51 protein-coding genes (1 of these 51 running past the window's edge) are annotated in these 57,671 nt (G+C 32.4%); 44 read left to right on the forward strand and 7 right to left on the reverse strand.

Going from position 1 to position 57,671, the window contains the following annotated elements; genetic code table 11:
• Positions 1 to 893: 893 nt before the first annotated feature.
• The 5 genes from LGK97_RS08685 to LGK97_RS08705 all read left to right on the forward strand — a co-directional run bounded on the left by LGK97_RS08685 (position 894) and on the right by LGK97_RS08705 (position 5,294).
• Positions 894 to 1,487 (forward strand): type IV toxin-antitoxin system AbiEi family antitoxin domain-containing protein, encoded by a 594-nt coding sequence (locus tag LGK97_RS08685; RefSeq protein ID WP_226259367.1) that lies wholly within the window; start codon positions 894 to 896, stop codon positions 1,485 to 1,487.
• Positions 1,484 to 2,314 (forward strand): nucleotidyl transferase AbiEii/AbiGii toxin family protein, encoded by an 831-nt coding sequence (locus tag LGK97_RS08690; protein ID WP_226259368.1) that lies wholly within the window; start codon positions 1,484 to 1,486, stop codon positions 2,312 to 2,314. Before LGK97_RS08685 ends, LGK97_RS08690 begins: the two co-directional genes overlap by 4 nt.
• 637 nt (positions 2,315 to 2,951) lie before the next feature.
• Positions 2,952 to 3,821 (forward strand): hypothetical protein, encoded by an 870-nt coding sequence (locus LGK97_RS08695; RefSeq protein ID WP_226259369.1) that lies wholly within the window; start codon positions 2,952 to 2,954, stop codon positions 3,819 to 3,821.
• Positions 3,822 to 3,834: 13 nt separating this feature from the next.
• Positions 3,835 to 4,197: a MazG nucleotide pyrophosphohydrolase domain-containing protein gene (locus LGK97_RS08700; protein ID WP_226259370.1), complete on the forward strand. Its 363-nt coding sequence runs from the start codon at positions 3,835 to 3,837 to the stop codon at positions 4,195 to 4,197.
• A 299-nt stretch (positions 4,198 to 4,496) separates the two neighbouring features.
• Positions 4,497 to 5,294: an SDR family NAD(P)-dependent oxidoreductase gene (locus tag LGK97_RS08705; RefSeq protein WP_226259371.1), complete on the forward strand. Its 798-nt coding sequence runs from the start codon at positions 4,497 to 4,499 to the stop codon at positions 5,292 to 5,294.
• A gap of 441 nt (positions 5,295 to 5,735) precedes the next feature.
• Here the strand turns inward: LGK97_RS08705 and LGK97_RS08710 are convergent, their stop codons facing one another.
• Positions 5,736 to 6,662: a YhfZ family protein gene (locus LGK97_RS08710; protein ID WP_226259372.1), complete on the reverse strand. Its 927-nt coding sequence runs from the start codon at positions 6,660 to 6,662 to the stop codon at positions 5,736 to 5,738.
• 235 nt (positions 6,663 to 6,897) lie between these two features.
• Between LGK97_RS08710 and LGK97_RS08715 the strand changes: the two genes are divergently transcribed.
• The 24 genes from LGK97_RS08715 (at position 6,898) to nagA (ending at position 34,875) form a co-directional block, all read left to right on the forward strand.
• Positions 6,898 to 8,469 (forward strand): FGGY-family carbohydrate kinase, encoded by a 1,572-nt coding sequence (locus tag LGK97_RS08715; protein ID WP_226259373.1) that lies wholly within the window; start codon positions 6,898 to 6,900, stop codon positions 8,467 to 8,469.
• Positions 8,470 to 8,484: 15 nt separating this feature from the next.
• The gene (locus LGK97_RS08720) at positions 8,485 to 10,227 is read left to right on the forward strand and encodes an FAD-dependent oxidoreductase (protein WP_226259374.1); all 1,743 of its coding nucleotides are present in this window, start codon (positions 8,485 to 8,487) and stop codon (positions 10,225 to 10,227) included.
• 21 nt (positions 10,228 to 10,248) lie between these two features.
• Positions 10,249 to 11,493, forward strand: coding sequence for an NAD(P)/FAD-dependent oxidoreductase (locus LGK97_RS08725; RefSeq protein ID WP_226259375.1), 1,245 nt, complete (start codon positions 10,249 to 10,251; stop codon positions 11,491 to 11,493).
• A 19-nt stretch (positions 11,494 to 11,512) separates the two neighbouring features.
• The gene (locus LGK97_RS08730) at positions 11,513 to 11,884 is read left to right on the forward strand and encodes a DUF1667 domain-containing protein (protein ID WP_226259376.1); all 372 of its coding nucleotides are present in this window, start codon (positions 11,513 to 11,515) and stop codon (positions 11,882 to 11,884) included.
• Positions 11,881 to 13,293, forward strand: a complete 1,413-nt coding sequence (locus LGK97_RS08735; protein ID WP_226259377.1) for an FAD-binding oxidoreductase — start codon at positions 11,881 to 11,883, stop codon at positions 13,291 to 13,293. The genes LGK97_RS08730 and LGK97_RS08735 overlap by 4 nt, the downstream gene beginning before the upstream one ends.
• Positions 13,294 to 13,374: 81 nt before the next feature.
• A complete protein-coding gene (locus tag LGK97_RS08740; protein ID WP_226259378.1) occupies positions 13,375 to 14,151 on the forward strand; it encodes an electron transfer flavoprotein subunit beta/FixA family protein in 777 nt (258 codons plus the stop codon).
• Entirely contained in the window at positions 14,120 to 15,076 is a 957-nt protein-coding gene (locus tag LGK97_RS08745; RefSeq protein ID WP_226259379.1) for an electron transfer flavoprotein subunit alpha/FixB family protein, read from the forward strand. Before LGK97_RS08740 ends, LGK97_RS08745 begins: the two co-directional genes overlap by 32 nt.
• Positions 15,063 to 16,421, forward strand: coding sequence for an FAD-binding oxidoreductase (locus LGK97_RS08750; protein WP_226259380.1), 1,359 nt, complete (start codon positions 15,063 to 15,065; stop codon positions 16,419 to 16,421). Before LGK97_RS08745 ends, LGK97_RS08750 begins: the two co-directional genes overlap by 14 nt.
• Positions 16,412 to 17,191: an electron transfer flavoprotein subunit beta/FixA family protein gene (locus LGK97_RS08755; RefSeq protein ID WP_226259381.1), complete on the forward strand. Its 780-nt coding sequence runs from the start codon at positions 16,412 to 16,414 to the stop codon at positions 17,189 to 17,191. The genes LGK97_RS08750 and LGK97_RS08755 overlap by 10 nt, the downstream gene beginning before the upstream one ends.
• A complete protein-coding gene (locus tag LGK97_RS08760) occupies positions 17,179 to 18,129 on the forward strand; it encodes an electron transfer flavoprotein subunit alpha/FixB family protein (RefSeq protein ID WP_226259382.1) in 951 nt (316 codons plus the stop codon). The genes LGK97_RS08755 and LGK97_RS08760 overlap by 13 nt, the downstream gene beginning before the upstream one ends.
• Entirely contained in the window at positions 18,116 to 18,766 is a 651-nt protein-coding gene (locus LGK97_RS08765) for a pyruvate formate lyase family protein (protein WP_226259383.1), read from the forward strand. Before LGK97_RS08760 ends, LGK97_RS08765 begins: the two co-directional genes overlap by 14 nt.
• Positions 18,766 to 18,933 (forward strand): hypothetical protein, encoded by a 168-nt coding sequence (locus LGK97_RS08770; RefSeq protein WP_226259384.1) that lies wholly within the window; start codon positions 18,766 to 18,768, stop codon positions 18,931 to 18,933. Before LGK97_RS08765 ends, LGK97_RS08770 begins: the two co-directional genes overlap by 1 nt.
• Positions 18,934 to 19,204: 271 nt before the next feature.
• Positions 19,205 to 20,416: a DUF401 family protein gene (locus tag LGK97_RS08775; RefSeq protein ID WP_226259385.1), complete on the forward strand. Its 1,212-nt coding sequence runs from the start codon at positions 19,205 to 19,207 to the stop codon at positions 20,414 to 20,416.
• A 643-nt stretch (positions 20,417 to 21,059) separates the two neighbouring features.
• Positions 21,060 to 22,979, forward strand: a complete 1,920-nt coding sequence (locus LGK97_RS08780) for an OPT family oligopeptide transporter (protein WP_226259386.1) — start codon at positions 21,060 to 21,062, stop codon at positions 22,977 to 22,979.
• Positions 22,969 to 23,319 (forward strand): PqqD family peptide modification chaperone, encoded by a 351-nt coding sequence (locus LGK97_RS08785; protein ID WP_226259387.1) that lies wholly within the window; start codon positions 22,969 to 22,971, stop codon positions 23,317 to 23,319. Before LGK97_RS08780 ends, LGK97_RS08785 begins: the two co-directional genes overlap by 11 nt.
• A gap of 242 nt (positions 23,320 to 23,561) precedes the next feature.
• Positions 23,562 to 24,008 carry a MarR family winged helix-turn-helix transcriptional regulator gene (locus LGK97_RS08790; protein WP_226259388.1) on the forward strand — a complete coding sequence of 149 codons (447 nt, stop codon included), beginning with the start codon at positions 23,562 to 23,564 and terminating at the stop codon, positions 24,006 to 24,008.
• A gap of 2 nt (positions 24,009 to 24,010) precedes the next feature.
• Positions 24,011 to 25,078 (forward strand): FUSC family protein, encoded by a 1,068-nt coding sequence (locus tag LGK97_RS08795; protein ID WP_226259389.1) that lies wholly within the window; start codon positions 24,011 to 24,013, stop codon positions 25,076 to 25,078.
• An 81-nt stretch (positions 25,079 to 25,159) separates the two neighbouring features.
• Positions 25,160 to 26,365 (forward strand): AraC family transcriptional regulator, encoded by a 1,206-nt coding sequence (locus LGK97_RS08800; RefSeq protein WP_226259390.1) that lies wholly within the window; start codon positions 25,160 to 25,162, stop codon positions 26,363 to 26,365.
• An 83-nt stretch (positions 26,366 to 26,448) separates the two neighbouring features.
• Positions 26,449 to 28,380 carry an FAD-dependent oxidoreductase gene (locus LGK97_RS08805; protein ID WP_226259391.1) on the forward strand — a complete coding sequence of 644 codons (1,932 nt, stop codon included), beginning with the start codon at positions 26,449 to 26,451 and terminating at the stop codon, positions 28,378 to 28,380.
• A gap of 9 nt (positions 28,381 to 28,389) precedes the next feature.
• Entirely contained in the window at positions 28,390 to 30,324 is a 1,935-nt protein-coding gene (locus LGK97_RS08810; RefSeq protein WP_226259392.1) for an FAD-dependent oxidoreductase, read from the forward strand.
• Positions 30,325 to 30,478: 154 nt separating this feature from the next.
• The gene (locus tag LGK97_RS08815; protein WP_226259393.1) at positions 30,479 to 31,420 is read left to right on the forward strand and encodes a tRNA dihydrouridine synthase; all 942 of its coding nucleotides are present in this window, start codon (positions 30,479 to 30,481) and stop codon (positions 31,418 to 31,420) included.
• A 199-nt stretch (positions 31,421 to 31,619) separates the two neighbouring features.
• Positions 31,620 to 32,729: an ABC transporter ATP-binding protein gene (locus LGK97_RS08820; RefSeq protein WP_226259394.1), complete on the forward strand. Its 1,110-nt coding sequence runs from the start codon at positions 31,620 to 31,622 to the stop codon at positions 32,727 to 32,729.
• A 13-nt stretch (positions 32,730 to 32,742) separates the two neighbouring features.
• The gene (locus tag LGK97_RS08825; RefSeq protein ID WP_226259395.1) at positions 32,743 to 33,690 is read left to right on the forward strand and encodes a PucR family transcriptional regulator; all 948 of its coding nucleotides are present in this window, start codon (positions 32,743 to 32,745) and stop codon (positions 33,688 to 33,690) included.
• Positions 33,691 to 33,726: 36 nt separating this feature from the next.
• Entirely contained in the window at positions 33,727 to 34,875 is a 1,149-nt protein-coding gene (gene nagA, locus LGK97_RS08830) for an N-acetylglucosamine-6-phosphate deacetylase (RefSeq protein ID WP_226259396.1), read from the forward strand.
• A gap of 234 nt (positions 34,876 to 35,109) precedes the next feature.
• Here nagA and LGK97_RS08835 read toward each other — a convergent pair whose 3' ends face one another.
• Complete coding sequence (locus tag LGK97_RS08835) at positions 35,110 to 36,096, reverse strand: MerR family transcriptional regulator (protein WP_226259397.1); 987 nt, start codon at positions 36,094 to 36,096, stop codon at positions 35,110 to 35,112.
• 243 nt (positions 36,097 to 36,339) lie between these two features.
• Between LGK97_RS08835 and LGK97_RS08840 the strand changes: the two genes are divergently transcribed.
• Entirely contained in the window at positions 36,340 to 37,083 is a 744-nt protein-coding gene (locus tag LGK97_RS08840; RefSeq protein WP_226259398.1) for an SDR family NAD(P)-dependent oxidoreductase, read from the forward strand.
• 130 nt (positions 37,084 to 37,213) lie between these two features.
• On the opposite strand, the gene LGK97_RS08845 is transcribed toward LGK97_RS08840, so the two are convergent.
• Positions 37,214 to 39,187, reverse strand: coding sequence for a GTP-binding protein (locus tag LGK97_RS08845; RefSeq protein WP_226259399.1), 1,974 nt, complete (start codon positions 39,185 to 39,187; stop codon positions 37,214 to 37,216).
• Positions 39,188 to 39,419: 232 nt separating this feature from the next.
• On the opposite strand from LGK97_RS08845, the gene LGK97_RS08850 reads away from it, so the two are divergent.
• The gene (locus LGK97_RS08850; protein ID WP_226259400.1) at positions 39,420 to 39,761 is read left to right on the forward strand and encodes a zinc ribbon domain-containing protein YjdM; all 342 of its coding nucleotides are present in this window, start codon (positions 39,420 to 39,422) and stop codon (positions 39,759 to 39,761) included.
• A gap of 25 nt (positions 39,762 to 39,786) precedes the next feature.
• Here LGK97_RS08850 and LGK97_RS08855 read toward each other — a convergent pair whose 3' ends face one another.
• The 3 genes from LGK97_RS08855 to LGK97_RS08865 all read right to left on the reverse strand — a co-directional run bounded on the left by LGK97_RS08855 (position 39,787) and on the right by LGK97_RS08865 (position 42,704).
• Positions 39,787 to 40,437 carry a superoxide dismutase gene (locus tag LGK97_RS08855; RefSeq protein ID WP_226259401.1) on the reverse strand — a complete coding sequence of 217 codons (651 nt, stop codon included), beginning with the start codon at positions 40,435 to 40,437 and terminating at the stop codon, positions 39,787 to 39,789.
• 88 nt (positions 40,438 to 40,525) lie between these two features.
• Positions 40,526 to 40,993, reverse strand: coding sequence for a GreA/GreB family elongation factor (locus LGK97_RS08860; RefSeq protein WP_226259402.1), 468 nt, complete (start codon positions 40,991 to 40,993; stop codon positions 40,526 to 40,528).
• 313 nt (positions 40,994 to 41,306) lie between these two features.
• Entirely contained in the window at positions 41,307 to 42,704 is a 1,398-nt protein-coding gene (locus LGK97_RS08865) for a hypothetical protein (RefSeq protein ID WP_226259403.1), read from the reverse strand.
• A gap of 264 nt (positions 42,705 to 42,968) precedes the next feature.
• On the opposite strand from LGK97_RS08865, the gene LGK97_RS08870 reads away from it, so the two are divergent.
• The gene (locus LGK97_RS08870) at positions 42,969 to 43,274 is read left to right on the forward strand and encodes an ArsR/SmtB family transcription factor (RefSeq protein WP_226259404.1); all 306 of its coding nucleotides are present in this window, start codon (positions 42,969 to 42,971) and stop codon (positions 43,272 to 43,274) included.
• Between the two features lie 60 nt (positions 43,275 to 43,334).
• Here LGK97_RS08870 and LGK97_RS08875 read toward each other — a convergent pair whose 3' ends face one another.
• Positions 43,335 to 43,727 carry a rhodanese-like domain-containing protein gene (locus LGK97_RS08875; RefSeq protein WP_226259405.1) on the reverse strand — a complete coding sequence of 131 codons (393 nt, stop codon included), beginning with the start codon at positions 43,725 to 43,727 and terminating at the stop codon, positions 43,335 to 43,337.
• 294 nt (positions 43,728 to 44,021) lie between these two features.
• Here LGK97_RS08875 and LGK97_RS08880 point away from each other — a divergent pair, with 294 nt between their 5' ends.
• The 12 genes from LGK97_RS08880 to hydG form a co-directional block, all read left to right on the forward strand.
• Positions 44,022 to 44,345, forward strand: coding sequence for a rhodanese-like domain-containing protein (locus LGK97_RS08880; RefSeq protein ID WP_226259406.1), 324 nt, complete (start codon positions 44,022 to 44,024; stop codon positions 44,343 to 44,345).
• Positions 44,346 to 44,392: 47 nt separating this feature from the next.
• Positions 44,393 to 46,852, forward strand: coding sequence for a CoA-disulfide reductase (locus tag LGK97_RS08885; protein WP_226259407.1), 2,460 nt, complete (start codon positions 44,393 to 44,395; stop codon positions 46,850 to 46,852).
• A gap of 347 nt (positions 46,853 to 47,199) precedes the next feature.
• Positions 47,200 to 48,708 carry a glutamate/gamma-aminobutyrate family transporter YjeM gene (gene yjeM / locus LGK97_RS08890; protein WP_226259408.1) on the forward strand — a complete coding sequence of 503 codons (1,509 nt, stop codon included), beginning with the start codon at positions 47,200 to 47,202 and terminating at the stop codon, positions 48,706 to 48,708.
• 143 nt (positions 48,709 to 48,851) lie between these two features.
• On the forward strand, positions 48,852 to 50,090 hold the full coding sequence (locus tag LGK97_RS08895) for an ATP-binding protein (RefSeq protein WP_226259409.1): 1,239 nt from the start codon (positions 48,852 to 48,854) through the stop codon (positions 50,088 to 50,090).
• A gap of 2 nt (positions 50,091 to 50,092) precedes the next feature.
• Positions 50,093 to 50,974, forward strand: coding sequence for a DNA-binding domain-containing protein (locus tag LGK97_RS08900; protein ID WP_226259410.1), 882 nt, complete (start codon positions 50,093 to 50,095; stop codon positions 50,972 to 50,974).
• 144 nt (positions 50,975 to 51,118) lie between these two features.
• Positions 51,119 to 52,327: a sodium/glutamate symporter gene (gltS, locus tag LGK97_RS08905; protein WP_226259411.1), complete on the forward strand. Its 1,209-nt coding sequence runs from the start codon at positions 51,119 to 51,121 to the stop codon at positions 52,325 to 52,327.
• Positions 52,328 to 52,423: 96 nt separating this feature from the next.
• The gene (locus tag LGK97_RS08910) at positions 52,424 to 52,615 is read left to right on the forward strand and encodes a ferredoxin (RefSeq protein WP_226259412.1); all 192 of its coding nucleotides are present in this window, start codon (positions 52,424 to 52,426) and stop codon (positions 52,613 to 52,615) included.
• 265 nt (positions 52,616 to 52,880) lie between these two features.
• Entirely contained in the window at positions 52,881 to 54,272 is a 1,392-nt protein-coding gene (locus LGK97_RS08915; protein ID WP_226259413.1) for a sigma-54 interaction domain-containing protein, read from the forward strand.
• Between the two features lie 445 nt (positions 54,273 to 54,717).
• Positions 54,718 to 55,896: an acetyl-CoA C-acetyltransferase gene (locus LGK97_RS08920; protein WP_226259414.1), complete on the forward strand. Its 1,179-nt coding sequence runs from the start codon at positions 54,718 to 54,720 to the stop codon at positions 55,894 to 55,896.
• A gap of 101 nt (positions 55,897 to 55,997) precedes the next feature.
• Positions 55,998 to 56,516 (forward strand): CDP-diacylglycerol--serine O-phosphatidyltransferase, encoded by a 519-nt coding sequence (gene pssA / locus LGK97_RS08925; RefSeq protein ID WP_226259415.1) that lies wholly within the window; start codon positions 55,998 to 56,000, stop codon positions 56,514 to 56,516.
• Positions 56,517 to 56,839: 323 nt separating this feature from the next.
• The gene (locus LGK97_RS08930; RefSeq protein ID WP_226259416.1) at positions 56,840 to 57,085 is read left to right on the forward strand and encodes a TM1266 family iron-only hydrogenase system putative regulator; all 246 of its coding nucleotides are present in this window, start codon (positions 56,840 to 56,842) and stop codon (positions 57,083 to 57,085) included.
• A 62-nt stretch (positions 57,086 to 57,147) separates the two neighbouring features.
• Positions 57,148 to 57,671, forward strand: the 5' end (the start) of a protein-coding gene (gene hydG, locus LGK97_RS08935) for a [FeFe] hydrogenase H-cluster radical SAM maturase HydG (RefSeq protein ID WP_226259417.1). Its footprint extends 892 nt past the window's final position; only the first 524 of its 1,416 coding nucleotides appear in the window; the start codon lies at positions 57,148 to 57,150; its stop codon lies beyond the right edge, outside the window.

Genomic DNA, 57,671 nt, shown 5'->3' on the forward strand with positions numbered 1-57,671 from the left:
ATTTGATCATCTCCATTCCCCCTCTTATGATGTTCTATCATAAGAAAGTTTACATTAAAGTGGAGGAGTTTTCAATTAGAATGGTGGGGTACTTTTAGATTAACATATACAACGGATATGTTAATCCTCCGTGTCCTATATGTGGAACACCAGGAAGCGAACCAAATGACTATGCTGATTTTGTTTGTCCATATTGTAGTCACAAGTGGCGCAACTATGGAAATGGAGGCCTTGTGCTTGGTTGTTGGCCTAATTGTCCAAAGTGCGGGACAACAGCAAATGAAGCATAACAAAAAGGTGTCCGCATAATATTCCAACAAGAGGGAAAAGACACAGCCGAGCAGAAAGAGAGCAGGCCACCCATTTGGACAAAATGATCTTTAGGCCGACTTGCTCTGTTCATACTGTAGTGAGTGTTTTTTCGTTTAACACCGTCAGAAGTAATTTATAATATCGCTAAATTGTATCAAAATTAGTGGACATTTAGCCTAATTATCTCATACATAAACAACAATTTTGATACAATGGAAAACCCTTGAATTCAGGGGTTTTCGTTGTTTTTTGGAGGGTTTAGAGTAGAGATTTTAAAGATTTCTAGCTTAGATTTATGGATTTTCATGCTGAACATGCACACCTTTATGGCTTATGAAGTTGGAGGGTGTACACTTTTTAGTGGAATTATAAAGTCTTATTTAACATGATCATGAGGGCACATGTTGAGATAGTATTAATCTGAAAGGGAAATTTGGCAATAAGATAAGGATTGTACTATAATTACATGGACTTATAAGAAACTTTTAGTTTTTTTAAATTTTTGATTCATATTGCAAAATTGTTTACAAATGTACTGATTTCAAGTATAATATCAGTATATTTGTAATGAGGTGAAGTAAATGGATTATTTAAATAGATTGGAAAGTTTAATTAAGCAAAATAATGGTATATTATTTACAGCAGATTTAGTGCGTCTAAATATTCCACGAACATACTTATCTAAGCTCGTAAGTCTAGGGAAATTAGAACGAGTAAGCAGAGGGGTGTATATTTTGCCTGGTGAAATAGAAGATGAGATGTATTATATGCAGATTAAATATCCAAAGTTAATTTATTCACATGAAACAGCTCTGTTTATACATGGGATATCTGATAGAACGCCATTTGAATATTCAGCAACTGTACCAAGTAATTATAAGGTTGTAAAAAATATTTCAGAAAATAATAAGGTTTATTATATAAAAAGTGAGCTACATTCTTTAGGGATTACTGCCGCAAAGACTTCTTTTGGCAATGATATTAAATTGTATAATATTGAAAGGACAATTTGTGATATTATACGAAGCAGAAACAAGATAGACATTCAAATCTTAAATGATGCTTTAAAGAGATATATTAAATTAAAATCTACGGATTTTAATTTGCTAGGGGAATATGCGAAAAAGTTCCATGTTGACAAAATAATCAAAAAATATATGGAGGTACTTTTATGAGTAGCAGAGGTATGAGTTTAAAGGCGAAGATTAAAAACCTTGCCAAAAGCAAAGATATGTCTGCACAAGTTGTTTTGCAAAATTATATGTTTGAGAGATTTTTAGAACGCATATCAAAATCTGAATACAGGAATATGTTTATATTAAAGGGTGGTATGTTAATAGCTGCTATTGTCGGTATAGATAATCGTTCAACAATGGATATGGATGCAACGTTAAAAGGATATCCATTAAATGAGGATTCATTGTTAAGAGCTATAAATGATATTTGCTCAATTAATGTAGATGATGACGTAACTTTCTCTTATATTAAGGTTGAGCCTACTAGAGAAGATGATGATTATGGTGGGTACAGGGCAAGTATACAATCTGTTTACGACACCATTATAACTCCAATGCAAATTGATATTACAACAGGAGATGCTATAACACCAAGAGAAATTCTATATAGATTTAAAATGATTTTTGATGATAATACTATTGATGTTTGGGCGTATAATATAGAAACAGTTTTAGCAGAAAAATATGAGACCATATTAAGGCGTGGAGAATTTAACACAAGGCTCAGGGATTTTTATGATATATATATTTTGACAAAAACACAAAGCTTCAATGGAAAGTTATTTAATGAAGCAATTTTGAAAACATCAAAACATAGGGGAACAACTCATATATTTGAAGATATTGAAAAAAGAATATCAGTTGTTGAAAACAGCGAAGATTTAAAAAAGCTATGGGATAAATATAAGAAAAATTATAGCTATGCAAAAGATATTTCATTTGAGGATATAGTTCTTGCTTTGAGGGAATTGTTAGTATATATTTGATTGTACTGCCAATGAAGAATTCTAATTAAGAGTAAAGTCAAAGCACTCGATATAGAATGGTCATATATGTAATATAAACAATAACTGTAGTGGGATTTTCCAATACAGTTATTGTTTTTATATAGATTTAAAAAATCTGTTTATTTTATGAGATAATTTTTTTGAAAATATTAATGAATAAGGGGCTTCAATGAAGGGAAATATTATTCTGCTTACATTACAAAAATAATATAAGTAATTTAAAAAGTACTTAAAGGTGGGGATAGGTAGTTAAAATTATTTTTACTTATATAAATTAATTCTTTCAATGGACAGTGATAAAGTTAGGTACGGTTCGCCTCCACCATAAGAAAACAACAATATTGATACAATGGAAAACCCTTGAACTCAGGGGTTTTCGTTGTTTTTTGGAGTATTTGAAGTGGTTAAAAAAGAGTTTTTAAGCTTGAAAAATGAAAAATCATTAAATAAAATGCACACCCCCTATAGAATTAAGATAGGGGGTGTGCATTTTTAGGTAGGGGTGTGCACTTTTTAGCGGTAACAATTTATGGTGGTTTATGTAGTTTTAAATTAACTTGAAATAGTGTACAATTTAATAATAACATTATACTTTTTTATTGGGGGTGAAAATATAATGAAAATAATTTTGAGTAGAAAAGGATTTGACTCTGCAGCAGGAGGATATCCAAGTCCATTATTTATAGACGAAAAGTTTCATGTATCATTACCTATACCAGAAGATATAAATGGTAATGCTTTTGATACTGGAATAACTTACAGTGATATTTATTTTAAAGATGGTAATACATATGCTGAGGTAATGAATTCATTAGGGATTAAAGGCTTTGAAAATAGATATGTGCATTTAGATCCAGACTTAAATTATAATGTAACGAGAAGCCGTGCTAATAACTGGAAGGGTATATTTGGCCAATGTAGTACCTCACAATCACATTTATCAAATCAAAGGGTTGAAGAAGGCGATTTGTTTTTGTTTTTTGGATGGTTCAAAGATGTAAAGAGAATCAATGGAAGATACACATTTGTAAATAAAACAGATAAACAAATTATATGGGGATATCTTCAAGTAGGTAAAATTGAGAGTATTTTAGAAAATGAAAATTATTGTGAGTGGAAACTTAATCATCCACATTATTATGATAGGAATAGGATAAAGAATACTGCATATATCGCTAATGAAAAGTTAAGTTTTAATGAAAATATGCCGGGGTATGGTTGCTTAAGTTATAGCGAGGATTTAGTGCTAACCTGCAGTGGGCAAACTAATAGATCAATGTGGATGCTTCCAAAGTATTTTCACCCGAGCTTTAATACAAAGATGACTTTTCATGAAAAACTAAAAAGTCCAAAAGGAAAACCGATATGGCAATTTAAAAATGATTGTTGCTTACTACAAACAGTTGGTAGAGGTCAAGAGTTTGTAATAAGTGGTAATACTGATGTAGAAGAATGGGCAAAAATAATAATTGGAAATAATGTATAAGGAGTTTTTAACCATGGAGAAAAATGCAGATTTAAAGATATCGGAAATGCTAAAGCTCTCCAAAGATTTATGGAGTTTACATAAAGATACTTGGTCACCAATGGAGCCAGAGTATGGAAAAGATTTTATACTTTATATGATAGAAGAGATAGGGGAAGCAATTGCTATTATCAAGAAAAAGGGTGAAGAAAAGATAATGGAAGATCTAGAGGTTCGTGAACGATTTGTTGAAGAACTAGGTGATGTAGTAATGTACTTCATGGATGTGCTGAATCGTTTTGATATTAGTGCTGAGGAATTTTCAATCAGATATCTTAAAAAAGCAGAGTACAATATGAATCGAAATTATAAGAAGCAGTATGAGGAAATCAAATAATAGGAGACTTATAAAAAATATTCAACTACATAAGTGGTAAGGTTAATAAAATATATACTGGCCATGAAATCTAATATGTTTCCACAAACAGCACACTCAGTATGTGACAACATATCAATATAGGGGGGAATCCTTTACCAAGATTAACCATAATTTAGCGTTAATTAATTTTAAACTTTCTCATGAAAAATACGCTAAATTGTTTCAAAATCATATTTATTGGACAAGATAAGTGTTGATAGTATTACTGTAAATTACAATAAAAAAATATATAAAATATTTATAAAGGGAGTGTTTACATGAGATTAAAAGATAAAGTTATCTTAGTAACAGCGTCTACTAGAGGGATAGGTTTAGCAATAGTAAAAGCTTGTGCAAGAGAAGGTGCAATTGTATATATGGCGGCCCGTAACCTGGAAAAAGCAGGACAGGTATCGAAAGAGCTAAATGACGAAGGTTTAAGAGTAAGCACAGTGTATAATGATGCTTATAAAAAAGATACTTATATTTCTATGATTGAAGAAATTGTTAAAAAGGAAGGCAAAATAGATGTTCTTGTGAATAACTTTGGCACATCTAATCCTAAAATGGATATGGATATTAAAACTACTCAATATGATGAGTATATAAGTACTATTGATACAAATTTAGCTAGTGTATTTATTTCTTCTCAGAAGGCCATAGAATATATGGCTGAAAACGGTGGAGGATCAATTATTAATATTTCTTCTATTGGAGGTATAGTACCAGATATTTCTCAAATCTCTTATGCTACTAGCAAGGCGGCAATTAATTATTTGACAAAACTTATTGCTGTACAATGTGCTAGGGATAATATACGTTGTAATGCCATTTTACCTGGTATTACTGCTACGGATGCTGTTAAAGATAACTTAAGCCCTGAATTTCGTGATTTTTTTCTAAAACATACTCCTATTAAAAGAATGGGAAAGCCGGAAGAAATTGCAGCTACAGTTGTTTATTTTGCCAGTGATGATTCGGCTTACACTACTGGGCAAATTATAGATGTTTCTGGAGGATTTGGATTACCTACTCCAATATACGGTGATATGATAGAGATGAAAAAGAAAAGGTGATTGAACTGAGCGTATTTTCATTATTTTTTCTTATACAGGGTAGTTCTTGTAATGGACAGTGATATAGTTAGGTACGGTTCAATTTCAACATACATAAATTAAAAAACAAAAATTATATTGGAATTTTCCAATATAGTTTTTGTTTTTTTGATATGTCCTGTTTTATATAAAATTATTCAGTCATCAGCTGTGAAAACTGAGAATGGAAAAGGGAAGACAATTACATTGCCCTTTATAAATTTTCCCATGCGTTATCCTACTCAGGGTTTAACCAATCTTTAGCTAAGCTCTTTTCACTGGCTAGCGTAATATCACTAATCTTAATATTATTTTTTTATATTTTTTATATTTTGTAAAGTCAATATAATCAGCAACGTTTTGTAAAAGATATGGTGGCAATAATTAAATTGTTAGTCTCTACTTGATTGATATAAGATACTATTAGAAAAATCGAGGAGATTCTCTTCCTTCCATGATATTTTTTTGTGTGAGATAAATATCTGTCGTGTTAAGATATTTTTCAAATAAAGCACGAACACCATAATTTTCTTTGTGAAAGAGTAATACAGGAGTTTTGGTTTCTAGGTTTGAAAATCTATAAATTTCAATTGGTTGGGGATTTAGGTGTTCGAATCGTAACATAGGATATTCACGTCGATGAATTAATACATCGACTTTTTTTTGGTGCAATACTTCTGATAACAGAATAAATGGCGTTTCTACCCATTCTACATTTTTCCCAGCACATAGAGCCTTTGTTAGTGAATAATGATCCGTTGAAGAAGGATCATATGCAACGCGCATACCATCTTTAATTTGAGTATTATTAGAATTAGCAAAATACACACAAAACCCACCTGCATATTGACAATTTTCAAGAACAATAGGTTCATCTAGAAAATCATACATTTCACAATATGCTTTTGCACTAGATGCGGATACAACAATTGTATCATAAATTTTCTTTTCCAAATATTTTAGACGATTATGTGCTCCGGTTACATAGACCATAGCCAATGGAAATGGAAAGATAGTATTATACTGATATAAAGCAGTTGTCAAACTTTGTAAGTAATGAGTGGCTGGTACGGGCATATTAATGGTAAGCAGATCCCAACCAGTATTTTCACATAATTTGTTTGAATCTTTATGTTGCAAAAATGTACCAGTACCATGGCTTTTTTGCAAAAGAATACAGTTATTTTCTTCTAAAAAATTAATACCTTGTTGTATTACTCCTCGAGATACACTTAGTTTCCCAGCATACTCTGAAATACTAGGTAATTTGTTTCCTATATCATTAATTAGCATATCACGTGCAAGTTTAGAAATAACAAGTCCTGACTTTTTGATGAAATTTTCATTCATAAGTATTCCTCTTTTCTTGGGGAAGTTTTGGTCTTTAATCAATATATATAGTTATATTGGAAAAGATGTAATATATGCAAGTAAAAGTTAAAATAATAATGTAATATAATTTACATTTTAAACATATAATCCTAATACAAGTGTATAAAAAATAATACACTTAACGGTGTATTATTTCCGGCCTAAGGGTACAAAAGAATATGTGCAAACAATTGTATGAAAGGAGAACAAAATAATGAAAGCATTAGCATTAGCTTTCGACATGGGAACTCAAAGTGGACGTGCCATTTTAGTTGATACAAAAGGCAATATAGTAGATAAGGTACAGAAAAAATATGAAAAACCATATATATCAAAGGAACCAGGGTGGGCTGAACAGGATCCGGAATTTTATTGGCAGGTTATATGCGAATGTAGTTTGGAATTAAAAGAAAGAAATTTAGAGATTTGGAATGATATTATAGCTGTAAGTATAACTACCATTAGAAATACTGTTGTTTGTGTTGATAAGGAAGGAAAAGCGGTTCGAAATGCAATTCTTTGGTGTGATCAAAGAGAATCAAAGAACCATCCGACCTTACCAATAGCAAAACTTGCAGCATTTAAAGTAATTGGAATGTTGGATACGGTTCAATTACAAATGAAAAGTGCAAGTTGCAACTGGATTAAGTATCATAGGCCAAAGGATTGGGCAAAAACTTATAAATTCTTGCACATTTCCACGTATTTGATTCATAAATTTGTAGGAGTATATAAAGATAGTAATGCCAGCCTTACTGGTCATGTACCATACAATTCTAAGGAAAGACGATGGCAGGGGGAAAATGAATTAACAAGATGTTTATTTGATATTGAGCCGGAAAAATTATGTGAAGTTGTAAAACCGGGAACGATTCTTGGAACAATTAATGAGGAAGTAAGTAGGAAAACGGGAATTCCACAAGGAGTTGAGTTTGTTGTGACAGGGGCAGATAAAGGATGTGAAACATTAGGATTATCCTGTAATACTTCAGATAAAGCAGCCATTAGTTTTGGAACTACAGCAACAATTCAAGTAACTTTAGATAGATATTTAGAACCCATTCCATTTATACCACCATATCCAGCTGTGATAGATGGAAGATATAGCTCTGAGATTTATATTACAAGAGGTTATTGGTTAATATCTTGGTTTAAAAAAGAATTTGCAGAAAAAGAAATGGAGCAAGCGAAAACAAAAGGCTGTAGTCCAGAAGAATTATTGAACATAAGACTTACAGAAATTCCACCAGGCTGTGAGGGGCTAGTATTTCAGCCATTTTTCAGTCCCGGTATAGATACGCCAACAGCAAGAGGGGCCATTGTTGGATTTAACTCTTCCCACACAAGAATCCATATATACCGTGCAATTATTGAAGGAATTAATTTTGCACTTCTGGAAGGATTACGGGTAATTGAAAGAAGAGGTAAGTTCAAGGTGAAAGAACTGTATATGGCAGGTGGAGGATCACAAAGTGATGAAATATGTCAGATAACAGCAAATATGTTTGGATTGCCAGCACATAGGATACAAACACATGAAGTTTGTGGATTAGGTAGTGCTATGACATCATTTGTTGCAAAAGGAATTTTTAAAGATTTAGATGAAGCAGCGGAACACATGTCCCAAATCAAAGATACCTTTGAGCCTGATATGGAAGAACATAGGATCTATGAGAAATTGTTTAAAGAAGTGTTTAGTGCTATATTTCCAAGACTTCTTCCAATTTATAAAAAGGCGGATATTTATCATAATGAAGCATTGGAGCTAGAAGACGAAGAAAAATAGAAATGAGGAGATAATATGATTGCTACACTTGAAAAAATGTTACAAGAACAGTGGCCAGATTTTACACTGAATGTAGATATAGATAAGAGAAATATTGTTACAGTTACAGGAGAAGTAAAAGATTGGAATACAGTTGTACAGGTAGGACATGCAATTGCAAAAGTAGAAGGTGTTAAAAATGTAGTCAATGAGATGACAGTGGGCGGGCTTACAATACCAAAAAAAGATTACACACCTTATATAATGGCAGGAAAAGAAAAGGGAATTGTAGAAGAAACGGATGTAATAATTATTGGAGCAGGAGTGAGTGGCTGTGGTGTTGCACGAACGTTAGCAAAGTATGATGTAAAAATTACAGTGGTAGAAATGGGAGAGGATGTTGCAACAGCAGCTTCTAAAGCTAATAATGGGAATATTCATGCAGGTCATGCAGTGCAGATAGGAACTTTAAAAGCAAAATTAAATATCGAAGGAAATCGTATGTATACACAATGGGCACAAGAGTTGGGATTTGAATTTCAACGTTGTGGAGCACTTGGTGTAATTCCATCAGAAGAAGATATGCCAGCACTTGATATTGCGTATAAGGTGGCAAAGACAAACGGAATAGATGTAGTTGAGAAAGTGGATGCAAAACGAGCCTTAGAATTAGAACCAAAGCTAAAACGTACAGGAATAGATATTAAAGCTGGAATATGGTTACCTAGTATGGGGGTTGTAGAGCCTTATGAAGTAGTGGTTGCACTAGCGGAAAATGCAGCGGAAAATGGAGTGAAATTCCGATTTAACTGTACGGTAGGAGAGATACTTGCAGAAAATGGGAAAGTAACGGGTGTAGTGACAAACCAAGGAATTATAAAGGCGAAATATATAATCAACTGTGCAGGAGTGTATTCCGATGAAATATCTGCTATGGCAGGTGATAAAAGTTATACTATTCATCCTCGTAAAGGAACAATCGCAATTCTAGATAAGAATGCAGAACCAGAATTTGATTGTTTATGTGAAATTGTTTCTATGAAAGCTTTGATGGCTCTGAAAAAGAATAAAGAAAGTAAAGGTGGCGGGATGTCTAGAACTCCTGAGTGGAATATTTTATTAGGACCATCTGCGGAGGAAGTTCCTGATAAAGAGGATAATTCTACATCACCAGATACGCTAGCATATTCTATAGGGCGCAATCAAAATGAAAATGTTAGTTATGGAAATGTTATACGATATTTTGCAGGTGTAAGAGCTGCAGATTATAAAGAAGATTTTGTGATAGAAATGTCACCAGTTACACATGGATTCATCAATTGTGGGGCAATACAGTCGCCTGGTCTTGCATCAGCACCAGCGATTTCTAAAATGGTGAGTGAAATTTTGATTCAAGACTGGGTGTGTGTTGGATATCCATTAGAAGAGAAAAAAAACTATAATCCAATACGCAAACCAAAGAAGAAATTCAGGCATCTATCACACGAAGAGCAAGATCAATTGATTAGAGAAAATCCAGCATATGGACATGTTATATGCCGTTGTGAAACTATTACTGAGGGGGAAATAATAGATGCGATGCATTCCCCAATTGTACCAACTTCTATAGATGCTATTAAACGTCGTACTCGTGCAGGTATGGGAAGGTGCCAAGGAGGATTTTGTCAACCAAGAGTATTAGAAATATTGGCTCGAGAACTTGGAAAAGAGTGGGTAGATATTAATTTATCCGGTGCAAATACAAATATTCTGCTAAAACCAACCAGATCAGAAGCATAAGAGAGAATGGAGTGTTAGACAATGAAAGAATATAAAGTGGATGTTGCTGTTATTGGCGGAGGGCCAGCGGGTTTGGCTGCGGCTTTAGAAGCAAAAAGACAAGGCACAAAACAAGTTATGATTTTAGAGCGGGATTATCAGCTAGGTGGAATTTTACAACAATGTATTCATGATGGATTTGGAATACAACGCTTTCAGCAACGTATGTCGGGAAGTCAATATGCTCAAAGATTTATTGATGAGCTTTTAAATACAGACATAAAAGTAAAATCAGATACTATGGTATTAGATATTACAAAGGATAAAGTAGTATATGCTTGTAATAAAAAAGATGGGATGTTGAAAATCACCTGTCAAGCTATCGTATTAGCCATGGGATGTAGGGAGAGAACGGCTAGTCAGGTATTTATTCACGGGTATCGCCCAGTTGGAGTACTTACGGCAGGAGCAGTTCAAAGATACATTAATATAGAGGGGTATATACCAGGAAAGAAAGCGGTTATATTAGGCAGTGGAGATATTGGATTGATTATGGCACGCCGTATGACATTGGAAGGGATTGAAGTCCAAGGCGTATATGAAGTTATGGAGAGGCCGGGAGGACTTACACGGAATATAGTACAATGTTTAGATGATTACGATATACCATTGCATCTGTCAACGACTGTGACAAGGATTCATGGAAAAAATAGAATAGAAGCAGTTACTGTGGCTCGGGTAGATGAAAATCGCAAACTAATTTCTGGAACGGAAGAAAGAATACCCTGTGATTTGTTAGTGTTAGCAGTAGGATTAATTCCAGAAAATGAAGTGTCACTAAAAGCAGGAGTAGAATTGGACAAGAGGACCAAGGGTCCCATTGTAGATAATCATTTTATGACAAGTGTACCAGGTATCTTTGCTTGTGGAAATGTAGCAGTTGTATTTGATTTGGTAGATTATGTTTCTGAATCAGGAGAAATTGCAGGAAAAGGAGCAGCAGATTATGTTGCAGGAAACTTAAATTATAGCTTTGGATACAATGATGTAATTGCTGGTGAAGATGTAAGTTTTATTGTTCCACAACGGGTTATAAAAGGAGAAAAGGAAGAGGAAACAACCTTCTTTATGAGAGTAAAAGAATCGAAAGACAAGGTGAAATTAGAAAGTATTGTAAATGATAAAGTTATTTTATCAGAAACTCATCATTTTGTAGCACCGCCAGAAATGATAAGATGTCAAATGAAATTAAAAGATGATGGTGATGTATTAATTCATATGAATTAATAGAGGAGGGAAGAAAATTATGAATCAGGAATATATTTGTATTGTATGCCCTCGCAGTTGTCATTTGATGGTATCAGATGAACATGGAACAATTGAAGTAACAGGAAATACGTGCAAAAGAGGATATGATCATGGCGTACAAGAATTTACAGCACCAGTACGCATGCTTACAACAACAGTAGCAATTGGAAATGCATATTTATCAAGGCTTCCAGTGATTAGTAGTATAGAGTTACCAAAAGAAAAGATGAATGAATGTTTAGAAGTATTATATGGCTTGCATCTAGAGGCACCTATTACATGTGGGGATATTATTGTAGAGAATATTTGTAATACCGGTATTGAAATATGTGCATCAAGAACTATGAATAGAAAGGGAGAAGAATTATGATAGAAGAATTAAAAAAAATTGTAGGGGATGAGCGAGTATTAATAGAGGAAGCAGTTATTCGTGAAACGACAAATGACTATATTGGATATCGTCGTTTTGAAAGAATGTATGGATTGCAAAAAACACCATTAGCTTCTTGTGTAGTGCGAGTAAAAGATGTGGAGCAGACTTCAGAAGTTTTGAAATTTTTAAATGAGAATAAAATTAATACCATTCCAAGAACTGGAGGTTCTAGTGTTACGAAAAGTATAGAACCGGTAGAAGGTGGAGTGATACTAGATGGAAGTGATATGAATCAGATTTTAGAAGTGAATGAAAAGGATATGATAGTTACGTGCCAATGTGGTACACCATTGGAAAAACTTGAAAATTATCTTGAGGAAAGAGGATATACAACAGGACATTTTCCACAATCATTACCCATGGCGGACTTGGGTGGATTAGTTGCAACAAGAAGTATTGGTCAATGGTCTACACTTTATGGTGGAATAGAGGATTTATTAGTTGGAATAGAAGCAGTTATGGCAGATGGAGAAATTATTCGAATTAAAAATAACCCTCGTCGTTCTGTAGGACCAGATTTAAGACACATCTTTTTAGGTAGTGAAGGCATGTTAGGATTTATTACAGAAGTTAGTGTAAAGATATTCAAATACAGACCAGAAGAACGTTGGATGTGTGCTTATGCAATTAAAGGAATGCATCAAGGATTAGATTTTTTAAGAGATATTATGGTATCAGGATATAAAGCAGCGGTTGTAAGACTACATGATCCATTAGAAGTAGTGTTACAGCATGGAGGTGTTGCTCCAGAAGGATATGCAATGGTTCTATTACTTGCAGAAGGGCCTGCGCCTATTACCAAGGCAACAGGGGAAGCAATTAACGAGATGATTAAGAAATATGACCACATTGTTTTGGGAGAAAAACCTGTACAATCATGGATTGTACATAGAAATGATGTATGTAATACCATAGATAATGATCCATACTGTCAACAAGGATTAGTGGCGGATACTTGTGAAATATCGGCTTGTTGGTCTAAAATTGGGAAAATATATGATGCAGTAACAAAACGAGTAGCACAAGAAATGTCAAATCTATATGGCATTGGAGGACACTCTTCTCATAGTTATATGCAAGGAACCAATATTTATTTCCAATTTGCCTTTAAATCTAGAGGCGTAGAAACAGTGGAAGAAGACTATATGCGTATAATTAGAATTATTATGGAAGAAACATTAAAAGAAGATGGAAGTATTGCACATCATCACGGCTCTGGAAAGTACCGTACACAGTGGATGCCACGAGAGCATGGTACATCATATTCCTTGATGTATAAACTAAAAGAGGCAATGGATCCAAACTATATCTTAAATAAAGGAGTACTATTGGTAGATAAAAAATAAAATAATATATAAACAAAAGCTCTCAGGATATCTGAGAGCTTATTGTGCAATTATTGAGACTGGAAGGCAGGAGAGAAATCCTTGAAAGTTATAGTGTGTTTTAAAGAATTACATGATTTAGAAAAGATGATTCCAAGTGATTGGCAGGTGTTTAACAAGGAACCTGATGTCAGTTATGTAGGAAGGATTATCAATTGTTTTGACGAGATAGCATTGGAACTTGCACTAAGAATGAAGGATGAGGAAGAGCATGTAACGTGTATTGCCGTTACGGTAGGAAATATTTCAAAAATAGCGGCGAAAAAAATATATGCATCAGGATATGATGAAGTAGTGTGCTTACACTGTGAGGGGCAGGAATTTAACCCGAAACTTATAGCGGAAACATTAGCTGAATTTATAAAAAAAGAACAACCAGACTTAATATTAACAGGAAAGCAAGCAGGATACATGGATAGCGGACAGGTTCCAGGGTATTTAGCAAATGAATTAAAACTACCATTGATTTTAGACGTTGTTACATGTCAACACAAAAAAGAAACATGTGAAGTGACCCATGAATGTGAACAAGGAAGATATATAACAGAGGTTATGTTTCCAGTATTACTAAGTGTTAGTAATAGTGAAATACCAGGACTTCGATTAGCAACTTTAAAAGAACAATTGGTAGCAGGAAAAAGAAGGGTTACAAATGAGAGGGTGAAAGATATTTATCCTATGGAATATTGTTTGCATCCAAAACCAATCTGTAATTGTCATTACGTAGGAGGTGGCTTAGATGAACAATGTAGCATCATTTTGAAATATATAAGTGAGGTGGAAAAGGATGAAAACATTATTAGTAGGAGTAGCAAGTAATCATATATCTCTTGATATACAAAGAATGATGGAAACCTTGTCAATTACACAAAGTGATGAAGTAACAATATGCATATTAGAAAGCTACGAAGGAATGAAAATACATTTGCCTGAGGGCAAATTATCAATATTTGGTTTGCCTAAAATAAAGTTTATCCTTGCAAGGTCTGAAACATATGCAACAGCACTTTCTAACCACTGTCAAAATGAGAATATTCAAAGTGTTTGTTTTTTGGAATCTACATTAAGTCGTGGAATTGCAGGGAAATTGAGCTATAGTTTACACTATGACTGGTTTTCAAATGTAGAAAAAGTAGAAAGGCAAGAAAATAATTTTATCTTTTATAAAAGAGTTATGGAGGCAAATATAATAGCAGAAATAGTAACAAAAAAACCAGTAGTTATTACTATTGCACAGGGGAAATGCAGAAACAACGTAGAAATGAAAGAATATATAGTGGGAACAGAAGAAGTAGAAGAAATAAGTAATTGGATTGTTTCAGAAAAAATTCAAATGAAAGATAAGGAAAGTTTTTTAGAAAATGCAACACTTTTATTTGTTGCAGGTAGAGGGATTGGAAGTAAGGGAAATTATAAAAGATTAGTACAATTGGCAGAAAAATTTGGAGCCAAGGTAGGAGTTACAAAAGCTTTGGTTTTAAATGGATGGGGCAAGTCACAACTTATGCTTGGACAATCTGGTATTATTGCTTCACCAGAAATTTGTATTACATTTGGTGTTGCAGGTGCAGGTCCATTTTTAGTAGGAATTGAACAATCTAAAAAGATTATTGCAATCAACAATGATACAAGTGCAGGAATTTTTAAAGTGGCACATTGTGGTATTGTTGCAGATTGTGAAGATATATTAACAGCATTAGAAAAAAGTAGTATGCATAAGGAGGATGGAGATGCAGGAAGTTAGAGATGAATCAAGAATGGTTGGATGGTGTGAGACGATACAATATCCACAGACAATAGAGGAAATCCAAAAACTGATAGAAACTTGTAGAAAATCAAAACAAAGGATAACTATAGCAGGAGGAAAAACTGGAATTGCAGGGGGATGTATTCCCCAAGGCGGATATTTGCTTTGTACAGAAAAATATAAAAATATTCGGTTAGAGGGAGAAGATAAGGTTACGGTATCAGCGGGAGTAACACTAGAAGAATTACAAATATATCTTAGAAAGAATCATACTCTTTATTTTGCACCGAATCCAACAGAGAAAACGGCAACACTTTGTGGACTTTTTGCTTGTAATGGAGCTGGTGGAAATCGAAGAAAACATGGGACAGTTGCCAATAATGTAGAAGCCATTACTGTTGTAAATGGTAATGGAGAATGCATGAACGTACAAAGAGGAGAATGTCTTGAATGGGGAGTAGACATTATAGATTTATTTAGTGGTAGTGAGGGACAACTAGGAATAGTTACGGATATAACCCTAAAGTTGAAACAAAGAGAAAGCCTTTTGGCTTTGATGGCTTTTTTTGAAAGTGAGGAAGAAGCATTAGCATACATCCAAAGCCTACAACAGTGGGAGTATGAAAATAATAATCAGAAGATAATAGAAGAATGTGAATTTTTTGATGCAAAGACTTTGGGGCTATTAGAGCAAAAGAAAAAAAGTGTAGAACAATTGAAGTGGGTTCCAGATTTTCCAGAAGGATTAGTTTGTGGGATTTATGTGATTTTATCAAGTAATGATGATGAAAGACTAGAAAATACAATGATGGAATTATATGAACGATATCTTGAATGTGGAGGAAAGGATGAATATACTTGGGGATTAGAAGGCCTAGAAGAAGTTGAAAAATTATATAAATTACGTCATTGTGTACCGGAATTACTAAATGCAAAATTAGATAAATATTCAAACCAGAGTGAAAGAATGGAAAAGATGGGGACAGATTTCACGGTAGATAAATCATTTATAGAGTATAAAAAAGAGATTGCAAAGGATGGAATAGAAGGGTATATTTTTGGACATTGTTTAGACAATCATTATCATATAGATCTGTTTCCTCATACATTAGAGGAAAAGGAAATTGTACAAAAATTGTTGGAAGGATTGTACCAAGAGGTAAAGGAAAAAGAGGGATTGGTTGTTACAGAAAATGGAGTGGGGCAATTGAAACAATCCTTTGTATCTGAAATTATATCGGAGAAAACAAGGATAGAAAGACAGCGTATGAAGAGCTATTTTGATAGTGATGGTATATTAGGAAAATCAATGGCAATATGGAGTGGAGAAATATGCATATAGTAGTTTGTATAAAAGAAGTGCCGAAAGGACATGTATCTATGAATCCAGATACTGGACATTTGATAAGAGATTCAAAGGAAAATGAAATAAATCCTTATGATTTATCAGCCATTGAAATTGCTGTTCAGATAAAGGAAAAAATGAAGGCGCATTTGACAGCAATTACTATGGGTCCAGAACATGCAAAGCAGGTATTGCATACAGCAATCTCTATGGGAGCAGATGAGGCAATCTTATTCACTGATGGAAGGTTTGCAGGTGCAGATGCATATGCTACAGGATATACCTTATCGCAAGGAATACAAATACTTAAGCCCGTAGATTTGATTATATGTGGACAACAGACCACCGATGGAGATACCTCACAAGTTCCATTTTCCTTGGCAGCTCAAAGCGGCTATCCTTGCGTGGGATTTGTGAAAAGTATTCATGAAATTACGAATAGAGATATTGAGATATTACAAGAAATTACAGGAGGGACGGCACGGCATAGAGTTACATTCCCCTGTGTATTATCCATGACTATGGATTGTGCAACACCAAGAATTCCAACCATGGTACAAAGAATGAAGGCGAAAAGAAGTGAAGTTCAAATAAAAAACTTAGAGGATTTGCAAGATACGAATCCACTGCATTACGGTATTCAAGCATCTCCTACCAGGGTAAGAGGTATAGAGGTACCAATGTTACACAGAAAGAAAGAGGTTATTGAAACCACGCCAGAAAAAGCTCTTGAAATGGTGAAGAAGGAGATAACATGTCTGTACTAGTGTATTTACAACCACAAGAAGATAGAATTCATAAGATATCAATAGAATTATGTGCATTGGCAAGTTCTTGGAATCAAGAGGTATACGCTTTTAGTCCACAGAAATTAAGCCCTTTTATGTTAGAACAGATAGGAAAATGGAAGTTACAAAAGGTATTTGTAATTCCTTGCGAAGAGATATATTCCTTGGATAGTATTTCTTTAGATTTATATCAGTGTGTGCAAAAAATTTCTCCAGATATATTATTAATTGGAGGTACTTTAGAAGGGCGGGCATTAGCGCCAACTGTTGCGGCAGTTTGTCATACAGGGGTAACAGCAGACTGTACAGAACTAAGAATCGATGAAAAGGGATTACTCATACAGAAACGTCCGGCATTTGGTGGCGAAGTGATGGCAACCATTGAAACTCCAAAAGGGAGACCACAAATTGCAACCGTACGCCAAGGGATTTTCAGGATGGAAACGGAAAAAATGAAACAGTGTAATCATTTCCAAGTAGAAATAGAGTTCTTAAGCAGAGAAACAAAAATGAAATCAGTTTTACAGCGTGATTATGTTGTAGAAGTTATATCATCAGGCGATATACAAAATGAAGAGGCAAAAGTAATAGTAGCTGTAGGCGGTGGAATTCAAAGTATAGAAGAATTACATAGGATAGAAAAAATTTGCAAAAATAAAAATATACCTTTGATGTGTTCTAGAGCATTAGTAGAACGGGGATGGAAAACACAAAAAGATCAGATAGGGCTTTCAGGAAGAAGTATCGCATCAGATTTACTAATTACAGTAGGGATTTCAGGTTCTGTTCAGTTTATGGCGGGAATACAAAATGTGAAGAAAATCCTTTCAATTAATCATAACCAAGATGCCTCAATTATGATGATTGCAGATATCCCACTTTGTGTAGATTTACACGAGATGGTTGAGGACATATGAAAGAGTTTCTTTCAAAAAGCGGTGTGGATTATGTCTACATGGATATAACAGAAAGTTTGGAAATATTATTTCAATAGCTAAAAAATTCGGCATGAGAAAGGAAGAGATTCCAGTTCTAGTAAAAGCATCAGAGCCTTGGGCTGGAATTTCAGTAGAAGAGTTAAGTGATAAGTATTCAAAAATGACACCAGGGTACGACCAATTTAAGAGTATCATGGAGAGTGTTATTTGTATGTTTGACTCTTACGCAATAACTCAAGGACGAGAAGTATCAAACTATTTTCTTCTGCTGCAGTATGGTTTTGATAGAATTGTTGGATTATGTGACGAAAAGATAGCTGAATATATGGGTGAGAGATGTGTAACTTGCGCTAATTTTTCAAACCCTAACGAATATGGAATTGGAACATTTACAGGAGGAGAACCTTTAATGCATCATGAATTCTTGGTAGAGGTTTTAAAAAAGTGCCATGAGAAACAAATTCATACTGCTATTGAAACAAGTGCATATGCAAAAGAAAAAGATTTTTTAGAAGTAATGAAGTACATCAATTTTGCATTTATTGATGTAAAGAATATGGATAGGGCGGCTTGTTTTAAGGCAGCCGACTATATCTGGATTTCATGGATGTTTTAATGAAAAACAGTGACTTTTCTCCTTTGTTTTATTATAAAACAAGCAAAAGAGTTTATCAAATGTATAAAAAGTCATTACTAAAGGATTTGTTCAGCCAATGTGAGATGGTTGCATATCACATTGTAAAGAAATCAAAAGATGGAAGATTAGTTTATAAAAGTTTTTAGATAATAAGTATTGAAAATGTATTCTGTATTATCAACCTTATTGACCCATAAATTCCATATAGTTTAAAATATTTGTTTAAACATACTATTTTCATACAATGTAAAGCCCTTGAATTTAAGGGTTCTTATTATTTTTTGAAGAAAATGAGTGAGGAATTTTAAGGGCTGTAGCTTAGAATTATTGACTTTTCAGTTATATGTTATAATAATGATAAATTAAACAAGTATGGTATAGTTCTAAATGAATATGTACTGTAAGGGGGGATATTCCATGGACATAATAAAATTAGTTTTAATTTTTACTTGTATTATTGTAGTTATGAAATTTAATAAACCTTTATATTTATCAATAGCAGCTGGTGTTGTAGCTACTATTATACTTTATGCAATAAATCCATTGAAAGCTATTGAACTTATGGGGATTAGTACTTTTAGTAAAGATACAATCTACCTTATATTGGCTTTCTATTCAATTACCTTTCTGCAGAGAATGTTAGAAAAAAGGGGGCATTTAATACTAGCAGAAAAATCCTTAAGCAATTTATTTAATAGTAGAAGAGTTAATGCAATGGTTGCACCCTTTATAATTGGTCTATTGCCATCTCCTGGTGCAATACTAATATCAGCTCCTATTGTTAATAATGCGGCTGAAAATTATATAACTAAGGAAGAGAAGACTTTTGTGACGAGCTATTTTAGACATATTTCAGAATCTTTTTTACCTACCTATGCTTCTATATTGCTAGCCTTAAACTTGTCACACATTGATATGACATCATTTGTATTAGGAATGCTGCCAATGGTAGTTGTATTATTTCTACTAGGATATTTTTTCTATGTTAGAAAAATTCCAAAGGAAACTGGACTACCTAAATCAAAGGATAAACCACAAGATGTGAAGAATTTGATAATCAGTCTTTGGACCATAGTTCTAACTATATCAATTATTTTAACTTTGAAAGTACCTGTTCATTTAGCTGTGATACCAGTTATTATATTATCAATTATTTTAAATAAATTTAATTTTAAAGAGATAAAACCGATGTTTAGATCAGCACTAGAAACTAAATTGGTTTTTACTACAATTATAATTATGATGTTTAAACAAATTCTAACTTTTTCGGGAGTGGTTCAACGATTACCTAATTATTTTTCAGCATTGCCTATACATCCAGTAGTTATTTTTGCATTGATATTTTTTATTGGTGCATTAGTGGCCGGTGGACAAGCTACAATTGCCTTAGCAATGCCACTAGCATTTGCAACGTTGCCCAATGGGGGACTAGGATTAATGATATGTCTTATGTGCATGAATTATATAGCTATGCAGGTTTCACCAACGCATATATGTTTAGCAATGGCTGTAGAGTATTATGATGTTTCATTTATAAATTTAGTTAAAAAAACTATGCCTGTATTAATCTCTTTCATTTTGATTAGCTCCGCATATAGTTACATGATCTTTTTAGTGTTTAAACCTTAATAAGAGGAGGAAATAATAATTTGATAAATTCATAGATAGGTTATAATATGTACATAAGTAGTCATAGGATGAAAATTTAATTATAAAACATATATGGAAATTGTATTATGATTCCTTTATACATAACATCAGCCATTTTTATAATTCATACAACATATTATATGATATGTGTGGAATAAGCGTGCATATATTTTATCTGATATGTAAATCATATAAAATAGAATCAGGTTTATGATGTTTAGGGTTTCCTTCACAAAGTATTGGGTTTAAGTTCTAGGTATGGTACGCTTTGCAATTAATTCAGAAAAAATATATATATCATTCAAAAAATAAGAATAAGCACTATGTATATTATCCAAGAATTGTTTTTTCTTGTAATAAGGCTTATATGAGTATTCAGGTATTGAAATAATCAAAATGCAAAGGATTCAAAATGTAAAGAATTTAATAAAGCGATAGTTGCAACAACATGAAATTAATGAATTTATTTGTATAAAAATATATGGTCACAAATTGTATAATTATCGTGAATATTGCAAATTAATAAACAGGTAAAAATCATTATTCGCAAGATTACGAAAAGTCGTTTCATGCCGAAACTGTGTTATAATTGTAGTTATAAAATACAAAGGAGGTATAACTTATGGATCATAAGTTGTCAAAAAATGCATATGGAGGCGTAAAGGGTAAAGATTACGTTCCTTACGTTTCTAGTGGTTCTAAATCAGGTGGAAACATAGCGGTATTATTAATAGGTATTCTTTTAGCGGCTGTATTCGCAGCATCAACTGCATATTCAGGTATGAAATCAGGACTTACAGTAGCGGCTGGTATACCAGGCTCTATAATAGGGTCAGCATTTATAGCTGCACTCGCTAAGCAAAAGGGTATTCTTGGTAAGAACTTAGTTCAAGGTATGGCTAGTGGTGGAGAATCTGTTGCTAGTGGTATAATATTCGTTTTACCAGCGGTTCTTTTAATAGGAGCTAAGGTTAGTTTCTTAGAAGGTTTGGCTGTTGGTATTGGCGGAGTTTTATTCGGTATGGGAATAGCTTCTCTTGTTTACAATTACTTAATCGTTGAAGAACACGGTAATTTAATGTATCCTGAGTCAATGGCTATATCTGAAACACTTGTTGCTTCAGAAGGCGCTGGAGAGGCAATGAAATTCATGGGAATCGGGTTTGGAATAGGTGGTATTATAACTGTTATAACTAGCTCATTTTTGAATGTAGCTAATAATGTTGTAAGCTATGTAAACGAAACCTTCTATAAGTGGAAATTTGAAGTTGAAGTTAACCCTCTATTATTAGGTATTGGATTCATAGTTGGGATAGAAGTTTCCTTAGCTATGTTTGCTGGTTCTTTATTATCTAACTTTGGAATTATGCCTTTAATAGGTTACTTCTCAGGTCTTGCAACAGATGGTGTAAATGTATGGAATAATCCTAGTGTTTCTATACATGCTATGGAGGTTAAACATATCGCTGGTAGTTATGTAAAATATATAGGTGCTGGTATGATGCTTTCTGGAGGTTTAATAGGTGCTATAAAACTTATCCCTACAATAATAGCTTCTATAAAAGAAACTCTTGGTGCTAAGGCTTCAAATGGTGATGGCGGTTCAGCTGTTGCTAACCTAATATTACTTGGTGGAGTAGTAGTATGTTTCATAGCTGGTTTCATGATATCTGGTGGTAACATATTAATGGCTATAACTGCTTCTATTTTATCATTATTCTTATCATTATTGTTTGTTATCGTTTCTGGTCGTTTAACTGGTACTATAGGAACTTCAAATCTTCCTGTATCTGGTATGACTATAGCTTCTATAGTTGTTGTAACATTATTGTTCGTTGCAATGGGATGGAAAAACCCTGCAAACAACAAATCATTACTTTTATTTGGTACATTTATAGTTACTGCTATAGCTGTGGCTGGGGGTTATGCTCAATCACAAAAGGTTACTTTCATAGTAGGTGGTAGCAAAAACGAAATGGATAAATACTTTGCTATATCTGGTATAGTTGGTGTTGTAGTAGTTATAGGTACTATACTATTACTTTCAAGCAAGCTTGCAATGACTGGTGATAATGTTCAATTTGCACTACCTCAAGCAAACTTAATGTCAACATTAACTGCTGGTATAATGTCAGGTGAATTACCTTGGGTTATGATCATTGTTGGTGCTGTTATGGGAGTTGTTTTATTCTTATTAAAACTTCCTGTAATGACAGTAGCTATAGGATTCTATTTACCAATAGCTACAACTTCTATAATATTAATAGGCGCATTAGTTCGTTTATTTGTAGAAAAGACTTGTAAATCTGAAAAAGAAAAAGAAGTTAAGGTTTCTAATGGTATAAGCTTATCTTCTGGACTTGTTGCCGGCGGTTCTATAATAGGACTTGTAGGTATAATACTTCAAGTAACAGGTGTTCTAAGTGGAGCTGGTCCAAGTGGATTTAGTGCTTCTAATACAATGGCGATTATAATATTAATAGCCCTAATAGTTGCTACTATAATTCCTATAGTAAACAGTAAGGTAAAAGATGCTAAGTAATAACGAAGACGTTTTAAATATAACATATAAAATTTCTGATAATATCCAATATGAAGTGAGCATAGACAATATTGTCACCATACTTGAAAAACAAGATCATAAGTTCCAAAGGTTCTTTAGAAAACTTAAATTTAGGATTCCAGAGTATAGGAAAATGTCTTTGGATGAATACGGGAGTTGTGTATTTTTACAAGTTGATGGCAAAAAAACTATAAAAGATATTGGAGAAAATCTAGAAGTAAAGTATGGTGATAAAGTTGAACCACTTTATGAAAGATTATTGTTATTCTTAAACCATATCGACGTTAATTGTAAGTATATAGAAAGAATAAATTTCTAAGTAAAAAAAGATGGCACTACATTGTAGTTGCCATCTTTTTTTTATATTGACACAAATCTAAAAGATGTATTTATATTCCTTTAAAAACATCGCAGATGATGCTTTAATATATTTTATTTTAAAGTACCGTTTGACAAATGATAAAAATAGGAGCAAAATATAGTTAACAAAGTAAACTATATTTTGCTCCTATTTTTTAGAACTCCATATAGTTAATTAATTTGGGAAGTGTGGTAATAATATTGGAAGATTCAAATTGGATTTATATGTTGGAAAGAATGCAGAGCATAAGATATTTTAGTAGAGTAATGATACGTCGTGCCACTAAGGAATATGAAATACCCGCAGAGCACTTGGATTTATTATCCCAATTGGCGGTTAGCAACAAAAAAATGACGCCGATGACTCTTAGTAAGCTTATGAAAGTGAATAAGACAATAATAAGTAGGATAATAGAACAATTAAATAATAAAGGTTATTTAATTAAAACTATGGATGAAAATGATAAGAGGAGTTATTTTGTTTCTATTACAGAATTGGGAAAAGAACAATTAGACAATATATATAAACATTATTTAGGACCAATATATGAGCTTCGTAGACGATTGGGTGAAAAAGACTTTTTTCAGTTAATGGAATGCGTAGAAAAAGCAAATATAAAAATGAATGAGAATGAGGAAGGGATATAATAATGAGTTTTTATAAAGCAATGCAACTCGGAGCAGTTAATCTTAAACCGCTAATTAAAGATACTGAAGATAGTAAATTAAAGAAAAAATATATAGCAGCCCTTATAGTTAAGAATTTTTTATGCCTTTTGTTTTGTATGATTGTAGTAACCATTTTTAATAATTTATTTGGTAGTGATAATAGTATTGTAGGCGTAGTAACAGTTATAGCATTATTGACACTTAGATTTTCAAACTTAGATTTTAAAACAACACAATCAACCATTGCCATATTGGGCATATTTGCTATATTCATTGTTTCGCCATATTTGGCATCAATAGTCCATCCAGTATTAGCTAGTATAATAAACTTTATTTCAATAATGGCAATTGTGATTTTATCCTGTCATAACGTAGATTTATCTAATCAATCAACACTTGTATTATCATATCTACTTTTATATGGATATCATGTTGATGATATGAATGGATATATAAATAGGGTATTTGCATTAATCCTCGGTGGAATAATAGTTGCAGGAGTTTTTTATTACAGACATAGAAAAGTAAATTTTGAAAATAGCTTTAGCCATATAATTAAAGACATAGATTTTAGTACACCCCGTACTAAGTGGCAATTAAAACTTGTATTGGGAATAACCATAATTATTTTAATTGGAGAACTTGTAAATTTACCACGTGTTATATGGGCTGGATTCGCATTTATGTCAGTAATTCAACCAGATAAAGAAAAGATTGAATACCGCGTAAAAAAAAGATATCCATTTACAATTATAGGATCTTTAATATTTGCAGCAATGTACTTAGTTATACCAGAGGAATATAGAGGATATATTGGCATTATAGGTGGGCTCATGGTAGGATTCTCAGGAACGTATACATGGCAAACTTCATTTAATTGCTTTGGTGCATTGTCAGCAGCAGTTCCTATATTTGGATTACATTGGGCCATAGTTATACGTATAGTTGATAATATTATAGGAGTTATATACGGTAAGGTTTATAATAAGATATTTGATAAAGTAGATGAAAAAATCTTTAGTGAAGATACAATTTCTGAAGCAGTATAATACTTGCTTAAAAAAGACTAGATACACCCTCTTTGAAAACCATGATAAATGAATTAGAAAGTAAGGGCGATGGTGATAAATATGAAACGTCAAAATGATTGGTATACAGGCATTGATTATTATTCAGACTACCGAGAAAAACAGATAGAAGTAAATGAAAAGATAATAAGTAATACAGGCGATCTATGTATACATGAACAAGTAGAGATAATATTTGTGAAAGGTGGAGAAGGTGTAATTGAAGTAAATGGAATATCATATGAACTCAAAGAGGGAAGCTTTTTATGTTTATATATGCATCATTTCTATCGATATACTAAAATCATTACGCCGCTGAGCATAGTCCAAATTAAATTTCATATAGGTAATTTTATGTATATGTCTTGGGAAAAGCATCAGATAAATGCAAATGCTACACTTGTTTATGATACCATGCCTTTTATTCAGCTTGATGATAAAAATTATAAAAATCTGAATAGTCTCATCGATAATTTGGTTTTAGAAATAAAAGAACATCGGTTTGGCAGTATGAATATTATTACATATCAAACATTGCAGTTACATGCTTATTTCTGTAGGTTTGCATATGAAGGGGTTACAAAGGAAAGGCAGGAAAGTTCTGTTGAATGGCAGGTTATTCCTAAGATTATTTTATCTACTGGGAAAGATATAAGCTTATTTGACTTAGCAAGTGAAGTTAATTTATCAGAAGCTCATTTAAACCAGAGAATTAAACAGGCATGTGGTTTAACCTTTTTTCAACTGTCTAAGTTTGGGAAAGTAATAAATGCATGTGCTTTACTTCATTTTCCTGAACTATCAATAAATTATATAAGTGATTTATTAAATTTTTCATCTATAAATGCATTTTATCGTGTGTTTAACCAATATGTCCATATGAGCCCAAAGCAATATCAGAAAACATGTATTGCTGATGGTGGTGATGGAATATTAAATGGTTATGGTAGTGCGCTCTTATTCTTACAATATATCCATACGAATTTTATGAATGATATTGATATAAGTTCCATGTCAAAAGAATTTTATCTGAAGGAATATACGGTAAGATTAATATTTGATAATGTTTACAAAGTTAGTTTTAATGAGCTCCTAGAACAAACAAGAATTACATATGCTTGTTCATTTCTATCTACAACTAAGAAAAGCATAACAGAAATATCAAACATATGTAGATTTGATAGTATTTCTACCTTTCAAAGAGCTTTTATTAAACATATGAATCAAAATCCTAAGGAATATCGCAAATTAACAAATCCTAATATATGATAATAAAACTTTAGAATATGCATAGTTTAGCCTCGCTGTAAGCGATACAATAATGATATAAGATGGTTAAGGGGGAATATGTTATGTTCGAAAAATTATTTACACCTATTAAAATCCGTGGTATGGAGCTGAGAAATCGTATCATTTTGCCTGCCATGGGTACTAGAATGGCTAATGATAAAAGTGAAATAACAGAAAGATTGATTAATTATCATGTTGCTCGTACTAAAGGGGGTTGTGCCTTAAATATTGTAGAAGTTGCAAGCGTCCATACCCCAAGTGCTCCAGCAAACTTTGTTTCTATTAGTGAAGATCATTATATTAAAGGACACCGCAAACTAACGGATGCAATTCATAAAGCAGGTGGTAAAGCTGGAGTTCAGTTGTGGCAAGGTTCTATTGCCGTTATGATGGACCCAAAAGCTAAAGTATTTGTGGTAAATGATATGTCATTTGGTACATTCACTATGCCTGGTATTACAATTGATGAAATTAATGAAATAATTGAATGTTATGGTAAGGCTGCAAAACGTGCTGTTGAAGCAGGATATGACTGTATTGAGTTCCATTGTGCTCATAATTATCTTCCTCACTCATTTTTAAGTGGTGGTCTTAATCATCGCACGGATGAGTATGGCGGAAGCTTAGAAAATCGTGCTAGATTTCCATTAGCATGTATTAAAGCTATTCGTGATAACATTCCAGAATCTATGCCATTATTTATGAGAATAGGTGCTTTTGATGATTGTTTACCTAATGGTTTAACAATTGAAGAAGTTGCTCAGTTCTGCAAAATGTCAAAAGAATTAGGTGTTGATGTATTAGATGTTTCTCGTGGTAATATTATAACGTCTGCCTCTGTATACGAAGTACCACCAATTGATGTCCCTAACGGCTTCAATGTTGACAATGCAGCTAAAATTAGAAAAGAAACAGGTATGCTTACTATTGCTGTTGGAAGAATAAATACAGCTGAATTAGCTGAAAGCATTTTAGAAGAAGATAAGGTTGATATGATTGTTATGGGCAGAGCACAACTAGCTGATCCAGAATTTTGTAATAAAGCAAAAGAAGGCAAGGTTGAAGATATTATCCACTGTGTAGCATGTAATCAGGGTTGTTATGATGGATTCTGTGATGTTAAAAACAGACAATTCATTACATGTTTGAGAAACCCTAGTATTGGATATGAAACTGAATATGAATTAACTCAAGCTGATGTGAAGAAAACAGTATGGATTGCTGGCGGCGGAATGGCGGGGCTAGAAGCAGCTAGAATATTAAATATTAGAGGACATAAGGCTGTTATATTTGAAGCTAGCGCTAATCTAGGAGGACAGTTTATTACAGCAGGTCAGGCTCCAGGTAAAAAAGAAATGAAAGATGCTATTTTATCATTGGCAAGGCAAGTAGAGAAAAGTGGTGTAGAAATTCACCTAAATACAGCTTTAACTAAAGAAATGATTAAAGAAAATAGACCAGATGAAGTTATTTTGGCAATGGGATCATCCCCTATTGTATTAAACATTGAGGGTAAGGAACAAAAGGCCGTATACAATGGAAATAATGTATTAAATGGTGTTGATGAAATCAAAGGTGATACTGTGGTAATCGGTGGTGGACTTGTAGGTTTAGAAGTAGCTGATTACATTGCAAGTAATAAGAATAATGTAACGATAATTGAAATGCTAGATAAAGCTGGTAAGGACTTAGGCGCTTTAAGATTAATAACTGTAATGCAAAAGATGAGTGAATTAAATGTTAATATTAAGACAAATGCAAAATGTATTGGTATTGATAATATAGGTGTAATTGTAGCATGCGATGGAGATACAACTACTATTCCATGTGAAAATGTAATTATTGCCATTGGTTCTAGATCAAATGCTAGTAATGAATTAGTTGAGGCATGTGAAGAAGCAGCAATTCCACATCATATTATAGGTGATGCTAAAGCCGCTAGAAGAGCACTCAATGCTGTAGAAGAAGCATTTGAAGTTGCAAGAAAGATATAGGTGAGAAATATGTCAAAGTTATTTACTGAGTTTAGTATAGGAAGTATGAAATTAAAAAACCGTACATTCATGGCTCCAATGTCCTTGGGCTATGAAAGTCAAGATGGTAGTATCAATGAAGTAATGCAAGAATATTGGTTAGAACGTGCCAAAGGTGGTGTAGGATGTATTATACTAGATGCTGTAAGCGTTGATCCAAGTGTCCCATATCTAGGTGATACATTAAGTTTCAGGGGCCCTGAAAGTATCGAAAAATATAAAGTATTTACAGACAAGGTACATGAATATGGAGCAAAGGTTATTCCACAGATTACACATCCAGGCCCTGAAAGTATAAGTTCGTTTTTTGGTGTGACACCTGTTGCAAGCAGTACCTATATTAATTCAATGGGACAGAAAACTAGAGCATTGAAATTAGAAGAAATTCCTGCAATCATTGAACAATATGCAAATGCAGCCTTTAATGCTAAATTAGCGGGATTTGATGGAATTGAATTGCACTGTGCCCATGCCTACATGTTATTAGGGTCATTTTTATCACCTATGCGCAATAAACGCATCGATGAATATGGAGGGAGTTTAGATAATAGAGCTAGACTTTTATTTGAAGTAATTGATGCTATTAAAGAAAAATGTAGTAAAGACTTCCCTGTAATATTACGTATTAGTGGAAGTGAAAAAGATGAACAAGGAAATAACGTTGATGATATTAAATATCTAGTAAATAAACTTGTTGAGCATGGCATTGATGCATTTGAAATAAGTGGTGGAACACAATATGAACACTGTAACAAAATTATTCCTTGTCATGGTGAAAAGGAAGGACTAAATCTACCTGAGGCTAAAGCCATTAAAGAAGTATCAAAGGTACCAGTTATAGTTGTGGGTAAGTTTGTTGATCCTAGGCTAGCAATGTATGTTGTTGATAATGATTTAGTAGATGGAGTAGTATTTGGTAGAGCATTATTAGCAGATCCTGAATTAGTAAACAAAGCTCAAAATGAAAAGTTCGATGAAATTGCACCATGTGCAACCTGTGCTATTGGATGCATTGGTGAACAAATTAAACGTAAACCTGCATCCTGTGTAATTAATCCAGCATTAGGTAGAGAAAGAGAGTTGCAAATTATCCCAACTGAAAAGGAAAAGAATGTAGTAATAGTTGGTGGTGGTATCGGAGGGATGGCAGCTGCAAGAGTGTTAGCTTTAAGAGGACACCATGTAACATTACTAGAAAAAACAGATAGTTTAGGTGGTCAATTAAAACTTGCATGTGTGCCTCCACATAAACAAGAAATAAGTAAGTGGACTATATATTTAAGTAATGAGTTAAGTCGATTAAATGTAAGTATTGTTTATAACTGTGAAGCTACAATGGAAGTTATTAATAAATATTCACCTGATAGTGTAATCATTGCAACAGGAGCTAAAGAAATACTACCACCAGTTCATGGGATAAATGTGGAAACAGCACTAACTGCTCAGAAAGTTTTAAGTAATGATGTAGCAATCCTTGGTGGTAATGTATTAGTAGTTGGTGGAGGCATGGTTGGAATTGAGGTATGCGAATATCTAATGCATAATAAACGTGGACCATTACATGTAACTATGATTGAAATGGCTGAGGTTATCGGTGCTGGAATGGTTCCTAATAATCTTCTACCTACTATGGATAGATTAAATAAATTAGGCATAAATATGATGACATCAACAAAGATAATATCTGCTGATCATAATACTGCAAATGTTGAATGTAGAGGGGAAAAAGTTTTACTAAGTAACTTAACAAATATAATATATGCATGTGGTTCTAAATCAGAAAACACTTTATATGAAAATATTAAAGATAAGTATGAGGAAATATACTGTATTGGAGATGCGAAGCAAGCAAGACAAGCATTACAAGCAGTGTGTGAAGGTGTAGAAATAGGAATTAGAATTTAATTAGGTTTACGTCTGTCTGCTCCATATAATATTCAAATTTTAATAAACATGCTATAATAAAGTGCCATATAGTATGAAAGTTATATTAAATCGCAGGTTGAGTATGCCTCTTTGATATAAAGGTAACTATTTGAATAAAGGAGCTATCGGACATATGAATTTTTATTTCGCACCTATGGAAGGTCTGACTGGGCACATTTATAGAAATGCCCATAATGCTTTCTTCAATGATATAGATAAATACTTTTCACCTTTTATTGTTCCAAATCAAAGTGAAAGTTTCAAAACACGGGAATTAAATGATATTTTACCTGAAAACAACCAAGGACTAGTTTTGATTCCACAATTACTAACCAATAATGCAAAAGATTTTATTCATACTTCAAAAAAAATAAAGACACTAGGATATAACGAGCTTAATTTAAACTTAGGATGTCCTTCTAGAACTGTAGTTTCAAAAAATAGGGGTTCTGGTTTTCTTTCAAAAAGAGAGGAACTTGATATATTTTTAAACGAGATTTTTTCTCAAGCAGTAACAAAAATCTCATTAAAAATCAGAATAGGGAAAGATGAGCCAGAAGAGTTCTATGATCTAATTGAAATATTTAATAAGTATCCTATAGAAGAGCTTATTATTCATCCTAGGACTCAAAGAGATTTTTATAAAAATAAACCTAATTTGAAAATCTTTAAGGAAGCCTTGGTTTTAAGTAAAAATCCTGTTTGCTATAACGGTGATATTTTTACAATCAAAGATTACAACACGTTTTCAGCTGATTTCTCTAGTGTAGATACTTTAATGCTTGGCAGAGGACTATTATTAAATCCTGGACTCACCAGCTATATTAAAAATAATATTAAGCTTGAAAAAGGGTTGCTAAAAGACTTCCATGATAAAATTTATGAGGATTATAAGAAAATACTCTTTGGAGATAGGAATGTCTTATTTAAAATGAAAGAATTATGGTTTTACATGATTCCTGTGTTTTCTGATAATGCAAAATATGCAAAGAAGATTAAAAAGTCGGAAAGATTATGCGATTATGAGGAAGCTGTTTCAAGCTTATTCAGAGAACAGGATATTTTAGAAATTTGAGCCCATAAAGGTGAGATTATAGTTTAGAATAAAAGGTGCACATCCTATGATTAATAATTTAGGGTGTGCACTTTTGTGTGTTCCTCCAAAATAACCTTAAGACTTTTGGGAGTTTTCAGCATAGATAAATATATTTTAAAGGATTACAATATACATGTACTCAAAATTGTTTATAATATACATGTAGGGGGAATATATTATGTCAAATTTATCATTAAGAAACTTATATAAGATTTACCCGGGGAACGTAACAGCGGTTAAGGATTTTAATCTTGAGATAGAAGATAAAGAATTTATTGTTTTTGTAGGACCTTCAGGTTGTGGTAAATCAACCACCTTAAGAATGATAGCAGGTCTTGAAGAAATATCACAAGGGGAAATATATATTGGAGATAAATTGGTAAATGATGTGGCACCTAAGGATAGGGACATAGCTATGGTTTTTCAGAACTATGCATTATATCCTCACATGTCTGTATATGATAACATGGCATTTGGACTTAAATTAAGAAAGATACCAAAAGATGAAATAAAACAAAAGATTACGGATGTAGCTAAAATTCTTGATATAGAACATTTACTTGATAGAAAACCAAAGGCACTATCAGGTGGACAAAGACAAAGAGTAGCACTTGGAAGAGCTATTGTAAGGAATCCAAAAGTATTCTTAATGGATGAACCACTATCAAATTTGGATGCTAAACTTAGAGTTCAAATGAGAACAGAAATAGCAAAATTGCATCATAAACTTCAAACAACCTTTATATATGTAACTCATGATCAAACAGAAGCTATGACTATGGGAACAAGAATTGTTGTAATGAAAGATGGCCTGGCACAACAAGTAGACACTCCTAGTAATATATACGAGCATCCAGTTAATATGTTTGTTGCTGGATTTATAGGAAGTCCTCAAATGAATTTCATTGAAGCTAAGGTTTTGGAAAAGGATGGTGAAGTTATGCTTTCTTTTAATGATGAAACTATAATATTGCCAAAGGATAGAGCGAGCATTGTAAAAGAAAAATCTTATATAGGTAAAACTGTTATAATGGGTATAAGACCAGAAAATATTGATGACGGTGATTTATTCCTTGAAAAACATAAAGATTCAATTATAGAGGCGCGAGTTGAGGTTACTGAGCTTATGGGTGCAGAAACTTATATTTATATGTCAAAAGGGAATACAAATATTGTGGCTAGGGTTAATGGATCAGCGGTGGCAAAAGCTGGAGATAAGATTAAAATTGCTTTAAACACAAATAAAATTCATATCTTTGATAAAGAAACTGAAAACACTATAATATAGGAGGAAATTTAATATGTACAATTTTACTGAATTTCTGAAAGATCTAAGTCATTCTTCAAATATACCATTTAATATAGTTGCAGGAGATGGTATTGAATTATATATTAGTGACTTAGATATTAAAAATTCACATATAACTAACTTTACTATTATGCTTGGATGCGTTAAAGGCATAGTCAGTTTAGAAAAGCAGTATGAAAATTGTACATCCTTACTTAAATATATTATTGAAAATAAATATACGGAGCATTTTTTAACTAGAGAACAAGCTGTTATTGATATTTTGGAGGATAGGGAAATTTCTTCTGATAATATTAATATTAATTTGCCTTTTCTTGAAAATGGGTGTTATATCATATTAATAAGTGTAGATGGGAGTAAGAATGAATCTCTTAATATTATAAAACAAATATATGATAATGAACCAGTTGTAAGTTTAATATATAATGATGGTATTATTGTAATTGGTGACTTTACGGAAATAGATGAACATATAGAAGGTATAAAGGAGTCCATATCATCAAATTTATATTGTAAATGCTATATAGGCTATGGTGATAGAACTTATGATGTAACTGGGATTAAGAAAGCATATAATGATGCTGCTTCATGTATGGAGCTTGGAAAAAAGTTTCACATAAAAGATAATGTTTTTAATTATAATAAGATGTTATTTGAGAAAATTGTATATAACGTAGATAGTAAAATAAAACAGGAAATGTTACACTTGTTTAAAGACAAATTCGATGCTTTTGATAGTGAAATAATATTAACTATTGAACAATTCCTAAGTTGTGGTCTTAATATCAGCGATGCTGCTAGAAGACTTTATGTTCATAGGAATACTTTGATTTATAGGTTGGATAAGATTAAGAGAGAAACAAATTTTGATATTAGAGATTTTAAAGAGGCGTCTGTATTCCTTATAGCATTTTTAATGTGGAAGGAATCCAGGGAATAAATACGTACAAGTGATAAGTGGTAAGGAGGTAGAAAATTGAAGGCTATAATAAATGGAAAGATCATAACAGAAGAAAAGATTTTGGAAAATAAAATTTTAGTGTTTGATGAGAGAATTTTAGAATTTAAAGAACAGGAGAATTTGGAGCACTTGCTTGAAACTTTTGAAGAAATAATTGATGCAAAAGGAAACTATGTATCTCCTGGATTTATTGATATGCATATTCATGGATCAGGTGGCCACGATGTAATGGATGGTACGCAGGAAAGTCTAAGTGCAATAAGTAGCGTTATAACGAGAAATGGTGTTACTGGATTTCTTCCAACAACTATGACTATGAGCACAGAAAAGATATATAATGCACTTGATAACATAAGATATTGCATGAGAAAAGAAATACAAGGTGCGAAGATTTTAGGTGCACATATGGAGGGACCTTTTATAAATAAAAAATATAAAGGGGCGCAGTCAGAAGATTTCATAATAGAACCAAGTTTTAGTTTTATAGAAAAATATATTGATATAATAAAAATAATAACTTTGGCCCCTGAAGTTGATGAAAATAATAACTTTATAAAGGAAACAAAGAAGAAAACGGATATTATTTTATCAATTGGACATTCAAATGCAGAATATAGTGAGGCCATGGAAGCAATAGCAAATGGTATTAGCCATGCAACTCATACTTTTAATGCAATGACTCCGCTAAATCATAGAAAACCTGGAATTGTTGGAGCTGTGTTTAATAGTGAAATATATTGTGAACTAATTGCAGATAAAATACATGTACATCCTGCTTTATTTAAAACCTTGGAAAAGATTAAAGGAAGAAACAAGATCATTTTAGTAACGGATTCTATGAGAGCTGGATGCCTTAGAGAGGGTATATCTGAACTTGGAGGACAAAAAGTTTTTGTTAAAGATGGCTCTGCAAGACTTGAGGATGGTACCTTAGCAGGAAGTATTTTAAATCTTAACAAGGGAATAAAGAACTTTATGGATAACACTGGAATGGAAGTATGTGAAGTTGTAAAATTAGCTTCGCTAAATCCTTCAAAAGAGTTAGGAATTGAAGGGGAAACAGGTAGCCTAGAATTAGGGAAGTATGCTGATATAGTTATTTTAGATGAAAATTTTGATGTTTTGCAAACCATTGTAGAAGGTAAAACAGTATTTAAGATATAAACTAAGATGAAGAGATGTATGAAATGTTACTCAGTAAGACAAAAGGCTTTGACATGGTATTTTTTAATAAGAATCATTAATTCACAAAGTAATTCTGCAATAATGTGGGATTATTTTTTTGTTCAAAATCTTTGTCTGTACAAGTTGAAATATTGTCTATACAAATGTTAAATTCATATAGACAATATAAATAATAGTGACAAATATATGGAGCAAGAGGAGGCAATACAGGGATTATGTAATAAAGGAATTGAAACCTAATGCAGCAAGATCCCCATGATGATTTAATTCAATATTGATATATCCTTGTAATGTGTCAAATAGCTGTATTCTTAAGTTCTCACCCTCCTTAGTATATAACCAGTTATATAATAGATTGCAGCATGCATTAATATTTTTATAGTAAGGAGAAAAATAGGGACTAAGCTCACTGATTAATTGATTGGCCTCAGAATCAAATAAACAAGAGATTGGCAAAATACTGGAAAAATAGGAATTACGCCACTGAACTTGGTACTTTGAATTATTCACCAATTTTATTAATTTGCATTTCATGGTATCTACATAATAATCATAATCTTTTGGCGTAATATTTATTATTTCTTTAATATGTAAATAACGTTTTTTAAAATCTTCATCAAGTTTTTCTGCTGATAATGATAATAAATATGTCTTTAAAATATTAATATTAGAAGCATGTGAATTTGAAATATTCTTTTGTATTTTTCCCCATAGATATTGACGATATTCTGTCATAGGAACATGCTGAAGAAAAGCTCCCCATAAATATATAGAAACGAATTTTGCATCGCTATATATGTTTGGTATTTTTGAAAGAGCATTTTTATCTGGAAATATAATATCTATCAAGTTTTCATATAAATCACTATAAGAAATAATAATAGGCAATTGATTATTAAACTTTGTTAGACAATCAATTTTCTGATTTAATAAAATGCGTTCTTTTTCTAATTGTTCTATCTGTTTATGCAAATATAAATGAGTATTATTTGGGTACTGTAAAATAGAACCGATATCATGGATAGAAAAGTCAACTTTACGCAGTTGTTGTATAATTTTTAATTTTTCTACATCATCATTTGAAAAAATATTATATCCATTATGTGCATCGATTTTAGGAGTAATCAGTTCCTCATCAATATAATAATATATAGTTCGCTTGCTTAGTTCGGTTTTTTTAATCACTTCATTTATTCTCATAATTTACCTTCCATTTTCCAAAACCGTAACACTGGTGTACGGTTTTGGTATTATAATTTAAAAGTTCTTAGATTAGTATAACATAGAGTTGGCTGTAACTATAGTGTGTTGTTATTGTTTTAACAATACACTTTGTTAAAAATTTATCTTGACTGTACAGAGACTGTATATAATAAAATAGAAGTATCAAAATCATTACAAATGAACTGAAAGAAAAATATGATTATATACGGGGGGATAAAAATGTTAAAGGATAAAGTTGCAATAATTACAGGGGGAACCAGAGGAATTGGTTATGCAATCGTAAAAAAATATTTAGAGAATGGCGCTAAGGTTATATTATTTGGATCTAAACAGGAGACAGCAGATAAGGCAGTTGAATCATTAAAAGCGGAAAATTCTAAATGGACTGTGGAGGGAATGGCTCCGAAGCTTACAGACGCAAATGATTTGGCAGAAGCAATTAAAGAAATTGCTAAAAAGTACGGAAGAATTGACATTTTGGTTAACAATGCAGGAATATCTCAGGCTACTAGTATCTATGAGTACAAGCCGGGTGAATTTGATGAAATTATGAATATTAATGTAAAAGCAATTTTCAATGCAATTCAGCCTACAGTTAGTGTTATGAAAGAACAAGGCGGTGGATGTATCATCAATACAAGTTCCATGGTAAGTATTTCTGGACAAAAGGGCGGTGTTGGATATCCAACAAGCAAGTATGCAGTAAATGGTATGACACAATCATTGGCAAGAGAGCTAGGGCCTGATAATATACGTGTTAATGCAGTAGCACCAGGTGTTATTCAGACTGATATGGTTGATGCTTTATCAGATGAACTAAAAGCGTACATTATGGGGACTATTCCACTTCATAGAATCGGAACACCAGATGATGTGGCAAATGCTTTCTTATATTTAGCAAGTGACATGGCGGACTATGTAACAGGAGAGATATTATCCGTTGATGGTGCAGCAAGAGTATAAATTTTAATCAAAGAGTCATAAAGAACATAAAAACAGGGAGTTGGTAGTTATTAACCGACTCCCTGTTTTTTTAGACTTAAGAGTGAAATCGAACATTTGCGAATCTTTGTTAATATTAAAGCAAACATGTCTATAGTGCCTTTCGTGCGTATAAAATATATTTTGATCTATCGCGAGGATTTACTCCTACATATTCTCTAGTTTTTCCAAGTTCTAACTGGCAAGGTGCATAGCTATTAAATTTAGTGCTAATAATACCTTTTCCAGAGGATATTATTCCAAGATTTATTGGATAATTTAAAGAGGTTGCGACAGGTACCTTTCCAGTTACAGTAAAGATACCATTAGAAATCACAGGGCTATTAAAAGTTCCTCTCATATTAATAATATCATTTAGAACCTTTCCACATACATCTTCAGGCACAGAAATTTTAAAGTCCATTATGGGTTCAAGTAGTGTCATTCCTATGTGGGAAAAGCCATTCATAAGTGCAATGGCAGTTGCTGTGGTAAAATCCCCAGAGCGGGAATGGAGGACATGGTCTTCCCCGTCTACTAAGGTTATTTTTAAATCAGTAACATTCCAGCCATATAAGCCTTGCTTTAATAATCTATGTATATTCCCCTCTATTTCACGCTGATATCTTAGCTTAATATTTTCTGTTCTAACCTGACTTTCATATACTATTCCACTACCAATAGGTAGAGGTTCTATTAAAAAGGTGACAATGGCCCAACAAGGCTTTGGCATAGTGTAGAATTCTTCCCCATAGCCAGTTTTCGAGGGAGTTTCTTTATAAATAACAGAAGCTTCATCAAAGGTAACTTCTATATTAAATCTATTTTTTAATATATTCTCAATAACTTCGATTTGTATAGCACCTGTAATGTGTATATTTATTTCACGTTTTTCTTTAATCCATTCCATATTTAACAGGGGATCTTCCTCTTGTAGAATATTTAGCGCTTCAACTAAAGGTACAAAATCCTGAGTTTTAAGTGGATGGATTTTTATAGCTAGTACAGGGTTTGCTATGGTAGGTAGTTTGGGTATATAGCTTGAGCTACCTAGAACATCGCCCACCTTACTGTTAAGCCCAGATACCATGATAAGATCCCCACTGCTAGCTTCTTTTATATCGCAATCCTTATGGTTAATTATTTTCCTCAGTATAGTAGCTTTTTCTTTTACCTGGGACGTTAAATTTAGAATCTCATCCCTAGCTGTTATCTTGCCACTAAAAACTTTTATGTGAGATATCTTTCCAAAGGTTTTGTGATGAGATATTTTATATACTAATGCAGAAAACGGTTCCTTATCTAAATCCTTAGGGCCAGGAATATAATCTACAATGCCGTTAAGCAATTCTAATATTCCTTCACCATCAATTGCAATGCCAAAAAACACAGGATAAACCTTTCCGCTCATAGCTTGTAGCATTAGCTCCTGTTTTAGAGCCGTAACCGACAAACTATTATCATAATAAGCTTCAATTATATCCTCATTTTCTTCTCCAAGAAGCACCACTATATCTTCAATAATAGAGGCATAGTTAGGATCTTCCATGGAGGATATAGAAGTGAATAGATCTTTTCTTATAAAACTATTATTTATATTTTCAATTATTTGAACTGGAACCAATTTATTAGTAAGTGAGTTTTTTATATCAGCGACGACTTTAGTAGGATCAGAGCCGGGGCGATCAAGCTTATTAATAAAAAATATAGTAGGTATATTCATTTGGGCAAGGGCATCAAAATATATTTGAGTTTGCGGTTGGACTCCTTCCACACAAGAAACTACCACCACAGCACCATCAAGAACGCCAATACTCCTCTCAACCTCTCCTATAAAATCAATATGCCCTGGGGTATCTATTAAGTAAATATTAGTATTATTAAAGGTTAAATCAATTTCAGAGGATTTCACAGATATGCCTCTTTGCCTTTCTATTTCCATTGAATCAGTATGGGTGGTACCCTTATTCACATTGCCTAAGCTTCGGCTGCTTCCACTTTGATAAAGCAGCTGTTCTGTGACAGTAGTCTTACCTGCATCAACATGAGCTACTATTCCTATATTTCGCATATTATTTTTAAGCATTATATATTACCTCTTTTATTTAACAGATTTAATTCATTATACCATAATAATTTTTATAGTTATTTCTTTTGTCAATATGAGAAGACTATGCTAGTATATAAGCATATAAGGAGCGTTCTATTTTTTTGTGAATTTTAAGTTTACAATTGATATTCATAGGAAGTTGTAAAAGGAAATTCAAAATAATTCTTATATAATTTTATTAACAATAACGAATGGAGGAAATTGAATTATGGTTGCTTTGCCAAATTGCCCAAAATGTAATTCAGAATATACTTATGAAGATAGAGATCTTTTTGTTTGCCCAGAATGTGCTCATGAGTGGAACCTAGAAGCAGAAACTGAAAATAGTGAAGATGAAAGGGTTGTAAAAGATGCAAATGGAAATGTCTTAAAGAATGGTGATTCTGTAACAATAGTCAAAGACCTTAAAGTAAAAGGAAGTTCATCATCTATAAAAGTAGGTACAAAAGTAAAAAATATACGTTTAATAGATGGAGATCATAATATCGATTGTAAAATTGATGGGTTTGGAGCTATGGAGTTAAAATCTGAATTTGTTAAAAAGATATAAATGGAGCTAGGCTTTAAGCCTAGCTTTATCTATTAAAAAAATTATAGGGATAATATCTGTATTGGTTCATGCCCATATTTTTGATTGAGGAAATATACTTTTCAAACCTATCATTTAAAATGCTCCAGTTTATATTTTCAATAAAGTTAGAAATATATTTTTTCTTATCTGTTCCAAAATCCATGAAGTATGCATGCTCATAAACATCCATAATTAATATTGGATAAGAAAGCCACACTGAACCGTTATCGTGTGCATCACTTCCTATTATGTGCAACCTGTTGTCAAGCAAATCAATGGAAAGAACTGCCCAACCTCTCATGGATAATCCAACGTTTGTAAGGTAAGAGATAAAATTATTATAAGAAGAAAACTGGCTTATTATAGCATTAAGGACAGGTCCGTAAGGGGTGTTGTTACCGCCAGTCATGTTTTCAAAATAAAGATTATGAAGTTTTACTCCGTTTAGTGAATATGTTTCGCCTAGTTTTAAGCTACGCATTTTTGAGTAAGTTGCATTGCTATCAGTATAGTTACTAGGTTCATAGGGAATGTTCCAAATTTCATTTAATTTGCTTACGTAACCTGTATACAATTTATAATGCTCATCCAGTTGCTTCTTGGAAATGCCTTTAACTGTGTTAAAATCAAATGTTTCTGGCTTTAAATTGAACATTAAATCGCCTCTCAAAATATTATTCAATTCTATTATATGTAATATAATTAAATTAGTGATAGGGTAATAAGGCAAATTTCTTAGATTTCTAACGGGTTATGTTTACTAACTCTATTTTGTAATTTCCATCAGGGGATTCCACCTCTACAACAGCTCCAACTTCTTTTCCAAACAATACCTTTCCTATTGGAGACTCAATGCTAAACTTGCCACTAAATATGTCCACCTGCAATGTTGTTACAAGTTCTATTTCTTCGGTATCGTCGCTATCCACAAAGCGTATCGATAATTTATCACCTACAGTAGCACCTTTTGTATTAACAATTACATCATCTATAATTTCAGCGCTCCTAATCATTTTCATTAAATAACCCATTCTTCTGTAGTTTTCGTACATATTTATTTTAGCGGCTTTATATTCAGCATTCTCACTTCTATCACCATGAGCAGCAGCAATCATTTTTTCATGAGCAATTTCCATTGTTAAAGGACCTTTGCGATAATCAAATTCCTTTTGAAGTTCATAAATATCTTTTTTAGTGAGTTTATTATTCATTTTATCACCTTCTTTTAATAAATTTCAAATTCAATTTTTTTAATAAACTATCATTTGTTTCAAAGTTACAGTCATCATGTTTTGCTTTCGATTCTCATTATTATTATACCTTAATTCAAAATGCAATACCAATATTTTGAATTAAAGTGGAAAGGCACATGAAACTTTTATAGATATTTTGCACTGCAAAAACCTGTGTAAAACCTGCTATAATTTTAAAGAGTAATGCTTTCAAACCACTGGTTTAAACCATATAAAAAGAGTGCAAAAACCAATGTAATTTTGCACTCCAAAATGTATAAAAACAAGTAGTTTAAATGATGAATATTGCCACTATAGTGGTAACTACTAACCCTATAAGCACAGGTTTAACGTTTTTCCTAGCTAGTTCAAAGGCATCTACACCACAAATAGCTGCTACAGGAATTACTGCCCAAGGGATTATTGTTCCTCCACCTACCCATATCCCAGCTATTTGGCCAAGTGCTGTAAGTGTTGCCACACCACCGCCTAGAGCTGCAGAGAAGATTCTTGAAACTGAACCAACTAAAGATATACCAGAAAAACCAGAGCCGTCTAGTCCTGTAATAGCACCTACAACTGTAATTGTGCTGGCTGAAACAACTGAGTTCATGGGAACTATATTTGAAAGTGCAACGCCTAAGTCGTTTACAATTCCATTGGAACCTTGGGGAAGTATTTTTCCGAAGATTTCATTGAAGGCTGAATCACCTAAGTAGAAAAAAGCTGCTATGGGAATAACAATACCAAATATTTTAAACCCAAATTGCAGACCTTTAACAAGATTATCTGTGATTTTTTCTAGTGATTGCTTCTTATAGGTGAACATTGAAACCAAACTCAATATAAATATAGCTGTCCCTCCAATAAGAGCTGTGGCGTCGCCACCTTGAAGTTTCAAGGTATACATTATATAAATATCTAAGCTGAAAAGTACTAGTATCAATAACGCCAATAGCCTTCTTATTTTTTTTGAAGAAATTAGCTTTATGCTATTTGAATTACTGGTTGATTCTTCGGGTTTATATTCACCAAGCAAAACTCCTGATTTAATATCCTTACGAAGAAAATAGAATGCTGTAGCAGTTGTAACAATGCCCATTGTGATTACAAGTGGAATACTTGCAGATATAACGCTAGAGACAGGTATAGAAGCCCCATCTGCAGTAAGTTTAGGTGCTGCTTGAATTATATAATCACTAGATAGAGCTATGCCGTGCCCAAATAAGTTCATTGAAATAGCTACGCCCATAGCTGGTAATTTAGCCTTTTTAGCAATAGGTAAAAATAGTGCACCCACAAGTGCTACTGCTGGAGATGGCCAGAAAAACCAAGATAAGATCATCATAACAATTCCGATAACCCAATAAGCAATCCAATAATTTTTAATGACACCTTTAAAGGGAGACACTATTTCGTCATTTATACCAGAATCCATAAGTGTATTGCTCATTGCAGTTATGATTGATATTATGAATATTGTAGGCATGAGCTCTTTGGTTGCATAAACAAAACTATTGAATACTCCCATGGCAGACTGGTAAACAGAACCTGTACCCGAGAGTCCCAAGATAAATATACCTAATATACATATAAGAGAGATGTCTTTTTTCTTAACCATAGCCAGGATTATTATAATAATAAATATAAGATATATATAGTGGAGAGGTGTTAATGCTAAATTAATCATGTTCTGCTCCTAGTGTAATTATTGTAATATTAGATTATGAAAAAAGTATATACTCGGTTACTTCATAATTAGGAACATTAAAACAAATAACAAGTCAATCTTAATTTATCATTGATTATTGTAGATTGATCATTTTAAATTTGGCTCACTATTTAGTTTTAACACCATTAAGTAGTTAAAAGTATATTGATTATTTCTTGAATATATCGTAATATATAAATATAGCGATGTATCTAAAAAATTACTTTTAGAAAGAGGTAAATTATGAATAAAAATTATATGGAATATAATGAAACAGCAGAAATGCTTAAAGTATTAGCTCATCCAGTAAGACTATGTATTATTAATGGATTACTCGGAGGCTCAGAATGTAACGTAAGTCATATGCAGGAATGTCTTGGTATTCCACAATCAACTTTATCGCAACATCTGCAAAAATTAAGAACAGCAAAATTAATTGTAGGTAAAAGGAATGGGCTTGAGATTAATTATAGTATTTGTGATGATCGGGTTCGTGAGTTAATAAAGGTTCTTTTAAATCCTACCACGGGAAACTCTACCACATCTTAAGTGATGAGTACTTCAAAAAGCACGGGAGCACAAATGCGCTCCCGTGCTTTTTAAAGCCAATTATCGTTTTAAAGTTCCATTGAAGCTTGCTAGTCCATGATTCATATGATATATAGGTCCAAATTTGTTCTTTAGCAATATAGTTACTGCTTTAGGGCTTCTACCACCTGATGCACAATGTACTAAAATTGGCTTTCCACGAAACTTTTCAAGTTCAGAAATTCTTGAAGAAAGCTCATTTACAGGCATTAACTTAGAACCATTAATATGGCCAGAAGCATATTCACCTTTAGTACGTACATCAAGGACAATAAGATCTTTAGTTTCTCTGATAAGCTTTGCGGCTTCTTTGCCAGAAACATTTACTATGTTTTTATTAAACTTCATCATCACTTTAGGATAAAACATATAGATTATTAAAAAAACGGTTACTATTATTAATAAATTATCCACGGTATCTTCCTTCTTTCATATATTAAATTTTTACATTACATATTTTTAAGTACATCTTCTTTAAATTCTAAATTATGATATTATATACCCCATACAGGTATATAATATCATTTTAATATAAATAGTACAATATAATAATTTTAATATAATTATGGTTAAAATAAATGTTAAATAAATTTCATATTTGTATTGCTTTTTGTTTTGTATATGATATTATATTGTTATATCGTAATATTACGATATAATGAAGAAATTTAAATTATAAAATATAAATTTTAGAGGGAGAATATAAATATGCTTAATTCAAGATTTAAAAATGTAAATTCGGAAGAGGCTTATAACCTAATAAATGAAGATAAAAGATTTATTATTTTAGATGTGAGAACAAAAGAGGAATACGATGATGGTCACATCCCTGGAGCAAAGCTTGTTCCAGTACAGATTCTTCCTATGAAACTGGATGAACTCAGTGAATTTAAAGATAAGCCAATACTTGTTTATTGCGCATCTGGTGGTAGAAGCCCAAGAGCTGTAGATGCATTAGTAAACGATGATTTTCAAAATATTTATCACTTAAGTAGGGGATTATCATCTTGGAGACACAACTTAACTAAATAATGTGATTTTTGATTTAAAAAAATGAATAATTTTAAGGAGTGATTTTAATGGGTAAAAAGGTGTTAATTGTAGGGGGAGTAGCTGGTGGTGCATCTGCAGCAGCAAGACTTAGAAGGCTGGATGAAAATGCAGAAATAATTATGTTTGAAAGGGATGAGTACATTTCTTTTGCAAATTGTGGATTGCCTTATTATATTGGTGAAGTAATAAAAGAAAGAGATAAGCTTTTAGTTCAAACTCCTGAGAGTATGAAAGCTAGATTTAATATAGATGTAAGAAATAATAGTGAAGTTGTTGGAATCGATACTGATAAAAAAGTAATAACGGTTAAAAGTAAAGTAAAAGGTACTTATGAAGAAAGCTATGATTATTTGGTGCTATCACCAGGAGCAAGGGCTATAAAACCGAATATAGAAGGTATTAATAGCGATAAAATATTTACTCTAAGAAATATTCCAGATACAGATAGTATAAAAGCTTATGTGGATAAAAAAGGAACTAACAGTGCTGTTGTAATAGGTGGAGGCTATGTAGGAGTAGAAATGGCTGAAAACTTAAAAGAAAGAGGACTTAAGGTTACTTTAGTTGAAGCAGCACCACATTTACTGGCACCTTTTGACACGGATATTGTGTTAACTATAGAAAAAGAAATTTCAGATAATGGTGTGGATATAATTCTTAATGATGGGGTAAAAGCATTTAAGGATAATGGACCAAGTGTAGAAGTAATATTAAATAGTGGTACAAGAATATCTACAGATTTAGTTATACTAGCTATAGGTGTAATTCCAGACACGGGATTTGCACAACAAGCTGGAATTAAAATAGGATCTAGAGGGCACATTTTGGTAAATGATAAAATGGAGACTAGCGCAGAAGGAGTACTTGCTGTGGGAGATGCTATTGAAGTGGTAGACTTTATTAACAAATCAAACACTGCAATACCACTAGCGGGTCCTGCAAACAAACAAGGTAGAATCGCAGCGGATAATATAGCTGGTTTAAATACTACTTATAAAGGTACTCAAGGAACTTCAATTATTAAAGTATTCGGATTAACTGCTGCAAGTACAGGTAATAATGAAAGAACACTAGCAAAAGCGAATATTCCTTATAAAGCTATATTTGTTCATCCTGTGTCACATGCTTCCTACTATCCTGGTGCTCTTTCCATGACTTTAAAACTTATTTTTAATGAAGAAGGAAAGATACTAGGAGCTCAAAGCGTAGGCTATGATGGAGTTGATAAGAGAATTGATGTTTTGGCAACAGTTATTAGACTAGGCGGAACTGTTACTGATTTAACCGAATTAGAACTTTCCTATGCACCACCTTTTTCATCTGCTAAAGATCCAGTAAACATGGCAGGATATGTAGCAGAGAATGTATTAGCAGGGAGAATGGATGTATTAACTACAGATCAGTTTATGGCATATGACAAGGAGAATACTACAATACTAGATGTGCGCAGCGAAATAGAATTTGAGAATGGTCATATTGAAGGTGCTATAAATATTCCAGTAGACAGTCTACGCGCACGACTACCAGAGCTTGATAAAAACAAAGAAATTCTTGAATATTGTCAAGTTGGGCTCAGAGGTTACGTAGCTGCAAGAATTTTAGAACAAAAGGGATTTAAGGTTAAAAACCTGACTGGTGGATATAAATCTGTAGTCTCTCAAGAGGTTAAACCTAAAAAAAAAGAGATAGTTAAAACTTTAGACCCGGATACTCAGGTTATAAAAGAAGAAATTAACAAGAGTTCAGATAACTATGATAAAAGTCTCGATGCTTGTGGATTATGTTGTCCTGGACCGCTAATTCAAGTAAAAGCAAGTATTGATGGATTAAATGATGGCCAAATACTCAAAGTTTCAGCTTCTGATCCTGGTTTTTATGAAGACATTAAATCTTGGTGTGATAAAACAAATAATGAATTAGTGGATTTAAGAAAAGATAAGGGTATGATTTATGCCTTTATAAAAAAAAACAGCAATAATAAAGTAAAAAAATCTTTCTCAGGTGATGTTGTTGATAAAGATAATAAAACTATAGTGGTATTTAGTGGAGACCTAGATAAAGCTATTGCAGCATTTATAATTGCCAATGGAGCTATGGCAATGGGCAAGAAGGTTACATTGTTCTTTACCTTCTGGGGACTAAATATACTTAGGAGACCTGAAAAAATATCTGTTAAAAAGGGTGTTATTGATTCTATGTTTGGGCTTATGATGCCAAGAGGAAGCAAGAAACTTAAGCTTTCTAACATGCACATGATGGGCATGGGTGGTAAGATGATTAGAATGGTAATGAAAAATAAGAATGTTAATTCTCTTGAAGAATTAATTAAAACAGCTATGGATAATGGAGTGAATATAGTTGCTTGTGCAATGTCCTTGGATGTTATGGGACTCAAAGCAGAAGAACTTATTGATGGAGTAAAAATTGGTGGAGTTGGATATTACTTAGGGGAAGCAGAAGATTCAAATGTAAATCTATTTATTTAGTAAATGATATTATGAAAATAAAAGAACAAAAACCAAGGATTAAATTTTCTGAATTTAATCCTTGGTTTTTATGTTTTTTAATATAGCTTGGATTTGAATTAATAAATAACAGTAACATCAATTATGAAAAAATATTTAAATAGATATTATTATGTGAGGGGGAGAGAATGCAATAGTACTGATGAACAAGTTTACTTAAGAAGGAAATATTTTTTGAACAATCAATATTTTAATTATATGAAAATATTGAAAATTACCACTTTTAGTATTATTATTGCAATTAATATAAAATTATATATAATAAAACAGAAAAGAAGTTTAATCGATTACATCAAGGGGGAAATAAAATGTCGTCTAATTCTAAAAGTACTAAAAAATTAACATTGATATCATTAATACTAATGATATTTACTTCCGTTTACGGTTTTAACAATATTCCAAGGTCTTTCTATAAAATGGGATACGCTGCGATTCCATGGTATATATTATCTGGAATTACGTTCTTCGTTCCATTTGCATTGATGATGGCAGAGTTTGGTGCGGCCTTCAAAGAAGAAAAGGGTGGAATTTATTCATGGATGGAAAAATCCATAGGACCTAAATTCGCTTTTCTAGGAACATTCATGTGGTACTCATCTTATGTAATTTGGATGGTTAACGTTGCATCTGGAATTTGGGTTCCAATATCAAATGCGATATTTGGATCAGATACAACTAAAACTTGGTCATTACTTGGATTATCAGGTCCTAAATTCTTAGGAGTACTAGGAATATGTTGGATAATTTTTGTAACATTCGTATCTACAAAAGGGTTAGATAAAATTAAGAAGGTAACTTCACTAGGTGGTACTGCAGTTGCAGCACTAAACATAATAGTTTGGATTGGTGCTATAGCAGTATTAATTGGAAATCATGGTCACTTAGCTCAACCTATCGAAGGATTAAAATCATTTACTCAATCACCGAATCCAGCATATGTTGGAAACATGATTTCTTCATTAGCTTTCGTAGTTTTCGCTATATTCGCTTATGGTGGAATTGAAGTTATTGGTGGTTTAGTTGACCAAACAGAAAATGCAGAAAAGACATTTCCAAAGGGAGTGCTTATATCAGCTATTGTTATCTCAGTAGGATATTCAGCTGGAATATTACTAGTTGGTATATTCACTAACTGGACAGAAGTAATGGCTATAAAAGGTGTTCACTTAGGTAACGCTAGTTATGTAGTAATGTCTAACCTCGGATATTCTTTAGGACATGCATATGGCGCTAGCGAAGCTACTGCAGTAGCAATGGGTCATGGGGTGGCTAGATTCGTTGGAGCTTCAATGTTCTTAGCATTATCAGGAGCATTCTTTACATTAATGTTCTCACCACTAAAACAGTTAATAGAAGGTACTCCAGCTAAATTATGGCCTGGAAAAATGGGAGAAATCAAAGATGGTATGCCATTAAACGCTATGTGGATTCAAGCTGCTGTAGTTTGCGCTATGATATTCTTAGTATCATTTGGTGGAGATTCAATGTCAAAGTTCTTTGATATATTAGTTGCAATGACTAACGTTGCGATGACGCTACCATACATGTTTATAGCGTTTGCATTCCCAGCATTTAAGAAGAATAAAGAAATTAACAAACCGTTTGAAGTATTCAAGACTCATAATAGTGCAATAATATGGACAACAGTAGTTATGGTTACAGTAGGGTTTGCTAACTTCTTCTCAATTATACAACCAGCAATGGATGGAGATATGTTAACAACTATCTGGAGTATAGCTGGACCAATATTCTTTGCAGTTGTAGCTTGGGTAATGTACGCAAACTATGAAAAGAAAATGAAACTTGAAAAAAAATAATAGAATAATGTAACTACATTTAAAATGAAGCTATATACAATAGAACAATATTTGATATAATATATTAAATTAAGTAACATAGAAATACCCCTTCTGCTTAGTGCACAAGGGGTATTTTTTACTAAATATTATTGGAGGAGTGTATGTCACGTATAAAGAAATATATAGTAGTGTCATTAATTGTAGCACTATTTGGTGAAATATATTTTTACCCGCTTGAAGTTCAACTTAAGTTTTCTGCAGGTGTAATTATTTTTAATATATCTATATTAGTAATGGAGGATATGTCAGAGATGGGTCTGGCTATTTTATGTGGAATAGCTGTATTTATAATAAGAAATATTTTTGGGATACTACTATTAGATCAGAGTATTTTACAAGCAATAATTTTTAACTTTCCTTCACTAATATATTATTCAATATATGGAATTCTACTTAAAGCCATTAAAGTTAAGCAATACAAGAATGGCATAATTAATACAATACTAATATTAGCACTAACGGATTCCTTAAGTAATATAATTGAAGCTTTGATACGAAATAATATAAACTTACATATTATAAGGCTTATTATTGTAGTTGGGTTTATCCGAAGTTTTTTTGCTTATCTTGCATATCTAACTTATAATAAACAAAAATTATTTATTTTAAGTAGTGAACATCAAAAAAGATATACAGAGCTTAATTTGTTAATTTCAAATATACATGCTGAAATGTTTTATTTAAAGAAGTCTATGAAAGATATTGAAAAGATAATGACTAAAAGTTATAGTTTATATGAAACTTATAAAGATAATCAGCACTTGAGAGAAAAAACATTAGACATTGCTAGAGAGGTACATGAAATAAAAAAAGATCATTATAGAGTTTTAAAAGGATTTGAAGCAATTATATACAACTTTGAAAATGAGGATAAAATGACGCTTTCAAATATTTTTACTATTATTAAAGACAATACAAGTAGGTACATAAATGAAAGCAAAAAAGAAATAAAAATATCCTTTAATATTCAAGAGGATTTCACTATTAAATCTTATTATGGTATATTTGTTATGCTTAATAATTTAATTGTAAATAGTATAGATGACTGTGAAAGTAAGGGATACATAGATATAACTGAGAGAGAGGATACAGATAATATATATTTTGAAGTAACAGATACAGGAAATGGTATTGAGGAAGATGTTATTGAGTATATTTTTAATCCTGGATTTACTACAAAGTATGATGAGATAACGGGAAAATCATCTACAGGAATTGGGCTTTCTCATGTAAAAAATATTATTGAAGACTTAGGTGGTAACGTAGAAGTGAATTCAAAGCCGGGGTTAGGTAGTAGATTTACGTTGAAAATACCTAGCAATTCACTAAGGGGAGGATAATTGTGGGGAAGAATTTTTTGATTATTGATGATGATGTTAATATTAGAAAGATGTTAGGAAATCTTATAAAGAAAAATGATTTTGGAAAAGTTATATGTGAACTTGATAGTGGAGAACATGCAACTCAAGAGATTATCTTCTATAACCCAGACATAGTACTTATAGATCTTTTACTGCCTGTATTGGATGGAATTGAAATAACTAAGATTGCTAAGGAACAGGGTTATAAAGGTAAGTTCATTATGATATCCCAAGTTGAAGAAGAATCCTTAGTATCAAAGGCATATGAGAATGGAATAGTTTTTTTTATAAGTAAACCAATTAATAGCATAGAAACTATTAATGTTATAAAAGGAATATGTCATAATATTGAGTTAGAGGATTCTTTAGCACTTATAAAGAGTGCAATATTAAACTTAAATAATGATAATGGTATAACAAAAGAGATATTTCCGGAGGCTAAGCTAGCTACCATTTTTGCTGATATAGGTATTGCAGGTGCTGTAGGTAGTAATGACTTAATAAAGGTAATAAATAAAATAATAGATATTAAAAAGAAAAATCCATATGCTACATATAAATTACAAGAAATATACGACGACATTGCACAAGAAGAAGAAAATGACACAAATATAAATTCAAATAAGAAGGCTTTAGAACAAAGAATTAGGAGAACTATTCAAAAGGCTTTGAAAACTGTAGCAGAAATAGGTTGTGATGACTATAGTAGTAGTATTTTTATGGAATATAGTACATTACTTTTTGACTTCAAGCAAGTAAGGCAAGAAATGCGACATATAAACAATGACTTAGAAGAACCTGGGAAAATAAACACAAAAAAATTTATCGAAAGTATTATCACAAAGTTAGGTACCCAAATATAAGAGTTAAACTTCTAAATAAATACAATTAATGTCTTAAATTTAAAGAAATTAACATTTAAGAATGATTTAGTAGTATTGAGTAGTTAATTGTAGGAACTCTTTATACTTATAATATTATATAAAAATTATAAGGGGGAACTATAAATGGTTTTAAAGTTAGATATGGTCCAAGCAGCAGCATTAGCAGTTATAGTATTATTTATAGGACAAAAGATTAAAAACAAGTTAGAATTCTTAGACAAGTATTGCATACCGGCACCAGTAATCGGAGGCTTGATTTTTGCCATCCTAAGTTTAGCACTAAAGCAGGGCAACATATTGACTTTTGACATGGATATAACCCTTCAAAAATTATTTATGACTGCGTTTTTTACAACGATAGGGTTTACAGCAAGCTTTAAATTATTGAAAAAGGGAGGAAAACAAGTTTTCATATTCTTAGGAATATCTATAACACTTGTAATTCTTCAGGATATTACAGGTGTAACACTTGCAAAGTTATTTGGATTAAACCCACTTATAGGACTGTCTACTGCTTCGGTACCTATGGTAGGAGGACATGGAACTGCGGGTGCATTTGCTCCATTGTTTGAAAAAGCAGGTGCAGTTGGAGCAACTACAGTAGCAATGGCATCGGCCACCTATGGATTGATTATGGGTAGCATGATTGGTGGACCTATAGGGAAGAGATTAATTGAAAAAAATAATTTATTATGTCCGTTGAAAACGATTAATTATACTGCAGATGCAGAGGTTGCAGTAACCAAACAAAAAACTGAAAAACATCTAATTCCTGATAATTTTATGAATGCCACAGCTCAGATTTTAGTAGCTATGGGCATGGGAACAATATTATCTTTTCTTTTAGAGAAAACAGGAATGACATTTCCGCCTTATTTAGGAGCTATGTTTGCAGCTGCAATCCTTAGAAATATGTCAGATTCCACAGGCAAATTTAAAATTTACGCAGATGAAATAGATATTATGGGAAATGTCTCATTATCCTTATTCTTATCTATGGCGTTAATGGGATTAAAGCTGTGGCAATTAGCTGATTTAGCCTTACCGCTTATAGTAATGTTATTAGCGCAAACAGTTTTAATGGGGACATTTGCTTACTTTATAACTTTTAATGTTATGGGAAAAGATTATGATGCAGCGGTAATGGCGGCTGGTAATTGCGGATTTGGTATGGGTGCTACACCAAATGCCATGGCAAATATGGAAGCTATGACAAAGAAGTACGGTATAGCTGAAAAGGCATTCTTTATCGTACCCTTGGTTGGAAGTTTATTTATAGATTTCTGTAATGCAGGGGTTATCACAGCATTTATGAATGTGTTTGGTAAATAAAGTTAGATATTTCTTTAGAATAGTATATTAATATATTATTAAGGGAACAAATATATAGGATTATTTATATAAAATTTAACTTAAGGAGTGATTTTAATGAAAGCTTACGTAGATAAAGATACTTGCATAGGATGTGGATTGTGCCCAGCTATATGTCCTGAAATCTTTCAAATGGAAGATGACGGAAAAGCTGTAGCATCAGAAGAGGATGTGGCAGAAAATTTAATGGATAGTGCAAGGGATGCAGAGCAGCAGTGCCCTGTTGATGCAATTACAATAGAAGAATAAGAAAATGTTGTTTTTGCAAACAAATATAATATCAAAAGAATAAAGTAATATAAAAAATAGCTAGAGATATCTTGCTATTTTTTTTGTTATATAGGAAATGTATTGCTGAAGTTACTGTGGATAACATCTATATGCTATAGGTTGTCACTTTTGCCACTTGCCACGTGAGTGGCACTATTTATTGCAGCATCGCAAATGAGGATTTAACTTATGTCTTGATAAAAAAAACTTTGAACATTATAATTGGGTTAAAGGATGGTGGCAAATGGATACAATAAATGATTATTATGTTGATAAAGATCTTTTAAATACAATTTTTGATACTGTAGATGAGTGCGTAGTTGTAGTAGATGAACGTGGAATAATAACTATGATGAGCAGTGGATATAAAAAGTTTATTGGTTGCAAAAGCCCAGAGGGAAGACATGTAACCGAGGTTATTCAAAATACAAAACTACATATAGTTGCAAAGACTGGTGAAAAGGAAGTTGGAGAAATTCAAGAAGTTAATGGTCACAAGATGATTTCTATGAGAGTTCCCATAGTGAAAGATGGTAGGGTTGTAGGTGCTATCGGAAAAGTAATGTTCAAGGATTTAAGCAATTTTAAAACATTGAGCAATAAACTAAATAATTTGGAAAAAGAGCTTGAATACTATAGAAATGAGTTAAGTACAGATAGAAAAGCAATATACACCTTTAATAATATTATAGGCCGTAGTGACAAGAGTATAGAGGTAATGAGCCTTGCGAAAAGGGCAGCGAAAACTGACTCTAATGTATTAATTACCGGGGAAAGCGGTACCGGTAAAGAACTTTTTGCTCATTCTATTCATAATGCTAGTAGAAGATGTTTAAAACCCTTTGTAAAGATTAATTGTGGGGCCATCCCAGCTGAACTTTTTGAATCTGAGATGTTTGGGTATGAGGAAGGAGCCTTTACTGGTGCAAAAAGAACAGGTAAGAAAGGTAAGTTTGAAAGTGCTAACGGTGGAACTATCCTTTTAGATGAGATTGGTGATATGCCCATGAATATGCAGGTTAAACTTCTAAGAGTTATTCAAGAAAAGGAGTTAGTGAGAGTTGGTGGAAATGATGTTATAAATGTAGATGTAAGAGTTATTGCATCCACCAATAAGTCTTTAGAGCAGTTAATTAAAGATGGAAAGTTTAGAGAAGATTTGTATTATAGATTGGATGTTATGCACTTAAAGTTACCACCCTTAAGAGAAAGAGTAGAAGATATTGAAGAATTGTCAAATGAGCTGAGGATAAAAATATGTAAAAAATATGGTATTTACTCCGAGGGCATTTCTAGAGAAGCGATCGATTACCTGAAATCTTATAGCTGGCCGGGGAATATAAGACAGCTTGAAAATGTAATAGAAAGAGCCATTAACTTACTTGATGCAGATCTTTCTATAATGCCAAAACACTTGCCAGAAAAGATAATTAAAAATAAGATAAAAAAGTATTCTTTAGAAAATAATTATTTGAAAGACATTGTTGAAACCATTGAAAAGGATCTTATTATGGAATGTTTAAATAAAACAGCTGGAAATAAAAATGAAACAGCAAAGATATTGGGGCTTAGTAGAGCTGGATTATATAAGAAAATAAATCGTTATAATTTAAGAGAATTGGCAGATCTACAATAATACACATGTAAACTAAGTTTACATGTGCTTTTTTTATTTTATATAAGATTGCAAAAGGATGATTATTGCAGTATTCTAGGTAACAATTATAGGTAAGAAGAAAAGATAAGGTATAGCAACATATTGATAGCCCTTTTAGTGATTCTTTTAACAGGAGGGTTATAATATTAACAAGCATCAAGAGTATAAATGTGTTAAGCTATATATGTAAACTTAGTTTGCGATTATAGTTTATTTTATAGAGCATAAAGCTACGAGAACAATAGTTTTACAGGATTTGTAGACTTGGCATGAAAAGTGCTATGTATTATGTGTATAGGAAAAATGTTAAAGAAAATAATAAGTATACAGATACAGTTTCTTTAAATAATCAATCTTTAATTTGATGTAACAATATATTAAAAAGTAAATAAATTTAAAAGCAAATAAATGGAGGGTTTCAGATATGAGAGAAGTAGTAATTGTAGGAGCAGCAAGAACAGCAATAGGGTCCTTTGGAGGAACATTATCAAAAATGTCAGCGGTAGAACTAGGAACTGTTGCAGCTAAGGAAGCTATAAAAAGAGCAGGAATAGATGCAGCTATAGTAGAAGAGGTTATTGTAGGTAACGTACTATCAGCGGGACTTGGACAAAACGTTGCAAGACAAATATCAATACATGCTGGAATTCCTGAGGAAGCGTCAGCACTTACAATAAATAAGATTTGTGGATCAGGACTAAGAGCTATAAGCATGGCAGCACAGTTTATAATTGCTGGGGACGCAGATGTAGTTTTAGCAGGAGGAACTGAAAGCATGAGTAATGCAGCCTATGTGCTTCCAAATAATAGATGGGGTCAAAGAATGGGCGATGGAACTGTAGTTGATACTATGATTAAAGATGGACTTTGGGATGCGTTTAACGACTACCATATGGGAATTACAGCAGAAAATATTGCTGAGCAATGGAATTTAACAAGGGAAGATCAAGATAATTTTGCTTTAAGAAGCCAATTAAGAGCAGAAGCGGCTATAAAAGAAGGCAAATTTAAAGATGAGATTGTTCCAGTTACAGTTCCTCAAAGAAAAGGTGAACCAATAATATTTGATACAGATGAGTTCCCTAAGATGGGTTCAACTATAGAAAAATTAAGCAAATTGAAACCAGCCTTTAAAAAAGATGGAACTGTAACAGCAGGTAATGCATCAGGAATAAATGACTGTGCAGTTATGTTTATAGTTATGTCAAAGGATAAAGCGGATCAATTAGGACTTAAACCTTTAGTTACAATAAAATCTTATGCTTCAGGCGGAGTAGATCCAAGGATAATGGGATATGGTCCGGTTCCTGCAACCAGAAAAGCTCTTCAAAAGGCAGGAATGAATGTAGAAGATTTAGATTTAATAGAAGCGAATGAAGCCTTTGCTGCTCAATCATTAGCTGTAGCTAAAGATTTAGATTTTGATATGGAAAAGGTAAATGTTAATGGTGGAGCTATAGCACTAGGGCATCCAGTTGGAGCTTCGGGTGCAAGAATACTTATTACATTAATATATGAAATGATAAAAAGAGATGCTAAAACAGGGCTAGCGACACTATGCATTGGTGGAGGCCAAGGAACAGCGATTATTGTTGAGAGATAATTGGAAAAAAGGATTAGCAAAAAATGCTGATCCTTTTTTCATTAATAATAAAGTATAAACCTAAACATTATGGTATAATCATAATGTTAGGAGGGATACAAATGGTTAAAATAAGAAATGCTGTACCAAATATGTTTACCTTAAGCAATATGTCTTGTGGTATTATGTCTATACTAATGAGTTTTGAATCAAAATATGTAATGGCAGCAATGTTTATTCTTTTAGCAGGAATATTTGATAGATACGACGGAAGAATAGCTAGGTATTTAAAGATAGAAAATGATTTAGGTAAAGAGCTAGATTCATTATGTGATGTAGTATCTTTTGGTGTAGCACCTTCCATATTGATATTTAATGTTTATAATTTCACACAACTAGGGACTATTGGATACTTAATGGTTTTAGTATTTCCCGTAGCAGGAGCATATAGGTTAGCAAAATATAATATTACAGAATTTGATGGAGTATTTTCAGGGATTCCTATAACTATTACAGGCACGTTTTTAGCCCTTTATGCGTTGATAATGCTTAATAATGCGTCAAATTTACTGCCGACTATGTTTTTAATGATTGTGTTATCTTATTTAATGGTGAGCAACTTTAAGTTTAAAAAGAGATAGATTTTTATTGAAGTAAAATATATTTTAAATGCAATTATAATAATACCCTCACCTTATGGTGAGGATTTTTTTTACGCCATATTTAATATTGATAAATCATTGACAAACAATACTGAAACTTTGTATAATTTAATTGTTCGGTTAAGTTAGAATTTTCTGACCAAATGGAACGATAAGTTAATTTAATATCATTAATTCGAACCTAATTGTAAGGAGTTTTCTAAGCAAAAGGGAGGCGAAAGTATAAAGTATTTATAGGTATACTTAAACCTTCTACGTTTTGTAGGAGGTTTTATTATTTTTGGTAAATATGGAGGGGGAATATGGAAAAGAGAATTGGAGTTGTGGGAATTATAATAGAAGAGTTCACCAAGGCTACTTTTGTTAATGACATACTTCATGATTTCGGGAATTTAATTGTAGGAAGAATCGGAGTACCCTATAAAGATAGGGGGATATTTGTGATTTCTGTAATTGTAGATGGAACAATGGATGAAATAAGCGCCATGACAGGGAAGATAGGAAAGATTTCTGGGGTAAATGTAAAATCTGCAATAACTAATAAGTGAATGTAAAATAACAATTCAATATAAAAGAGCTAAGAAAATAAAAGATATGGGAGGAATTTAACGTGAAAGAATATAAAGCTGAGGATTTTATCGTTGATTCAGAAATAAAGGATTCAATAGAATACGGAAAGAATATGGCTAATGACAAAGCCGTTGTCAGAGAAATTTTAGATAAAGCTAAAACTTGTGTTGGACTTACACATAGAGAGGCTTCTGTACTTTTAAATATAGAAGACACAGAATTATTGCAGGAGATGTTTAAAAGTGCTAAAGAAATCAAAGAAAAGATATATGGTAAGAGAATAGTGATTTTCGCACCGTTATATGTAAGTAATTACTGCGTAAACAACTGCCAGTACTGTGGTTACAAGCACTCAAATGATAGTTTCGAAAGAAAGAAACTTAACATGGAGGAGCTAAAGGAAGAAGTTAGAGTTTTAGAATCTTTAGGTCATAAAAGATTAGCTCTTGAAGTAGGGGAAGATCAAGTTCACACGCCAATTGGATATGTACTTGAATGTATTGAAAATATATATTCAATAAAATTTGATAATGGAAGCATAAGGAGAATAAATGTAAATATTGC

It is taken from the genome of Clostridium sp. CS001, assembly GCF_020443565.1.
GTDB lineage: Bacteria > Bacillota > Clostridia > Clostridiales > Clostridiaceae > Clostridium_AD.

Coding starts and splice junctions, on each gene's coding strand:
- LGK97_RS08685 (WP_226259367.1), top strand. CDS start 894: ATGGATTATTTAAATAGATTGGAAAGTTTAATTAAGCAAAATAATGGT.
- LGK97_RS08690 (WP_226259368.1), top strand. CDS start 1,484: ATGAGTAGCAGAGGTATGAGTTTAAAGGCGAAGATTAAAAACCTTGCC.
- LGK97_RS08695 (WP_226259369.1), top strand. CDS start 2,952: ATGAAAATAATTTTGAGTAGAAAAGGATTTGACTCTGCAGCAGGAGGA.
- LGK97_RS08700 (WP_226259370.1), top strand. CDS start 3,835: ATGGAGAAAAATGCAGATTTAAAGATATCGGAAATGCTAAAGCTCTCC.
- LGK97_RS08705 (WP_226259371.1), top strand. CDS start 4,497: ATGAGATTAAAAGATAAAGTTATCTTAGTAACAGCGTCTACTAGAGGG.
- LGK97_RS08710 (WP_226259372.1), bottom strand. CDS start 6,662: ATGAATGAAAATTTCATCAAAAAGTCAGGACTTGTTATTTCTAAACTT.
- LGK97_RS08715 (WP_226259373.1), top strand. CDS start 6,898: ATGAAAGCATTAGCATTAGCTTTCGACATGGGAACTCAAAGTGGACGT.
- LGK97_RS08720 (WP_226259374.1), top strand. CDS start 8,485: ATGATTGCTACACTTGAAAAAATGTTACAAGAACAGTGGCCAGATTTT.
- LGK97_RS08725 (WP_226259375.1), top strand. CDS start 10,249: ATGAAAGAATATAAAGTGGATGTTGCTGTTATTGGCGGAGGGCCAGCG.
- LGK97_RS08730 (WP_226259376.1), top strand. CDS start 11,513: ATGAATCAGGAATATATTTGTATTGTATGCCCTCGCAGTTGTCATTTG.
- LGK97_RS08735 (WP_226259377.1), top strand. CDS start 11,881: ATGATAGAAGAATTAAAAAAAATTGTAGGGGATGAGCGAGTATTAATA.
- LGK97_RS08745 (WP_226259379.1), top strand. CDS start 14,120: ATGAAAACATTATTAGTAGGAGTAGCAAGTAATCATATATCTCTTGAT.
- LGK97_RS08750 (WP_226259380.1), top strand. CDS start 15,063: ATGCAGGAAGTTAGAGATGAATCAAGAATGGTTGGATGGTGTGAGACG.
- LGK97_RS08755 (WP_226259381.1), top strand. CDS start 16,412: ATGCATATAGTAGTTTGTATAAAAGAAGTGCCGAAAGGACATGTATCT.
- LGK97_RS08760 (WP_226259382.1), top strand. CDS start 17,179: ATGTCTGTACTAGTGTATTTACAACCACAAGAAGATAGAATTCATAAG.
- LGK97_RS08770 (WP_226259384.1), top strand. CDS start 18,766: ATGAAAAACAGTGACTTTTCTCCTTTGTTTTATTATAAAACAAGCAAA.
- LGK97_RS08775 (WP_226259385.1), top strand. CDS start 19,205: ATGGACATAATAAAATTAGTTTTAATTTTTACTTGTATTATTGTAGTT.
- LGK97_RS08780 (WP_226259386.1), top strand. CDS start 21,060: ATGGATCATAAGTTGTCAAAAAATGCATATGGAGGCGTAAAGGGTAAA.
- LGK97_RS08785 (WP_226259387.1), top strand. CDS start 22,969: ATGCTAAGTAATAACGAAGACGTTTTAAATATAACATATAAAATTTCT.
- LGK97_RS08795 (WP_226259389.1), top strand. CDS start 24,011: ATGAGTTTTTATAAAGCAATGCAACTCGGAGCAGTTAATCTTAAACCG.
- LGK97_RS08800 (WP_226259390.1), top strand. CDS start 25,160: ATGAAACGTCAAAATGATTGGTATACAGGCATTGATTATTATTCAGAC.
- LGK97_RS08805 (WP_226259391.1), top strand. CDS start 26,449: ATGTTCGAAAAATTATTTACACCTATTAAAATCCGTGGTATGGAGCTG.
- LGK97_RS08810 (WP_226259392.1), top strand. CDS start 28,390: ATGTCAAAGTTATTTACTGAGTTTAGTATAGGAAGTATGAAATTAAAA.
- LGK97_RS08815 (WP_226259393.1), top strand. CDS start 30,479: ATGAATTTTTATTTCGCACCTATGGAAGGTCTGACTGGGCACATTTAT.
- LGK97_RS08820 (WP_226259394.1), top strand. CDS start 31,620: ATGTCAAATTTATCATTAAGAAACTTATATAAGATTTACCCGGGGAAC.
- LGK97_RS08825 (WP_226259395.1), top strand. CDS start 32,743: ATGTACAATTTTACTGAATTTCTGAAAGATCTAAGTCATTCTTCAAAT.
- LGK97_RS08835 (WP_226259397.1), bottom strand. CDS start 36,096: ATGAGAATAAATGAAGTGATTAAAAAAACCGAACTAAGCAAGCGAACT.
- LGK97_RS08840 (WP_226259398.1), top strand. CDS start 36,340: ATGTTAAAGGATAAAGTTGCAATAATTACAGGGGGAACCAGAGGAATT.
- LGK97_RS08845 (WP_226259399.1), bottom strand. CDS start 39,187: ATGCTTAAAAATAATATGCGAAATATAGGAATAGTAGCTCATGTTGAT.
- LGK97_RS08850 (WP_226259400.1), top strand. CDS start 39,420: ATGGTTGCTTTGCCAAATTGCCCAAAATGTAATTCAGAATATACTTAT.
- LGK97_RS08855 (WP_226259401.1), bottom strand. CDS start 40,437: ATGTTCAATTTAAAGCCAGAAACATTTGATTTTAACACAGTTAAAGGC.
- LGK97_RS08860 (WP_226259402.1), bottom strand. CDS start 40,993: ATGAATAATAAACTCACTAAAAAAGATATTTATGAACTTCAAAAGGAA.
- LGK97_RS08865 (WP_226259403.1), bottom strand. CDS start 42,704: ATGATTAATTTAGCATTAACACCTCTCCACTATATATATCTTATATTT.
- LGK97_RS08870 (WP_226259404.1), top strand. CDS start 42,969: ATGAATAAAAATTATATGGAATATAATGAAACAGCAGAAATGCTTAAA.
- LGK97_RS08880 (WP_226259406.1), top strand. CDS start 44,022: ATGCTTAATTCAAGATTTAAAAATGTAAATTCGGAAGAGGCTTATAAC.
- LGK97_RS08885 (WP_226259407.1), top strand. CDS start 44,393: ATGGGTAAAAAGGTGTTAATTGTAGGGGGAGTAGCTGGTGGTGCATCT.
- yjeM (WP_226259408.1), top strand. CDS start 47,200: ATGTCGTCTAATTCTAAAAGTACTAAAAAATTAACATTGATATCATTA.
- LGK97_RS08895 (WP_226259409.1), top strand. CDS start 48,852: ATGTCACGTATAAAGAAATATATAGTAGTGTCATTAATTGTAGCACTA.
- gltS (WP_226259411.1), top strand. CDS start 51,119: ATGGTTTTAAAGTTAGATATGGTCCAAGCAGCAGCATTAGCAGTTATA.
- LGK97_RS08910 (WP_226259412.1), top strand. CDS start 52,424: ATGAAAGCTTACGTAGATAAAGATACTTGCATAGGATGTGGATTGTGC.
- LGK97_RS08915 (WP_226259413.1), top strand. CDS start 52,881: ATGGATACAATAAATGATTATTATGTTGATAAAGATCTTTTAAATACA.
- LGK97_RS08920 (WP_226259414.1), top strand. CDS start 54,718: ATGAGAGAAGTAGTAATTGTAGGAGCAGCAAGAACAGCAATAGGGTCC.
- pssA (WP_226259415.1), top strand. CDS start 55,998: ATGGTTAAAATAAGAAATGCTGTACCAAATATGTTTACCTTAAGCAAT.
- LGK97_RS08930 (WP_226259416.1), top strand. CDS start 56,840: ATGGAAAAGAGAATTGGAGTTGTGGGAATTATAATAGAAGAGTTCACC.